The sequence below is a fragment of the Cellulomonas sp. GbtcB1 genome (assembly GCF_019091725.1).
In the GTDB taxonomy this organism is placed as follows: Bacteria; Actinomycetota; Actinomycetes; order Actinomycetales; family Cellulomonadaceae; genus Cellulomonas.
This window is the reverse complement of the sequence record NZ_JAGXJG010000012.1, coordinates 1-55823: the sequence shown is the minus strand read 5'-3', so window position 1 is coordinate 55823 and position 55823 is coordinate 1. Positions and strand designations below refer to the sequence as shown.

Sequence of the window (55823 nt, the reverse complement as noted above, 5' to 3'; positions counted from 1 at the left end):
TCCGCGGTGCTCTCTCGGACCGCGCCCGCGCCGGCCGCGTCCACGTCGTCACCGGCTTCGGTGTCAACGAGGCGCCGTCGACCAAGGCCGCGCTGCAGGTCCTGGACACGCTGTCCGGCCGCAAGCACGTCCTCGTGGTCGTGGAGCGCGCGGACGAGCTGGCCTGGAAGTCGCTGCGGAACGTCGAGCGGGTGCACCTGCTCGTCGCCGACCAGCTCAACACCTACGACGTGCTCGTCTCCGACGACGTCGTGTTCACCCAGGGCGCGCTCGACACGTTCCTCGCCGGTCCCGTCAAGGGCCGCGGCGCGACCGCCGTCGCGACGTCGTCCGAGGCCGAGGAGGACGCCAAGTGACCGCCGTCGCCAAGGACCCCCGCGACATCCTGATCGCGCCGGTCGTCTCCGAGAAGAGCTACGGGCTGCTCGACGAGGGCAAGTACACCTTCATCGTCGACCCGCGCGCCAACAAGACCGAGATCAAGATCGCCGTCGAGCAGGTCTTCTCGGTCAAGGTCGACTCCGTGAACACGATCAACCGCAAGGGCAAGACGCGGCGGACCCGTTCCGGCATCGGCAAGCGCAAGGACACGAAGCGCGCGATCGTCACCCTCCGCGAGGGCACGATCGACATCTTCGGCGGACCGGTCGGCTGACCGGGCCCGAGAGCAGATTGAGGACAGATCCCCATGGGAATCCGTAAGTACAAGCCGACGACGCCGGGGCGCCGCGGCGCGAGCGTCGCCGACTTCGTCGAGATCACGCGCTCCACGCCGGAGAAGTCTCTGGTCCGCCCGCTGCACAAGACCGGTGGTCGTAACTCGACCGGCCGCGTCACCATGCGGCACCAGGGTGGTGGCCACAAGCGCGCCTACCGCGTGATCGACTTCCGTCGTCACGACAAGGACGGCGTGCCGGCCAAGGTCGCGCACATCGAGTACGACCCGAACCGCACGGCGCGCATCGCGCTGCTGCACTACGCGGACGGCGAGAAGCGCTACATCATCGCGCCGAACAAGCTGAAGCAGGGCGACGTCGTCGAGAACGGCGCCGGTGCCGACATCAAGCCCGGCAACAACCTGCCGCTGCGCAACATCCCGACCGGTACCACGATCCACGCCATCGAGCTCAAGCCCGGTGGCGGCGCCAAGATCGCCCGCTCCGCGGGTGCCTCGGTGCAGCTGGTCGCGAAGGACGGGCCGTACGCGCAGCTCCGCATGCCGTCCGGCGAGATCCGCAACGTCGACCTGCGCTGCCGCGCCACGGTCGGCGAGGTGGGCAACGCCGAGCAGTCGAACATCAACTGGGGCAAGGCCGGCCGCATGCGCTGGAAGGGCAAGCGCCCCTCGGTCCGCGGTGTCGCGATGAACCCGATCGACCACCCGCACGGTGGTGGTGAGGGCAAGACGTCCGGTGGTCGTCACCCGGTGAGCCCGTGGGGCCAGCCGGAGGGCCGCACGCGTCGTCCGAACAAGCCGAGCGACAAGCTCATCGTCCGTCGCCGCCGCACCGGCAAGAAGCGCTGATAGGGAGCCGGGAGACATGCCTCGCAGCCTGAAGAAGGGGCCCTTCGTCGACGGGCACCTGCAGAAGAAGGTCGACGTTCAGAACGCCGCCGGCACCAAGAACGTCATCAAGACGTGGTCGCGTCGTTCGATGATCACCCCGGACTTCCTGGGCCACACGTTCGCGGTGCACGACGGCCGCAAGCACACGCCGGTGTTCGTGACGGAGTCGATGGTCGGGCACAAGCTCGGCGAGTTCGCCCCGACGCGCACGTTCCGCGGCCACGAGAAGGACGACCGGAAGGGCCGTCGCCGCTGACCCCCGGGTCAGCTGAGCGACTGCCCTGACGGCAGAGACAGAAGGCAGGACAGCAATGGAAGCCAAGGCGAAGGCGCGGTTCGTCCGCGTCACGCCCCAGAAGGCCCGGCGCGTCGTGGACCTCATCCGTGGCAAGCAGGCCGGCGAGGCCGTGTCGACGCTGAAGTTCGCGCCGCAGGCCGCGGGCGAGACGGTCCTCAAGGTCGTCGAGTCCGCGATCGCGAACGCCCGCGAGGGCGCCAAGCGCGCCGGTGAGCGCTTCGACGAGGGCAACCTCTACGTGGCCGAGGCGTTCGTGGACGAGGGTCCGACGCTGAAGCGGTTCCGCCCCCGGGCGCAGGGCCGCGCGAGCCAGATCCTCAAGCGCACGAGCCACATCACCGTGGTCGTCGCCGAGCGTGAGACGAAGGGAAGGGCCTGACAGTGGGACAGAAGGTCAACCCGCTCGGGTACCGCCTGGGCATCACGACCGACCACCGCTCGCGGTGGTTCGCCGACTCGACCAAGCCGGGTCAGCGGTACCGCGACTACGTCCGCGAGGACGTGCAGATCCGCAAGCTCATGAGCACGGGTCTGGAGCGCGCGGGCATCGCGAAGGTGGAGATCGAGCGCACGCGTGACCGCGTCCGCGTCGACATCCACACCGCGCGTCCGGGCATCGTCATCGGTCGCCGCGGCGCCGAGGCGGACCGCATCCGCGGTGAGCTCGAGAAGCTCACCGGCAAGCAGGTGCAGCTCAACATCCTCGAGGTCAAGAACGCCGAGATCGAGGCGCAGCTGGTCGCGCAGGGCATCGCCGAGCAGCTGGCGAGCCGCGTGTCCTTCCGTCGTGCGATGCGCAAGGGCATGCAGTCCGCGCAGCGCGCCGGCGCCAAGGGCATCCGCGTGCAGGTCTCCGGCCGCCTCGGCGGCGCGGAGATGAGCCGCACGGAGTTCTACCGCGAGGGTCGGGTGCCGCTGCACACGCTCCGCGCGAACATCGACTACGGCTTCTTCGAGGCCCGCACGACCTTCGGCCGCATCGGCGTGAAGGTCTGGGTCTACAAGGGCGACATGACCGAGCGCGACTTCGCCCGCGAGCAGGCCACGCAGGCCCCGCGCCAGTCCCGCGGCCCCCGTGGGGACCGTGGCGACCGCGGCGGCGACCGTGGCCCGCGCGGCGGCGGCCGCCGGAACGAGCGGACCGAGGCCCCCGCGGCCGAGGCCACCGCAGCTCCGGCCGCCGAGGCGACGACCGCTCCTGAGACCGGAACGGAGGCCTGAGCCGTGCTGATCCCGCGCAGGCTGAAGCACCGCAAGCAGCACCACCCGGGGCGCTCCGGCGCCGCGACCGGTGGCACCGCGATCTCGTTCGGCGAGTTCGGCATCCAGGCTCTGGAGCCGGCCTACGTCACGAACCGCCAGATCGAGGCTGCTCGTATCGCGATGACCCGCCACATCAAGCGTGGCGGCAAGGTCTGGATCAACATCTACCCGGACCGTCCGCTCACGAAGAAGCCCGCCGAGACCCGCATGGGTTCCGGTAAGGGTTCGCCGGAGTGGTGGATCGCCAACGTCAAGCCCGGCCGAGTGATGTTCGAGCTCGCCGGCGTCCCGGAGCCGCTGGCTCGCGAGGCCATGCGCCGCGCGCAGCACAAGCTCCCGATGAAGACCCGTTTCGTGGTTCGCGAGGGTGGTAACTGATGGCTATCGGCACCAAGGACCTGGCTCCCACCGAGCTGGACGCCTTCGACGACGAGCGCCTCGTGGCCGAGCTGAAGAAGGCCAAGGAGGAGCTGTTCAACTTGCGCTTCCAGTCGGCCACCGGTCAGCTCGAGAGCCACGGCCGCCTCAAGGCCGTGCGTCGCGACATCGCCCGGATCTACACGATCCTGCGCGAGCGCGAGCTCGGCATCCGGACCGCGCCCAGCGCGAGCGAGTGAGGACTCGATGAGCGAGAACACCAACGAGACCACCACCGCTACGGGGACCCAGCGTCCCTACCGCAAGACGCGGCGCGGCTACGTGGTCAGCGACAAGATGGACAAGACCGTCGTGGTCGAGGTCGAGGACCGGGTCAAGCACCCGCTCTACGGCAAGGTCATCCGGCGGACCAGCAAGGTCAAGGCGCACGACGAGGCCAGCACGGCCGGCGTCGGTGACCTGGTCCTCATCATGGAGACCCGCCCGCTCTCCGCCACCAAGCGGTGGCGTCTGGTGGAGATCCTCGAGAAGGCGAAGTAAGGCTCGCGCCTTCTTGTCCACTATCCGTTCGGCCAGGCTCGCCGTGTGCGAGAACCGGCAGACGACAGGAGTTCGATAGATGATTCAGCAGGAGTCGCGACTTCGGGTCGCCGACAACACGGGTGCGAAGGAGATCCTCTGCATCCGCGTTCTCGGTGGTTCGGGCCGTCGCTACGCCGGTATCGGTGACGTGATCGTCGCCACCGTCAAGGACGCGATCCCGGGCGGCAACGTCAAGAAGGGCGACGTCGTCAAGGCGGTCGTCGTGCGCACCCGCAAGGAGCGCCGGCGCGTGGACGGCTCGTACATCAAGTTCGACGAGAACGCCGCGGTGATCCTCAAGAACGACGGTGAGCCCCGTGGTACGCGCATCTTCGGCCCGGTGGGCCGCGAGCTGCGCGACAAGAAGTTCATGAAGATCATCTCGCTGGCGCCGGAGGTGCTCTGACATGGCGAAGATCAAGAAGGGCGACCTCGTGGTCGTCATCTCCGGCTCCCGCAAGGACCGGGGCAAGCAGGGGCGCGTCCTCGAGGTCCTCACCGACCGCGACCGCGTGCTCGTCGAGGGCATCCACCGCATCACGAAGCACACCAAGGTCGGCCAGAGCCAGCGCGGCTCCCGCACCGGTGGCATCGAGACGGTCGAGGCCCCCATCCACATCAGCAACGTGATGCTGGTCGACCCCGAGACCAAGCGTGGTACCCGGGTCGGCTACCGCACCGAGCAGGTCGAGCGCGACGGCCGGACCCGCACCGTTCGGGTCCGCGTCGCCAAGCGCTCCGGTAAGGACATCTGATGACCGCCACCGACGAGACGACGCGCGCCTACCCGGTCCCGCGCCTGAAGGTCCGGTACAACGACGCCATCCGCACGGCGCTCCGTGAGGAGTTCTCCCACGAGAACGTGAACCAGGTCGCGCGCCTGGTGAAGGTCGTCGTGAACATGGGTGTCGGCGACGCGGCCAAGGACTCGAAGCTGATCGAGGGCGCCATCCGCGACCTCCAGCAGATTACGGGTCAGAAGCCGCAGGTCACCAAGGCCCGCAAGTCCATCGCGCAGTTCAAGCTGCGCGAGGGCATGCCGATCGGCGCGCACGTCACGCTGCGCGGCGACCGTGCCTGGGAGTTCCTGGACCGCCTGCTGTCGACCGCGCTGCCGCGCATCCGCGACTTCCGCGGGCTGTCGCCGAAGCAGTTCGACGGCCACGGCAACTACACCTTCGGTCTGACCGAGCAGTCGATGTTCCACGAGATCGACCAGGACAAGATCGACCGGGTCCGGGGCATGGACATCACGGTGGTCACCACCGCGACCACGGACGCGGAGGGCCGGGCGCTGCTCAAGCACCTGGGCTTCCCGTTCAAGGAGGAGAACTGACATGGCGAAGACCGCCCTGATCAACAAGGCCGCGGGCAAGCAGAAGTTCGCCGTGCGGGCCTACACCCGGTGCCAGCGCTGCGGGCGTCCGCACTCCGTGTACCGCAAGTTCGGCCTGTGCCGGATCTGCGTGCGCGAGATGGCCCACGCGGGCCAGCTCCCCGGTGTGACCAAGAGCAGCTGGTAAACAACGACGTCGCAGGTCCGCGGCGCGCCGCCCCCACGGGCGGCCGCCGCGGAAACCACGGCGAGGAAGGGCGATAGCCCCCATGACGATGACCGACCCGATCGCAGACTTCCTGACGCGTCTGCGCAACGCGAACTCGGCGCACCACGACACGGTGACCATCCCGTACTCGAAGCTGAAGTCGCACATCGCGGAGATCCTGCAGGCCGAGGGCTACATCTCCGGCTGGACCACCGAGGACGCCCGCGTGGGCAAGAACCTCGTGGTCGAGCTGAAGTACGGCCCGAGCCGCGAGCGTGCGCTCGCCGGCATCAAGCGCGTGTCGAAGCCCGGCCTCCGGGTGTACGCGAAGTCGACCAACCTGCCGAAGGTCCTCGGTGGCCTGGGCGTGGCGATCCTGTCCACGTCCTCCGGTCTCCTGACGGACAAGCAGGCCGCCAAGAAGGGCGTGGGTGGGGAAGTCCTCGCCTACGTCTGGTAAGTCCGAGACGGAAAGGAGCTAGCCAATGTCTCGTATCGGCAGAATCCCCGTTTCGGTCCCGGCCGGCGTGGATGTTTCCATCAACGGCGCCGTCGTGACGGTGAAGGGCCCCAAGGGCACCCTCACGCACACGGTCGCGTCGCCCATCGAGGTCGCCCGCGACGACGAGGGGGCCCTCGTGGTCACCCGTCCGAACGACGAGCGCCTCTCGCGGTCGCTGCACGGCCTCACGCGCACCCTCCTGGCGAACCTCGTCACCGGCGTCACCGCCGGCTACGAGAAGAAGCTGGAGATCGTCGGCACCGGTTACCGCGTGTCGGCCAAGGGTGACGCGCTCGAGTTCGCGCTCGGCTTCAGCCACCCGGTGTCCGTGACGCCGCCCGCCGGCATCACCTTCGCCGTCGAGTCCCCGACCAAGTTCTCGGTCTCGGGCATCGACAAGCAGCAGGTGGGCGAGGTCGCCGCGAACATCCGCAAGATCCGCAAGCCCGAGCCGTACAAGGGCAAGGGCGTGCGCTACGCGGGCGAGAACGTCCGCCGCAAGGTCGGAAAGGCTGGTAAGTGAGCCATGGCGATCAGCATCATCGGTAAGGGCAAGTTCAAGGCCCGTCGCCGCCGCCACCTGCGGCTGCGCAAGAAGGTCGCCGGCACCGCCGCGCGTCCCCGCCTGGTCGTCACCCGGTCGAACCGCAACCTCGTCGCGCAGGTCGTCGACGACGCCGTGGGCCGCACCCTGGTCTCCGCCTCGACCCTCGAGGTGGACCTGCGTGCCGCCGAGGGCGACAAGACGGCCAAGGCCCGTCGCGTCGGCGAGCTGATCGCCGAGCGCGCCAAGGCGGCCGGCATCGACGCGGTGGTCTTCGACCGCGGCGGCAACAAGTACCACGGGCGTGTGGCCGCAGTGGCCGACGCCGCCCGCGAGGGCGGTCTGGCGCTGTGACGACGACCATTCCCGCATCGAAGAAGAGGATCCACTGATGGCTGCTCCTCAGCGCAGCAACACGGGCGCTCCCCAGGGCCAGGGTGGCGGTGACCGCCGCGACGGCGGTCGTCGCGACGGCCGCCGGGGCGACGCCGCCGAGAAGAGCGCGTTCCTCGAGCGCGTCGTGTCGATCAACCGCGTGGCCAAGGTCGTCAAGGGTGGTCGCCGGTTCAGCTTCACCGCCCTGGTGGTCGTCGGCGACGGCGACGGCACGGTCGGTGTCGGCTACGGCAAGGCCAAGGAGGTGCCCGCGGCGATCGCCAAGGGTGTCGAGGAGGCGAAGAAGAACTTCTTCCGCGTCCCCCGCATCCAGGGCACCATCACCCACCCCATCCAGGGTGAGGCCGCCGCCGGTGTCGTCTTCCTGCGTCCCGCGTCCCCGGGTACCGGCGTGATCGCCGGTGGTCCGGTGCGCGCGGTGCTCGAGTGCGCCGGCGTCCACGACATCCTGTCCAAGTCCCTCGGCTCCTCCAACGCCATCAACATCGTGCACGCCACGGTCGCGGCGCTGAAGGGTCTCGAGGAGCCGGCCGCCGTGGCGGCGCGCCGTGGCCTGCCGCTCGAGCACGTCGCCCCGGCGCCGCTGCTCAAGGCGCAGGCGGCGGGTCGTGCGGCCAAGACGGAGAAGGTGGGTGCCTGATGGCCCGCCTCAAGGTGACCCAGACGAAGTCCGCCATCGGCGGCAAGCAGAACCAGCGCGACACGCTGCGCACCCTGGGCCTCAAGCGGATCGGCGACGTCGTCGTCAAGGAGGACCGTCCTGAGATCCGCGGCATGGTCAAGACGGTGACGCACCTGGTCGCGGTCGAGGAGGTGGAGTGACGATGGCGGAGAAGGAGACCGAGAAGGTCGAGGAGACCGCTGCCGCGGCTCCGAAGGCCACGCGCGCCAAGAAGGCGACGGCGACCGAGTCGTCCGCCGCCGAGAAGCCGGCCCGCAAGGCCCCGGCCCGCACGACCAAGGCGAAGGCCGAGGCCGAGGCGGCTGCCGAGGAGAAGCCGGCTGCGAAGGCGAAGGCCCCCAAGGCCGCCGCGGCCAAGGCCCCCAAGGCCGAGGCGCAGGCGACCGAGGGTGCCGGCGGCACGCTCAAGGTGCACCACCTGCGTCCGGCCCCGGGTGCCAAGACCGCCAAGACTCGCGTGGGTCGTGGTGAGGCGTCCAAGGGCAAGACCGCCGGTCGCGGTACCAAGGGCACCAAGGCCCGGTACCAGGTGCCGGAGCGCTTCGAGGGCGGGCAGATGCCGCTGCACATGCGGCTGCCCAAGCTCCGCGGCTTCAAGAACCCGTTCCGGGTCGAGTACCAGGTCGTGAACCTGGACAAGCTGTCGGCGCTCTACCCCGACGGCGGCGACGTCACGGTGGCGGACCTGGTCGCGAAGGGCGCGGTCCGCAAGGGCCAGCCCGTCAAGGTGCTCGGCACCGGCGAGCTCACGGTGAAGGTGGCCGTGGCCGTCGACGCGTACTCCGGTTCGGCCAAGGAGAAGATCCTGGCCGCCGGCGGCAGCGTCGCGCAGGACTGATCCCAGACGAACGGGGTCGGCGAGGGCTCCACGCCCCGCCGGCCCCGTTCGGCTTTCCCCGGGGGACCGGGCCCGTCGCGGCCCGTGACCCCGCCGCCGCCACGGCCGCACGGCCGTGGGGCGATGCCCACCCAGGGACGGAAGTCCGTTAGGGTTCGGCAGGGCGTCGGGCGCCGCGGTGCGCCCGACCCGACGACGGACCGGCGCGCGGCGTGCCGGACGCCTCGACGACATCCCGCTTCGGCGGAGCAGGAGGACACGTGCTCAGCGCATTCGTGCGGGCGTTCAGGACACCCGACCTGCGGCGCAAGCTGCTGTTCACCATCGGCATCATGGTGGTCTTCCGCATCGGCTCGTTCCTGCCGACGCCGGGCGTGTCCTACCCGAACGTGCAGATCTGCATCGACCAGGGCGAGTCGAACACGCTGCTCGGCCTGGTGAACCTGTTCAGCGGCGGTGCGCTGCTGCAGCTGTCGGTGTTCGCGCTCGGGATCATGCCGTACATCACCGCGAGCATCATCATCCAGCTGCTCCGCGTGGTCATCCCGCGGTTCGAGGCCCTGCACAAGGAGGGCCAGTCGGGCACCGCGAAGCTCACGCAGTACACGCGGTACCTGACCATCGGCCTGGCGGTCCTGCAGTCGACGACGGTCATCATCACGGCGCGCAACGGCCAGCTCTTCCAGGGCTGCTCCGTCGACGTGATCCCGGACGACAGCATCGTCACGACGCTGCTCATGATCATCACGATGACCGCCGGTACCGGCCTCATCATGTGGCTGGGCGAGCTCATCACCGAGCGCGGCGTCGGCAACGGCATGTCCCTGCTCATCTTCACCTCGATCGCCGCGTCCTTCCCGGGCGCGATGTGGTCGATCGCGGGCGGCTCCGGCGGCATCGGCGCGTTCCTGGTGATCATGGCGATCATCGTCCTGGTCATCGCGCTGGTCGTCTTCGTCGAGCAGTCCCAGCGCCGCATCCCGGTGCAGTACGCCAAGCGCATGGTCGGGCGCCGCACCTACGGCGGGTCCTCCACGTACATCCCGATCAAGATCAACATGGCCGGCGTCATCCCGGTGATCTTCGCGTCGTCCCTGCTCCAGGTCCCCGCCCTGCTCGCCGGCTTCGGCGACCAGACCGCCGGCTGGAAGCAGTGGGTCGCGAACAACCTCGCCGCCACGGACGCGCCGCTGCACATCGCGCTGTACGTCCTGCTGATCATCTTCTTCTGCTACTTCTACACGGCGATCACGTTCAACCCGGACGAGGTCGCGGACAACATGAAGCGGTACGGCGGGTTCATCCCCGGCATCCGCGCCGGCCGTCCCACGGCCGAGTACCTGGACTACGTGATCACCCGCATCACGGCGCCCGGGTCCCTGTACCTCGCGCTGGTCGCGCTGATCCCGACGATCGCGTTCATCGTCCTGGGCGTCGGCACGAACATCCCGTTCGGCGGCTCGTCGATCCTCATCGTCGTGGGCGTCGGCCTCGAGACGGTGAAGCAGATCCAGTCGCAGCTCGAGCAGCGCCACTACGAAGGGTTCCTCCGATGAGCCACGACTCCGGCTCCACCGCCCGCCTCGTCCTGCTCGGCCCTCCCGGGGCCGGCAAGGGCACCCAGGCCGCGCGCCTGGCCGAGCGCCTCGGCGTCCCGGCGATCTCGACGGGCGACATCTTCCGCGCCAACATCAAGGGCGGCACCGAGCTCGGCCGCACCGCGCAGGAGTACACCGCGCGCGGCGAGCTCGTCCCGGACGAGGTCACGAACGCGATGGTGCGGGACCGGCTCGCGCAGCCGGACGCCGCGCAGGGCTTCCTGCTCGACGGCTACCCGCGCAACACGGCGCAGGTCGGCGAGCTCGACGCGATCCTCGAGGCCGACGGCCGCGCGCTGGACGCCGCGCTCGAGATCACCGCGGACGCGGACGTCGTCGTGGAGCGGCTGCTGAAGCGTGCCGAGATCGAGGGCCGCGCGGACGACACCGAGCCGGTGATCCGCCGCCGCCTGGACGTCTACGCCGAGCAGACCGCCCCCGTGTCGGGGCTGTACGCCGAGCGCGACCTGCTGGTCCGCGTGGACGGCATCGGCGAGGTCGACGAGGTCACCGAGCGGCTGCTCGCGGCCCTCGCCTCGCAGGTCGGCTGACCGGCGGGGGAGTCGTGTTCGGACGCGAGAAGATCGAGCTCAAGACGCCCGACCAGGTGCTGCTCATGCGGCGCGCCGGGCTCGTGGTCGCGGACGCCCTGGCGGCGGCCCGCGCGGCCGCGGTGCCGGGTGCCACGACCGCCGACCTGGACGCCGTCGCCGCCGCGGTGATCGCGGACGCCGGCGCCCTGCCGTCGTTCCTCGGGTACTACGACTACCCGGCGACCATCTGCGTGTCGGTCAACGACGAGGTCGTGCACGGCATCCCGTCCGGCCGCGTGCTGCAGCCGGGCGACGTGGTGTCGATCGACTGCGGCGCGATCGTCGAGGGCTGGCACGGCGACTCGGCGCTCACCCTGGTGCTGCCGGACGCCGACCCGGCCGACCAGGCGCTGGCGGACCTGACCGAGCGCTGCATGTGGGACGGCATCGCCGCGCTCGCCGGCGAGGGCGGCGGGATCGCCGACCGGCTCGCGGTCGTGGGCGACGCGGTCGAGGACGCGGTCGCGGCCGCCGACGCCTCCGTCAACGGCGGCGTGCCGTTCGGCATCGTGCAGGACTACGTCGGGCACGGCATCGGCTCCGCCATGCACCAGCCGCCGGACGTGCTGAACTACCGGTCCCGCGACCGCGGCCCGAAGCTGCGCGCCGGGATGTGCCTGGCCGTCGAGCCGATGATCACCCGGGGCGGCCACGCGACCGAGGTGCTCGACGACGACTGGACGGTCGTCACGGCCGACGGCGCCCGCGCGGCGCACTGGGAGCACTCGGTCGCCCTGCACGACGGCGGCATCTGGGTGCTCACGGCCGTCGACGGCGGCGCGGCCGAGCTGGGCGCGCGCGGCGTGACCGTCGCTCCGCTGGGCTGACCGGCCGCAGCACGCTCGACGAGACCCACCTCCCCGCCGCGGGGCGGTGGGTCTCGCCGTCCCCGGGGTCACCCCGGCGCCCGGCCCGGAGCCACGGGCGGGTGAATCCGGTCCCCCGGGCGGGTGCTAGCACCTCACCCCAAAGCGGACAGACCAGGTCAGAGGGGTGCTTTCACCCCATAGCGGACTCATGACGGGTCAGGTGCCCGCCGAAGGTAGGGCGTCCCCCTCTGCGCGGTGCCTCGTCGCCGCGCACCCGCGCCTGCCCCCGGGAACCCCCGCATGCCTGCCTCGCCCCGTCTCCGCCTGCTGCTCCGCCGCCCCGCCGTGCTCGCGGTCGTGGGTGCGCTGCTCGCCCCCCTCGTGGTGGCCACCACCGCCCCCGCGGCCGTCGCCGCAGCCGACCCGGTGCTCACCGTCACCGGCTTCTCGGTGACCTCGGGCGCCACGGCGCAGGCGGCCCCGCCCGCCGACCCGGAGTTCGGGTTCGACGCGGCGTACACCGCGAGCCCCGCGGCGGGCACCGTCAGCAGCACCCTGGGCTACCGGTGCGCCGGCGACGAGTCGTCCTGCGAGCACGCGACGATGGACGTGGCGCTCGACGCGCTCCGCCTGACGCAGGCGCTCGACGTCTCCGGCCTGGGCGCGACCGTGCAGTACTGGGCCGACGCCGTCGGCGGCACCGCGACCGCGGACTACGCCGCCGCGGCCGCGTTCTCCGTGCGGTTCACCAGCACCACCTCGGACGGCCTCACCGGCCTGCAGTCGGGCGTCAGCGGGGACCTGCGCCTGTCGACCCGGCTGGTCACGCCGAACGGGGGCGGCACGCAGACCGGGACCATCACCGCCACGCCGACGGCGACGGGCGGCGTCGGCACGAGGGGCCGGGTCCGGATCACGGGCGACTTCCCGGTGAACCTGGCGACCAGCACGCAGGTCAGCTGGTCCCGCGAGGGCTGGCTCTCGGGCGTCGAGGACGGCGCCGAGACCCCGACGAACAGCGCGACCGTCGCCGGCGCCCTCACCGGCGACCCAGCCGAGAACCTCACGCTCACCTGGGGCGGCAGCAACCCCGCGAACGCGCCGGCGGCCGGCACCGTCGGGATGCTCACCGACCTGACCGGCCTCGCGATCACGACCTGGCCCGCCGGCGCCTCCACCGCGACCCTCACCGGGTGGACCTGGACGGGCTCGGGCAGCCCCGTGCGGGTCACGATCGGCACCGCGACGGGGGCGGACGCCGCGGGGAACCTGCTCGCCGGGCTCGACGCGACCACGCGGTCCCGCCTCACCGGCCTGCAGGTCGTGTTCGCCGCGGCGACCGGGGGCCTCGTCGCCTCCGGCTCGCCCGCCACGCTGCGGGTCGACGTGCGCGAGCACCTCAGCCAGGACGCGACGCCCGTCGCGCGGACCGGCGCCAAGGCCGACTACGTCACCGCGGGCGCCGCGACCTTCTCCGCCGCCTCCGACATGAACACGCTCACCGTGACCGGCACCGCGACCACGCGGGCCGTGCGCGGCGCGACCACCTCCGCCACCACCACCGACACGCGGGGCTTCCGGATCTACGACCCGCGCGCCTACGCGGGCTCCGCGACCGCGCTCGTCGGCCTCAGCACCCCGGTGTACGGCGGCGGCTTCGTCCGCGGCACCGCGGCCGGCACCAACTGGTCCCGCCGCGCCGTGGACGCCCTCGTCGTCGAGGTCCCGGCCACCGCGGCGCAGGTCTCCGCCACGAACGCGGCCCTGGACCCCGACCTCCCGGCCCTCGCCAACCGGTTCGGCTCGGGCCTGTCCTTCGCGGGCTTCGGCGCCGCGCGCGGCACCGCCGCCGGCGCCACCGACAGCGCGGACGGCTCGGGAGTCGCGGTGCAGGGCCTCACCGGCCCCGCCCGCCTCGAGCTGACCGTGCTCGTCGGCACGACCGAGCACACCGTCGACCTCGACGCGACGGCGCCGGCCGTCCCGACCGACCCGGCGGCGTTCGGCCTCGCGTCCTGGTCCGAGGTCACCGGCTTCCGCGCCACCGTGCGCGGCACCGGCGCCGCGGTCCCGATGGGCGCCTCCGTCACCCTGCCGTACCTCGCGCGCACCGCGACCTCGAGCACCGCGACGACGTACGCCGTGCACACGGTCGCGACCACCCGGCTCGGCACCGACACCTCCGCCGTGACGCCGCGCACCCAGGCGAGCGGCAACCGCCCCGTCACCGCGGCCACCGTGTCCGTGGCCGTCCCCACCGTCGACGTCGCCGGCACCAAGTACGTCGCCGAGCCGTACGTCACCCGGACCGCGGGCGCGACCGTCAACGCCGTGCTGGAGGCGACCGCCCGACCGCTGAGCGGGGGGAGCGGGCACCTGCCCGACACGCTGACCCTCGAGGACAGCGCCGCGTCGCGCACCGCCGCCACCGGCGGGACCACCGGCGCCGCGTGGTGGACCGCGTTCGCGCCCACCTCCCTCGAGGCCACCGTGCCCGCGGGCGGGTCCGCGCAGCTTCAGTACTACACCGCCACGGACCCGCAGTGGGTCGACTACACCGGCTCCACCGCCGCGCTCGGGGACACCTCCGCCTGGCGCGGCGTCCGGGTCGTCGTCACGCGGCCCGGGGGCGGGACGTTCGCCAACGGCGACCGCGCGCGCGTCCGGATCACCTTCGCCCTCCGGTCCGGGATCACCGCCGGGACCTGGGCGGACGGCGCCGACCGCACGAACGTCGCCCAGATCACCTCGTCCGCGGCCATCGAGGGCTTCGTCGTCACCAGCGCGGTCCGCCGCGTCTCCGACACGGTGCAGATGCTCGGCGGCACCGGCACCGGCGGCTACCCCGCGCTGGTCAAGACGATGGACAACCGCGACCGGACCGAGGGCAACGGCGACGCGACCACCGCGACGCTCACCTGGGGCACCGGCGGCGAGGACCTGTCGAGCGTGACGGTCACCGACGCGAACGGCGTCACCGGCGCGAAGCAGAACCCGGCGACGGGCGTCGCCGGCAGCTTCTACGACACCTTCGACCTGTCCGGCGTCCAGCCCATCACCTCCGGCGCCGCCGCCTCGGGCGTCTACGACCCGTACCTCGTGTTCGACCGGGTCACCGACGTGCGGGTGTTCGACGTCGTGGACGACCGCTGGGAGTCGCTGGCGACCCGCGTGTGGACCGGCTCCGCCTGGGCCGACCGCACGAACCCCGCGGCGGCCCGCTCCGACGTCGCGTTCGGCGGGGCCGCCGCGCAGGGCGCCTTCCCGTACGCCGGGTCGTTCCCGGGCGTGGCCGTGCAGTCGGCGAGCCTGCGGGCCCGGATCGGCGGCGTGCAGCTCGTGTACGCCGCGCGCCCGGACTCCGAGCGGCAGGCGCTCGCCGCCTCCGACTGGCGCCGCGGCCTGCTCGGCACGCTGACCACGGGCGCCGTCGCGACGACGGACGCACCCGCGCGCAAGGTCGCGCTCACCTTCGCGCTGCGGGACACCTCCCGCGCGACGGGGGAGCCGGTAAACGACGCGTACACCTACACCGGCTCCGCGCCCGGTGCCGTCGAGAACTCCGGCGCCGTGACCGGGACCGCGTCGTCCGACGGCTCGGCCGTGGACCTCGGCGGCCCGGTGAACCCGGTCGGCGAGCGCACCGTGACCGTGCAGCCCGCCTCGCTCGGCGCCACCGCCACCAAGACCTGGCTCCGGGACGCCAACGGCAGCCCGCTGACCGGCAGCAGCAACCTGCACGACCTCGCGCTGCCCGTCGACCCGTCGGCCGCGCCTCCGTCGGCGTGGCCCACCGCCACCCTGACCGCGACTGCCGCCAGCGCCTCCGGCACCCGGGTCGACCAGCTCGTCCTGACCGAGCCGCGCGGCATCGACACCGCCACCTCGATCGACGCCGACGCGCCGTTCGCGGCCTTCGCGATCACCGACGTCCGCGAGCTCACCGACGCGTCCGGCCTGCCGGGCGCCTCCGCCGTCGAGGTCGTCCTGTACGAGCGGGCGGTCGACGGTGCCGTGACCCACCGGACCGTCCCGCGGGCCGAGCTGCTCGACGCGGACGAGGCCGCGCTGGCCGCCGTCGTCGGCGTGCAGGTGCGCTACACCGGGCGCATCGCCTGGACGAACCAGGCCCGCCTGGTGCTCGGCACCCGCCTGCTGGCGCACAACCGGGTCTCCGGCGACGTCCCCGAGGCGAGCGCGGTCTCCGGGCAGGGCGAGGAGGTCACGATCGCCAACGTCGCCGAGGCCCGCGTCACCGACGCGCGCGTCTGCGCGGACGAGACACGGGGCATGTCCCGCACCCCCACCTGCGCGCCGGGCACCGCCTCCGGCACCGCCCACGACGCCGTCACCCTCCGGGGCGCCCAGCTCGAGGCGTTCCCGACCGTGACCGTCTCGCCCGTCGACGTGCAGCGCGACGCCGCGACGCCGGCGGTCACCAGCACGCTGTCCGTGCAGAACTTCGGCCTCACCCCGGCCGACCAGCTGCTGCTCACCGACGCGGACCCGCGGTTCTTCAACGCGGTCGGCCTCCGGACGGTGGCCGTGCAGTCCGTGCCGTCCGGGGTCGAGCGCGCCGAGCTCGAGGTCCTCGTCGCCGGCGCCGACCTCGACGTCGCCGCCGACGGCAGCTACGCCGGGACGCAGGACTGGCAGGCCTGGGGCGCCGTGGTGCCGACGGGGACGTTCGACCTCGCCGCCCTCGCGCCGCAGCACGGCGTCCAGGCGGCGGACGTCATCGGCGTCCGCGTGCGGTTCCTCGACACCGACGGCTCGACGATCCCCGCCCCCGGCCAGGGCTACGGCCGCGTCGTGCTCGCCGGCACCCTCCGGGAGGAGCTCCGCACCGGCGGCCTGCCCAGCGCCGTCGGCGCGGACGGCTGGCGGTACCAGGGCCGGGCCGAGCTGACCGCGAACCCGGGCGAGAGCGCCCGCGGCACGATCAGCAACTCCGTGACCGCCCAGGCCCTGCGCGCCGACCTCGGCTCGCAGGCGCAGACCGCCGGACCCGTCGGCACCACCGTGCACGCGGGTGCCGCCACGATCCGGGTGCAGAAGGCCGAGCTCGACGCCGCGTCCCGCGCACCCGGCGACCTCGTCCGGTACCGGATCGCCGTCACCAACACCGCGAGCGGCACGAACGCCGCCGACCTCACCGGCCTGGTCGTCACCGACCGGCTGCCCGAGGACGGCTCGCTGGTCTACGGCGCCGCGCCCGAGGGCCAGGCCCCGGTGGTCGTCCAGGCCGCCGGCGGCGGCGCGAACCCGCTCGGCGACCCCGACGTCGCCGAGCGCGAGGGCCTGCTCACCGTGACGTTCCCGGCCGACAGCCGGCTCGCCCCCGGTGCCGGCGTCGAGGTCCTGGTCTGGCTCCGCATCGCGACCGACCTGTCGACGACGTCCATCGTCAACACGGCCACCGCCGCGTCCGCGACCCGCCCCGTGCAGGCCGCGCCCACCGGCAACGACGGCGGCACCGCCTGCGCACCGGGCAGCTACGACGCGGCCACCGCGTCCTGCCTCGCCCGCGCCGGCGCCGTCACCATCGGCGGCGCGAACGTCTACGTCTCCGAGGAGTGGGTCCGCGACGCCGCCGGCAGTCAGGGCGCCGTCCGCACCACCCCGGCGCGCGCCGGCCAGTCCGCCGACTGCGCCCCGCGCGGCACGGGTGCCGACGACCGCGACTGGTACCGCTTCCCCTGCTCCGCCGTGACCACGGCCGGCTCGACCACGCAGTGGCAGGTGCAGGTCACCAGCCGCGCCACGATCGCGACCGACCGGCTCGAGATGATCTCCATGCTCCCGACCACGGGCGACTACCCGGCGATGGACGGCACCGCGTCCGGCAGCCGCGGCAGCCAGTGGCGGCCCGTCTGGGACGGCGTCGTGCCGACCCTCGTCACCGCCGCGGGCCTCCCGGCGGGCGCCACCGTCGCCGTCTACACCACCACGGCCGACTACCGGCAGGGCGGCCTCGCCGCCAGCGCCGCGTTCGACCCGGTGCCGTCGACGTGGTCGGCCACCGCGCTGACCCCGGGGCAGCAGGTCCCGGCGGCCCAGGCGGCGCGCGTGACCGGCCTGAAGTTCGTCGTGAGCTTCACCTCCGCCGACCGGTTCTCCTCCGGCGAGTCCGTCCGCGTCCAGTGGGCGATGCGCACCCCGCTGTCCGGGGCGCGCGCCGCCGCCGACACCTGGAGCTCCTTCGCGTTCCGCGTGCCGGCCGACGACGCCGCCGGGCGGCCGTCCGACGTGACGTCCGTCCCGCTCAAGGCCGGCGCCCGGTTCGCCCTCGCCGCCGTCGGGGCCGACCCGCTCGTGGCCGTCGGCGACCGCGTGTGGCTCGACGCCGACCGCGACGGCCGGCAGTCCGCCGACACCGCGGTCGAGCCCGGCGTGCCCGGCGTGACCGTCGACGTGCTCGCCGTCTCCGGCGGCAGCACGACGTACGTCGCCTCCGCCGAGACCGACGCGGACGGCGAGTGGCTGGTCGACGGCCTGCCCGCCGGGACCTACGACCTCGTGTACACGCTGCCCGGCGCGCTCGCCGCGCAGTACCGGTACACCGGGGTGGGCGCGGGCCTCGACGACACCGTCGACTCCGACGCCGTCGTCGACCCGGCCGCGCCGGCCACCGCCGTCGACGCGGGCGTGGTGCTCGGCGCCGGTGGCAGCGAGACCACCGCCGTCGGGTCCATGCCGCAGGCCTGGCAGGACGCCCACCCGGACCTCGTCGCGACCCAGGTCGACGTCTCGCACGACGCGGGTCTGCAGTGGCGGCCGCTGGCCGTCGGCGACCGCGTGTGGTTCGACGCCGACCGCGACGGCCGCCAGGGCGCCGGCGAGGCCGCCGTCGCGGGCGCGACCGTGCGCCTGCTCGGCGCCGGCGACGCCGTCCTGGCGACCACCGTCACCGGCGCGGACGGCTCGTACGTCTTCGACGCGCTCGACCCGGGCACCTACCGGGTCGAGGTCGAGCTGCCCGACGCCCTCGCCGCGCGGTGGACGTTCACGTCCGCGCTCGTGGGCGACCCCGCGGGCGACTCGTCCGTGATCGCCGCGACGGCGCGCGTCGGCCGGACCGCGGCGTTCAGCCTCGCGCCCGGGGCGTCTCTCGCGGCGGTGTCCGACCTGGCCGGCGACCCGGTCTGGGCCGGCGTCGACGCCGACTACGCGGACCCGACCCAGGACGCCGGCCTCGCCGAGCTGCCCGTGCGCGTCGGCGACCGGGTGTGGGTCGACGTCGACGGCGACGGCGTGCAGGACGCCGGCGAGCCCGGCCTGCCCGGCGTGGTGCTCACGCTCGCGGACGCCGCGGGCGACCCGGTCACCGACCTCGCCGGCACGCCCGTCGGCCCGGTCACCACCGACGCCGACGGGGCGTACGCCTTCACCGGCCTGCTGCCCGGGTCGTACACCGTGACGGTCGACTCGGCCGCCTCCGCCGCGGCGCTCGCGCCGTACGTGCCCACCGCCATCGGGGCGGGCGACCCCGCGACCGACTCCGACACGGGCTCCGCGTCGACGGCCGTCCCGCTCGTGGGCGGCGAGGCCGACGACACCCTGGACTTCGGGTTCCGCCCCCTGTGGGCGCTCGGCGACCGGGTGTGGCTCGACACCGACCGCGACGGCGTCCAGGACGCCGGCGAGCCGTCCTTCCCGGGCGTCACCGTCCGGCTGCTCGACGCGTCCGACGCCGAGGTCGCCCGGACGGCGACCGACGCGGACGGGCGCTGGCGGTTCGACCTGCTCGAGCCGGGCACGTACCGCGTCGAGCTCGAGCTCGGCGCGTCCGACGCGGCCCGCTACACCTGGACGACCCCGCGCGCCACGGCCGCCCCGCGCGCCGACGCCGACTCGGACGTCGAGGAGACCGCCCCCGGCGTCGCCCGCACCCCGGCGATCACCGTGGGCCCGGGGACCCCGGGCGTGCGCCCCGCCACCGCCGCCGACGGCCTCACCGCCGCGTTCGTGGACGACACGTGGGACGCGGGCCTCGTCGAGCGGCCCGTGTCCGTCGGCGACCTCGTCTGGTTCGACGAGGACCTCGACGGCCTGCAGGGCGCCGGCGAGCCGGGCGTCCCCGGCGTCGTCGTCGAGCTGCGGACCGCCGACGGGCGCCCGGTCACCGACGCCTCCGGCGCGGCCGTGGGACCGGTGACCACCGACGCCGACGGCGCGTACGCCTTCGACGGCCTGCTGCCGGGGGAGTACGTCGTGCGGATCGACCGGCTCGCGTCCGCCGACGCCCTCGCCGGCTACGCGCCGACCGTCGCGGGCGCCGGCGCCGACCGGGCGCTCGACTCGTCCACCTGGACCGCGACCTCCGAGGTCCTCCTCGGCGGCGGGTCCGACACCACGCTCGACTTCGGCCTCGTCCTCGCGGACGACGTGCAGCTCGCGCTGCGCAAGGTCCCCGTCGCGCGGACCGCGGACAGCATCACGTGGGACGTCACCGTGATGTCCACCGGCACCCAGGACGCCTACGCCGGCTTCACCGTCGTCGACGCCCTGCCCGGGTCGCTGACCTTCCGGTCGGCCTCCGGCACCGGGTTCGCCTGCGTCGCCGTCGACCGGGTCGTCACCTGCGACCACGACGGCTCGCTGCCGGCGGGGGAGTCCGCCACCGTGCGGGTCGTCACCGGCCTCACCGCCGCGGGCGCCGACGTCACCAACACGGCGACGGTGGACGTCGACGGGCGCGGCTACCGGTTCGAGGTGCTCGCCGCCGAGGACGTCGCGTGGAGCGAGCCCGTCGAGCGCACCGGCGGCGCGACCGTCACCGCGCCCGGCGGCGACCTCGCCACCACCGGGTCCGACGCCGCGTGGCCGCTCGTCGCGGCCGGCGTGCTGCTCGCGCTTGGCGCGGCGCTGATCGCGCTCGCGCAGGGGCGGCGCCCGGTGCGCGGGATGCGGGTGGCCTCCCCGGGGCGGCAGAGCCGGCACCGGGCCTGACGCGGGCCCGGGACGGCGGGGCCGGCACCGGGCCCGACGAGGGCGGCGTGGCGCCCGTGGCGCGCGGGAAGAACCCGCGCGCCACGGGCGTTGACCCCGTCGTGCCCGGCACCGGCGCGTCCGCTTGACGGACCGCACCCCGTTTCTCGGACGCCGCCCGATGGCGTATGATCGTCCGTTGGGTGTGCGCCCTCGCGCTGTCGCACGTCCCGCCCGAGCCGACCGCACCGCGGTCGCGCGCGTGCAGGACGGTCGCCGGACGTCAGGACCAGGGCACGTCCACCACGTCCGCACCGGACCCGTCGGCACCGCCGGGGGGAGACGACGGCGTGGACCGGCAGTTCAGGACAAGAGTTAGCGGAGGACATGGCGAAGAAGGACGGTGTCATCGAGATCGAGGGCAGCGTGATCGAGGCTCTCCCCAACGCGATGTTCCGCGTGGAGCTCACCAACGGTCACAAGGTGCTCGCCCACATCTCGGGCAAGATGCGCCAGCACTACATCCGGATCCTCCCCGAGGACCGGGTGGTGGTCGAGCTGAGCCCGTACGACCTGTCCCGCGGGCGCATCGTCTACCGCTACAAGTAACCGACCGAACGAGCATCGCCGTCGGCCTGCGTCCCGCGAGGGACCACGGCGCATCGGCGGCGGAGGAACAGGCCATGAAGGTCAAGCCCAGCGTCAAGAAGATCTGCGACAAGTGCAAGGTGATCCGCCGGCACGGTCGCGTCCAGGTGATCTGCGAGAACCTGCGCCACAAGCAGCGCCAGGGCTGAACGCCCTGCCGCTCGGGACGCACCTGAGCAGCACCGCCGCCGGATCCTGACGGACCGGCACCAGCGCATCGCCGAACCGGCAGCGCACCCGCCACGGCGGGTCGCCACCGGTGAACCCCCGGCTCGGAGGCCGGGGCCCGCAGACCCGCGGGAGGACGGTGCGGCAGACCTCCGATCGAAGTCCAAGGAGCCGAAAGGCACATGGCACGTCTTGTCGGCGTCGACCTCCCCCGCGAGAAGCGGCTCGAGATCGCGCTCACCTACATCTACGGCGTCGGCCGTACCCGCGCCCAGCAGACCCTGGCCGCGACGGGCATCAGCCCGGACCTCCGCGTCAAGGACCTGGACGACTCCCAGCTCGTCACCCTCCGCGACTACCTCGAGGGCAACTTCAAGCTCGAGGGCGACCTCCGCCGCGAGGTCGCCGCGGACATCCGCCGCAAGGTCGAGATCGGCAGCTACGAGGGCCTGCGTCACCGCCGCGGCCTGCCGGTGCGTGGTCAGCGCACCAAGACCAACGCGCGCACCCGCAAGGGCCCGAAGCGCACCGTCGCCGGCAAGAAGAAGGCCGGCCGGAAGTAACCCGCCCGCGGCCCGCCGGGCCTGTCCACGGACAGCCGCCCGCGCCGCGACGGGGCACCGACCTCACGACCAGCAGCGAGAGAGAACGAGCACATGCCTCCCAAGACCCGCAGTTCCGTGCGCAAGCCGCGCCGCAAGGAGAAGAAGAACGTCTCCCACGGCCAGGCGCACATCAAGAGCACCTTCAACAACACGATCATCTCGATCACGGACCCCAGCGGCGCCGTGATCTCCTGGGCGTCGGGCGGCGACGTGGGCTTCAAGGGCTCGCGCAAGTCGACCCCGTACGCCGCGGGCATGGCCGCCGAGGCCGCCGCGCGCAAGGCCGCCGAGCACGGCATGAAGAAGGTCGACGTCTTCGTCAAGGGCCCGGGCTCCGGTCGCGAGACCGCGATCCGCTCCCTGACCGCGGCCGGCCTCGAGGTCGGCTCGATCCAGGACGTGACGCCGCAGGCCCACAACGGCTGCCGTCCGCCGAAGCGCCGCCGCGTCTGACCCGTAGCCGGGCCGCCACGGGCGGGGGAGCGATCCCCCGCCCGCGGCGGTGCCGGCCGGTCGCGCGGGTGGACCGAGACCCGCGCCGCCCAGCGAGTACCTGCGCTGCGTCATATGGCGGACGCACGCTGAGAGGAACCCCGAAGTGCTCATCGCACAGCGCCCCACCCTGACCGAAGAGGTCATCTCGGAGTACCGCTCGCGGTTCTCCATCGAGCCGCTCGAGCCCGGCTTCGGCTACACGCTCGGCAACTCCCTGCGCCGGACCCTGCTGTCGTCCATCCCGGGCGCGGCCGTGACGAGCATCCGGATCGACGGCGTGCTGCACGAGTTCAGCACGGTGCCGGGCGTCAAGGAGGACGTCACCGAGATCATCCTCAACATCAAGAACCTCGTCGTCTCCTCGGAGAACGACGAGCCGGTCGTGATGTACCTGCGCAAGCAGGGTGCGGGTGACGTGACCGCGGCGGACATCGTGCCGCCGGCCGGCGTGGAGGTCCACAACACGGACCTGCACCTCGCCACGCTGAACGAGAAGGGCAAGCTCGAGATCGAGCTGACCGTCGAGCGCGGCCGTGGCTACGTGTCGGCCAACCAGAACAAGTCGTTCGAGGCCGAGATCGGCCGCATCCCGGTCGACTCGATCTACTCGCCGGTGCTCAAGGTGACCTACAAGGTCGAGGCGACCCGTGTCGAGCAGCGCACCGACTTCGACAAGCTCGTCGTCGACGTCGAGACCAAGCCGGCGATCAGCCCGCGCGACGCCCTGGCGTCCGCCGGCAAGACGCTCGTCGAGCTGTTCGGCCTCGCCCGCGAGCTGAACGTCGAGGCCGAGGGCATCGAGATCGGCCCGTCGCCGACCGACGCGGCCCTGGCCGCCGACCTGGCGCTGCCGATCGAGGACCTGCAGCTGACCATCCGGTCGTACAACTGCCTCAAGCGCGAGGGCATCCACACCGTGGGCGAGCTCGTGGCGCGTTCCGAGGCCGACCTGCTCGACATCCGCAACTTCGGTGCGAAGTCGATCACCGAGGTCAAGGAGAAGCTGGCCGAGCTCAACCTGTCCCTCAAGGACAGCCCGCTCGACTTCGACCCCACCGCCGCCGCGTACTACGACGGCGACGAGGGCGACTTCACCGAGGACGAGCAGTACTGATGCCGGGGAGGCGGGCGCGCGCACGAGCGTGACCCGCCGGCCCATCACTGGAACCAAGGAGTAACGACATGCCTACGCCCACCAAGGGTCCCCGGCTCGGTGGCGGCCCGGCGCACGAGCGGCTGATCCTGGCCAACCTGGCCACCTCGCTGTTCGAGCACAAGCGCATCACGACGACCGAGGCCAAGGCCAAGCGCCTGCGCCCGCTCGCCGAGCGCCTCGTGACGTTCGCCAAGCGCGGCGACCTGCACGCCCGCCGCCGCGTCCTCACCGTCGTCCGCGACAAGTCGGTCGTCCACGAGCTCTTCGTGGAGATCGCCCCGCAGATGGCCGAGCGCCAGGGTGGCTACACCCGCATCACGAAGATCGGCCCCCGCAAGGGCGACAACGCGCCGATGGCCGTGATCGAGCTCGTGCTCGAGCCCGTCTCCCCGAAGCAGGCCGTCGTCCGCGAGGCGACCAAGGCCGCGCAGAAGGCGGCGCCGAAGGCCGAGGAGACCCCGGCGGAGGAGACCCCCGCCGAGGAGACCACGGTCGAGGAGACCGCGACCGACGCCCCCGAGGCCGAGGCCGCCGACACGAAGGACGAGGCCGACAAGGCCTGACCTGACGTCAGCACCGGGAGGGCCCGGGTCGCGCGAGCAGACGCTCGCGGGGCCCGGGCCCTTCTGCGTGGGGCCACGGTCCGGGTCGAGCCGGGTCGGGTGGTGCTGCGGGGAGCGTGGGTAGCGTGGCGGGCATGACGGTCCCCGTGGTGCTCGTGCACGGGCTGCGCACGTCGCGGACGATGTGGCGCGCCCAGGTCGAGGCGCTGCGGACGTACGGGGTCAGGGCCCTGGCCGTCGACCTGCCGGGCCACGGGGAGCGGCGGGGGGAGCGGTTCACGCTCGACGGTGCGGTCGCCGCCGTCGCGGACGGGGTGGACGCCGTCGGCGGGCGCGCCCTCGTCGTCGGGTTGTCGCTCGGCGGGTACGTCGGGATCGCGCACGCGGCGCGACGGCCGGACCAGGTCGCGGGGCTCGTGGCCGCCGCGTGCTCGACCCGGCCGCTCGTGGCGCTCGTCGACGGGTGGGCGGTGCTCGCCCGGGGCATCGCGCGGCTGCCGGACGCGGGCGCGGGGCTGAACCAGGGGATGGTCGACCGGGTGCTGTCCCCGGCCGCGGCGGCGGACGTGGCCGCGGGCGGGTTCGCGCTCGACGTGATGGACGACGTGCTCCGGGCCATGCGCGCGGCGACGCCCGTCGAGGACCTCGCGCTGGTCGAGGCGCCGGTGTGGTTGGTGAACGGGCGGTACGACCACTTCCGGGGCGAGGAGCGCCGGTTCCTGCGCGCGTGCCGGGACGGGCGGCTCGTCGTCGTGCCGGGGGCGACGCACCTGGTGTCGCTGACGGCGCCCGTGGGGTTCACGCGGGCGGTGCTGGGTGCCGTGGACGCGGTGTCGGCGCTCGACGGGCGGGTGCCGAGTCGTCCACAGGCGTGAGGCTGTGGCGTCGTCCCCAGGCTGGTCCGGGTGGCGCGGTCGCGGGTCGGTGCGCGTCCCTAGCGTGGTCGTATGCCTGATGACCCGCTGGGGCGCGCCGCGCCCGACCCCGACGACCGTGGCCGTGGTGCTGCGGTGGCCGCGGGTGCGCCGGTCACGGGCGAGGGGCTCGGGGAGCGGCTGGACGCGATGCCGGCGGGTCCGGGCCTGCTGGCGGAGCTGGAGGCCCTGGACCTGGGGGCGTTGCCGTCGTTCGAGCTGCCCGAGGTGGTCGTGCAGGCCCGGCGGGTCGCGGCGCGTGCGCACGCCCTGGAGGCCGCCGCCGCGGCGGCGCTGGCCCGGCACCCGGACCTGCGGCACCCGGACCTGGCGGCGGTGTGCCGGTCGCTGCCCGAGGGCACCGCGTTCGTGCACGCCGACCTGGCGGCGGCCGACCTGTCCGCGCGGCTGCTGGTGTCCCCGGGCGAGGCGAAGCTGCTGATCCGCGAGGGCCGCGCCTACGCCGGTGCCCTGGCCGGCACCGGTGCCGCCCTGGCCGACGGGCGGATCGAGCCGGCCAAGACGCGGGCGATCGTGCAGGGCGCCGGGGACGAGCCCGCGCACGTCGCGGCCGCGGTCGAGGCCGAGGTCCTGCCGCGGGTCGCGGGTCGGTCGGTCAGGCAGGTCCGCGCCGACGTCGCCCGGGCGTTGAACCGGGTCGACCCCGAGGGCGCCGCGGACCGGCACCGCACCGCCCGCGCCGCCCGGACCGTGTCTCGGCCACGGATCCTGCAGGACGGCATGGCCGGGCTGTGGGCCGTGCTGCCCGCGGCGGACGCCGTGCGCCTCGACGGGATGCTCGACGCCCTGGCCCGCCGGTCCCGGCAGGCCGGCGACCCGCGGACCCTGGACCAGCTGCGCGCCGACGAGCTCCTGGACCGGGTGCTCGGGCGCACGGCGCACCTGGTCGCGGGCGACGGCACCGTGCTGCCCTCGCGCCGCGACGGCGCCCACGAGCACCACGACGCGTTCGGGCTGGTTGCCGGCCCCGACGCGGAGCCCGAGGGTGCGCAGGCTGTGCCGGCGGAGGTCGCGCCCGGCGGGGCTGCCGCTGCGGCGGACGCCGTGGCCGGCCGCCCTCGAGACGTGGGGGAGGCCGCCCCGCGGACCGTGGTCCACCTGACGGTGTCCCTGGCCACGCTCCTGGGCGCCGACGACGCACCCGGTGACCTCGCCGGGTACGGGCCGATCGACGCCCAGCAGGCCCGGGCGATGGCCCTGGACCTCGGCTCCACCTGGCAGCGCATCGTCACCGACCCGCTGTCCAAGACCGTCCTGGACGTCGGACGCACCACCTACCGGCCACCGGCCGCCCTGGCCGACCACGTCCGGCACCGCGACAAGTACTGCACCGCACCCGGCTGCCCCGTGCCCGCCACCCGCTGCGACCTCGACCACACCCGCGAGTACCACCCGCCACCCGACGGCACACCACCCCGACCGCTGGGCACCACCTGCGCCCACAACCTCGGCCCGCTGTGCCGCACCCACCACAGGCTCAAGACCGCCGGCATCCTGCGCGTCCACCAACCCACCGCCGGCGAGTTCATCTGGCGCACCCCCACCGGGCACGCCTTCCGAGTGCGACCCGGCACCGAGGAGCCCACGCTGCACCTGTCCGGACCGGGGCGCCCGCCTGCGTCACGTCCGCCGTTCTGACGACGGTCTGCACGGACCTCGGGTGGGCGGTCGTCGGCGAGGTCTCACCGGTGGACGGTGGACGCCGGGCGGTCCGTGACTGTCTCGCCCGAACGAGGTGGTCGCGCGCGGGTCACGCGGGCGGCTGGTGCCGGGCCGTGACGGCGGCGTGCGCGAACCGGTCCGCCAGCAGCGCGCAGGCGTCGGCGAGCTCCTGCGGCTCGACGTGCAGGATCGCGGCGTCGAACCGTGCCGCCGAGGCCGCCAGCGCCACCCACGACCAGGAGCCCAGCGTGACGCGGCACCGGCCTTGACCCGCGTCCTCGACCAGCCCGTCCAGCAGGAACGGCGCGACGTCGCGGGCGTCCGCGTCGAGGACGAGCGTCCCTCGGCACGGCCAGCCGTCGTCCGGCGTGGCCGCCCCGCGGAACCGGGCTGCGACGAACGCCTCGACGTTTCCGCCCGGGATGTCCCGTGGGGCGAACCGCGCCCCACCCGGCGTACGAGGTCGGACGCGGTCGGCGCGGAACACCCGCCAGTCCTCGCGGTCGAGGTCCCACGCGACGACGTACCAGCGGCCGCTCCGCGCGACGAGGTGGTGCGGCTCGACGCGGCGGGTCGGCGGCTCGTCGGCGCCGCCCGTGTGCGCGTCCGCACCCGCAGCCCGGGCGTAACCGAACCGCAGCACCTCCCGCCCCCGCACGGCCGCGCCGATCGCGACGAGGACCGCCGGGTCGACGGTCGGCGTGCCCGCGGCGGTCATGACCGTGACCGGCACGGCGTCCACGCGGTGGGCGAGCCGCGCGGGCAGCACCTGACGCACGGCGCGCAGCGCACGTTCGGCGGCCTCCTCGACGCCGGCACCCGACGCGGCGGCGGTGCGCAGGGCGACCGTGAGCGCGACGGCCTGCTCGTCGTCGAACAGCAGGGGCGGCAGCCGCGACCCGGCGGCGAGCCGGTACCCGCCCTCGCGTCCGCGGGTGCTGGTGATGGGGTAGCCGAGCTCGCGCAGCCGGTCCACGTCCCGGCGCACGGTCCGGTCGGTGACATCGAGGCGGTCGGCGAGCACCGCCGCGGGCCAGTCGCGCTGCGCCTGCAGGAGCGAGAGCAGGGCGAGCAGCCGAGGCGCGGTCGTGGGCACGAACCCATCCTGCCGCGCTATCCGGACACCACCTGTCCGGAACGGGGCCCATCGTGATGCCTGCGCTGGTCGACCGGCCGCGCTCACCACCTGTCGAGGAGGCACCATGACCATCACGACCACGACCCACCTGAACTTCCGCGGCGACGCCCGGGCGGCCCTGGAGCACAACCGCGACGTGTTCGGCGGCGAGCTGACGATCGCCACGTACGGCGACGCCGGCCCCGTCGAGGACCCGGCCGAGACGGACCTGGTGCTCTGGGGTCAGGTCCTCTCGGATGAGGGCTTCCACGTCATGGCGTTCGACGTCCCGGCGGCCCGGCCGTGGGACGCGGGGACGGACGCGTTCTACGTGTCGGTGCGCGGCGCCTCGGTCGAGGAGATCTCGTCGCGCTGGGAGCGGCTCGCCGCGGCACCGGGCGCGACGGTCCTGGTGCCGCTGGCCCCGTCGCCGTGGGCGCCGCTCTACGGGATGGTGCGCGACCCGTTCGGCGTCACGTGGGTCCTCGACGTCGCAGCGCCGTACGCGGGCTAGGCCCGGGCCCGGAGGTCAGGCGTCGCCTCCCAGCTGCCACGCGCGCACGCCGCCGACGATGCCCGCCTGGTTCGGCACGACGACGACGTCGTCGCCGAGCCGGGCGAGCACCTGCGGGGTGATCTGCCGGGAGTTGCCGCCGCCGAGGTAGAGCCGGTCCCACAGGACGACGGGTCGCAGGCCCTCGACGACCTGCCGGACGCGGCGGGACCACAGGCCGTCGCCGAGCCGGGCGCGCTGGATCTGGCCGATGTACTCGTCGTAGGTGGTCAGCCGGCGCACGGGGGCGTGGGACCACTCGAGGTGCGGGGCGAGCCGGCCGCCGTCGAACAGGGCGGAGCCGAGCCCGGTGCCCAGCGTCAGGACGAGCTCGACGCCCGTGCCGGAGACGACGCCCGCGCCGTGCACCTCGGCGTCGTTGAGGACGAGGGCGGGGACGCCGAGGCGCTGCGCGACGGCGGCGCGGATGTCGCAGCCGGACCAGGCCTCGACGAGCTCGGGGTCGACGCGGGTGTGCGGCCCGGACCGGGTGACGTAGTGCGGGGTGGCCACGACGACGCCGTGCCGGATCATGCCGGGCATGCCGACGGTGGCCCGCTGGAACGGCGGGAGGCGGTCGGCGATGTCGGCGATGGTGTCGACGAGCCGCGAGGGCGGCAGGGGGTACGGGGTGGGCACGCGGACGGCCGGGGCGTGCAGGGTGCCCGACGCGTCGAGCACCGAGGCCTTGATGCCGCCGCCCCCGCAGTCGACGGCGAGGGTGTACGGGGCGGGGTCGGGCGTGGGCACCGGACCACGGTAGAGCAGGCGCCCGGCCCGTACCCTCGGGGGCGTGCCCGACCAGCCACTGCGCCCGACCACCGCCGAGACGGAGCCCACGACGGCTCCCGGCCCCCGCCCCCTCGACCGGGGCGTGCTCGACCGCGCCTCCGGCGTGCTGCTCGCCCAGGCGGCGGGCGACGCGCTCGGGGTGCCGTACGAGTTCGCGGAGCCTCCGGCGCCCGGGGAGCTGCCGGAGATGCGGGGCGGCGGGCTCGGCCCGTACGCGCCGGGCGAGTGGAGCGACGACACGCAGATGTCGGTCGTGGTGGCCCGGGTGGCGGCGCGCGGCGGCGGGCTGCGCACGGAGGAGGAGCTGGACGAGGTCGCCGCGGGGTTCGAGGGCTGGTGGACGGGCGGCGCGAGCGACGTCGGGACGCAGACGGCGGCGGTGCTCGCGGATGCGGGCCGGCGCACGGGCCGGCCGGCGGCGCGGCTGCGGGCGGCGGCCGCGGAGCTGCACGCGGCGACGGGGCGCACGGCGGGCAACGGCGCGCTGATGCGGACGGGCGTGGTGGGCCTGGTGGCGCTGGACGACCGCGCGGCGACGGCGGCGGCGGCGCGCGCGGTCGCGGAGCTGACCCACCCGGACCCGCTGGCGGGCGACTCGTGCGTGCTGTGGTCGGAGGCGGTGCGGCTCGCGGTCGGGGAGCGGCGCCTGGACGTGCACGCCGGGCTGGACCTGCTGCCGCCGGAGCGCCGCGACGCGTGGCGCGGCTGGCTCGACGACGCGGCGTCGCCGCGCCCGGCGGCGGACCTGCGGGCGAACGGGTTCACCGTGACCGCGCTCCAGGCGGCCTGGCACGCGGTGGTCCGGTCGCTGCCGCCCCTGCCCGAGGGGGTGGAGGTGCCGGGGAGCGTGCACCTGCCGCTGGGGCTGTCCGCGGCGGTGCGGATCGGCGGCGACACGGACACGGTCGCCGCGATCGCCGGGGCGCTGCTGGGGGCGCGGTACGGCGGCGGTGCGGTGCCGAGGGTGTGGGCGCGTGCGGTGCACGGCTGGCCCGGGCTCGCGGGGCGACGCCTGGGCGCGCTCGGCCGGGCGACGGCGCAGGGTGGACCCGGGGTTCCGGGGACCCCCGGGGACCAGGTCTGCCCGCTGTGCGGGACGCGCGAGCCGTTCTTCGAGCGGTACGCGGGGCACGTGTGCGCCTGGTGCTCCGGGTGGGTGACGGACGCCGCGGGTCGGCCGGTGGGTCTGTACAACGAGTCGTTCACCGGCGGGTACACCGCGCAGTACGAGGACGGGACGACCGCCTCGCCGGAGGTGCTCGCGGGCGAGGTGCGGATCGACGGGCGTCGGCTGCGCGCGGCGGAGGCGCGGTTCGGCGGGATCGTGGTCCAGCTCCCCGTCGACGAGGCCCCGGACGCGGTGGTGGTCCCGTGACCTCGTCGACCCCACCGCCCACCCCCGCACCCACCAACGCACCCGCCGCCGGCCCCGCCCCCGTCCGCGTCCGCGTCGACCTCGCCTACGACGGCACGGACTTCGCCGGCTGGGCCCGCCAGCCCGGCCTGCGCACGGTGCAGGGCGTGGTCGAGGACGCCCTGGCGCTCGTGCTCCGCTCGGAGCACCGGGGCGAGACCCCGCCCCGGGTGACGGTGGCCGGGCGCACGGACGCGGGCGTGCACGCGCGGGGCCAGGTGCTGCACGTGGACGTCCCGGCGGGTGCGTGGGCCGCGGTGCCCGGCCGGTCGGACCGGACGCCGGAGGAGTCGCTGCTGACCCGGCTGGGCGGGGTGCTGCCGCCGGACGTGGTCGCCACGGCGGTCACGATCGCGCCCGAGGGGTTCGACGCGCGGTTCTCGGCGGTGGCCCGCCGGTACGTCTACCGCGTCTGCGACGACCCGGCGCTGCGCGACCCGCTGCGCCGCGCGCACGTGCTGTGGACCCGGCGGCCGCTCGACGTGGACGCGATGCACGAGGCGGCCGGGCGGGTGCTGGGCCGGCACGACTTCGCGGCGTACTGCAAGCCCCGGCCGGGCGCGACGACGATCCGCACGCTCGACGAGCTGACCTGGGAGCGCCCCGCGGACGGACCGGACGCGGGGCTGGTGGTGGCGACGGTGCGCGCGGACGCGTTCTGCCACTCGATGGTGCGGGCGCTGGTCGGCGCGAGCCTGGCGGTGGGGGAGGGCCGGCGGCCGGTGGACTGGCCGGCGGAGCTGCTGGTCGGCGGGCGGCGCGACCCGGGCAGCGCGGTGGTCGCGGCGCACGGGCTGACGCTGGAGGAGGTCGTGTACCCGCCCGACGCGGAGCTGGCCGTGCGCCAGCTCCGGACGCGGGCGATGCGATCGGCGGACGACGTGCACGCAGCCCCCACCCGGGCCGGCGCCCCCGCGGCCGGCCCGGTGGATCCCGCGGAGGAGTGACGCGGACGGCGGACGCCGGTGCCCCCGCACCCGTGCCCGCCGCCCGCCTCACCCGCCGGGAGGAGGCGTGGAGTCAGTCCTCCTCGTCGACGATGTGGACGGCGGCCTCCTCGGCGCTCGCCGCGCCGCCGTCGACGCCCGCGTCGAGCGCGAACTGGTCGTTGCCGCCGGACTCGACGGCGTCGTCGTCCTCGAGGAGCCGGCCGGCGCGGTCGGGCTCGCGGGACGGGTCGGGCGCGCGGTCCGGGTCGTCCCAGACGTCGGGCTCCTCCTGGGCGATGCGCTGGTCGAGGGTCTCGCCGCGCGACTCCTCCCACGCCGTCTCGCCGAAGTGGCTCGAGGCGGGGCGCGGGCGCTCGGGCGGGCTGTAGCCCTCGTCCAGCAGGTCGTCGACGCCGCGTCCGACCAGCGTGTCCTCGGCGGGGAGCTGGTCCGCGTCGCCCTCGGCGCCGGTGGCGGCGTCGGTGCTCGTGGCAGGGGTGTTCTCGCTCATGCGTCGAGCCTGGCACCGCACCTCCCGCCCTGCCACCGCACGCATATCGGGTTGGGACCTCGCCGGGACACCTGGGACGATCGGCGCCATGGGTCATCTCGAGGTGCACGACGTGCGCTACGTGCTCCCCGACGGCCGTCCGCTGCTCGGGGGTGTCGACCTGCGGGTCGGCGAGGGGCAGCGCACCGCGCTGGTGGGTCCGAACGGCGCGGGGAAGTCGACGCTGCTGCGGATCGTGGCGGGCGACGAGCAGCCGCACGACGGCGCGGTGGTCCGCACGGGCGGGCTCGGTGTGATGCGGCAGGACGTGGGGCGGATCGCGGACGACCGCTCGGTCCGTGACCTGCTCGCGTCGCTGGCGACGGGCGCGATCGGCGCGGCGGCGGCGGAGCTGACCGCCTCGGAGCTGCACATGATGGAGGTCGACGACGAGCCGTCGCAGATGCGGTACGCGCAGGCGCTCGCGGACTGGGCGGACGTCGGCGGCTACGAGGTCGAGGCGGACTGGGACCGGGTGACGGACGCGGTGCTGTCCGTCCCGTTCGACCGGGCGCAGCACCGCGGCGTGCGGACGCTGTCGGGCGGGGAGCAGAAGCGGCTGGTGCTGGAGGCGCTGCTGCGCGGACCGCAGGAGGTGCTGCTGCTCGACGAGCCGGACAACGCGCTCGACGTCCCCACGAAGCGCTGGCTGGAGCGACGGCTGCTCGACAGCCCGAAGACGGTGCTGCTGGTGAGCCACGACCGCGAGCTGCTCTCCCGGGTGCCGACGCACGTCGCGACGCTGGAGCCCGCGAGGGCCGGGGCGACGGTCTGGATCCACGGCGGCACGTTCACGACGTACACCGCGGCCCGGGAGGCGCGTCGCGAGCGGCTGGCCGAGCTGGCGCGCCGGTGGGACGAGGAGCACCAGAAGCTCGTGACGCTGGTGAACACCCTCAAGACCAAGGCGGCGTTCAACGACGGGCTGGCGTCGCGGTACTCCGCGGCGCAGACGCGGCTGCGCAAGTTCGAGGAGGCGGGGCCGCCGGAGGTCGTCTCCCACGACCAGCACGTGCGGGTCCGGCTGCGCGGCGGGCGGACCGCCAAGCGCGCGGTCGTCGCCGAGCGGCTGGAGCTGACGGGCTTGATGAGGCCGTTCGACCTCGAGGTGTGGTTCGGCGAGCGCGTGGCCGTCCTCGGGTCGAACGGGTCGGGCAAGTCGCACTTCCTGCGGCTGCTGGCCGCGGGCGGCAGCGACCCTCAGCCCGAGCAGGCACCGGCGGAGGGGGAGCTGCCGATCGACCCGGTGTCCCACACGGGCGTCGCCCGCCTGGGCTCGCGCGTGGTGCCCGGGTTCTTCGCGCAGAACCGGCAGCACGCGCAGGACGCGGCGTTCGCCGGGCGCACGCTGCTCGAGATCCTGCACCGCGGGGAGGGGCGCCGGCCGGGCATGGGCCGGGAGCCCGCGAGCAAGGCGCTGGACCGCTACGAGCTCGTGGCGTCGGCGGAGCAGCGGTACGAGACGCTGTCGGGCGGGCAGCAGGCTCGGTTCCACATCCTGCTGCTGGAGCTCGGGGGCGCGACGCTGCTGCTGCTCGACGAGCCCACGGACAACCTGGACCTGCACTCGGCGGAGGCCCTGGAGGCGGGGCTCGCGGCGTTCGAGGGCACGGTGCTGGCGGTGACGCACGACCGGTGGTTCGCCCGCGGGTTCGACCGGTTCCTCGTGTTCGGGGAGGACGGGGCGGTCGTGGAGACGCCGGAGCCCGTGTGGGACGCCGGCCGGGTGGCCCGGGCGCGCTGAGGCGGGCGGCGCGGGCCCGGCGATCCGGGCCGCGCAGCCGCGCTGAGCAGGGCCGCGGGGCGGTGACCGACGTCGCTTTGACCGCCCCCCGGACCGGCGGCTACCCTGGTGAGTCGTTGTGCGTCCGTCGGTGTCGACCCTGGTGCGTTCCCACTCACCGGTCCACGGACGACGCACCGACGGTACTCATCGGCTGACCCCGGCTTCTACGGGATTGCCGTGGACACAGTCAGAGACATAGAGAAGGCAACGACCGTGCGCACGTACACCCCGAAGCCCGGCGACGTCCAGCGGAACTGGTACGTCATCGACGCGACCGATGTCGTCCTGGGCCGCCTCGCCACCCACGTCGCCACGCTGCTGCGCGGCAAGCACAAGGCGACCTTCGCCCCGCACGTGGACGGCGGCGACTTCGTCATCGTCATCAACGCGGACAAGGTCGCGCTGACCGGCAACAAGCGCGAGACCAAGCTCGCCTACCGCCACTCGGGCTTCCCGGGTGGTCTGCGGGCGACCACGTACACCGACCTGCTCGACAAGCACCCCGAGCGTGCGGTCGAGAAGGCCGTGCGTGGCATGCTCCCGAAGACCTCGCTGGCCCGCCAGCAGCTCTCGAAGCTGAAGGTCTACCGCGGTGCCGAGCACCCGCACGCCGCCCAGCAGCCGAAGCCCTTCGAGATCACCCAGGTCGCGCAGGGCTGACGCCCTCGAGCACACCGGAACAGGACGCGAAACACATGGCCGAGACCACGGTCGACATCGACCTCGAGGGCGGCGAGACGCCCAGCAGCTACACCTCCGAGACCGCGGCCCCCGCGGGCCGGGGCCAGAGCCTCACGGCTCCCGGCCAGGCCCTGGGCCGCCGCAAGGAGGCGATCGCCCGCGTGCGCCTGGTGCCCGGCACCGGCCAGTGGAAGATCAACGGCCGCACCCTCGAGGACTACTTCCCGAACAAGGTGCACCAGCAGCTCGTGAACTCCCCGCTGAAGCTGGTGGAGGTCGAGGGCCGCTTCGACGTCATCGCCCGCATCAGCGGCGGCGGCGTGACCGGCCAGGCCGGCGCCCTGCGCCTGGGCATCGCCCGCGCGCTGAACGAGATCGACGCCGAGCACAACCGCCCGGCGCTGAAGAAGGCCGGCTTCCTGACCCGCGACCCGCGCGTCGTGGAGCGGAAGAAGGCCGGTCTCAAGAAGGCCCGCAAGGCCCCGCAGTACTCCAAGCGCTGATCCACGGATCAGCGACCGCGGCCGGTGGTCCCGAGGTTCCGTCCTCGGGGCCACCGGCCGTTCCGGTGCCCGGGCCCGGCGCGGTGACGCGCGGGCCTGGCACGATGCAGGAGGCCGCACCGGCGGCCCCGACGACGAGGGGGTCCTCGATGGGACGGCTGTTCGGCACCGACGGGGTGCGTGGCCTGGCGAACCGGGACGTGACCGCCGAGCTGGCGCTCGACCTGTCCGTGGCGGCGGCGCACGTGCTCGGCCAGCGCGGCGAGTTCGCCGGCCACCGGCCGCGCGCCGTGGTCGGCCGCGACCCGCGCGCCTCGGGCGAGTTCCTGTCCGCCGCGGTGGCCGCGGGCCTGGCGAGCGCGGGCGTGGACGTGCTGAACGTCGGCGTGCTGCCGACGCCCGCGATCGCGCACCTGACGGGTGCGCTGGACGTCGACCTCGGCGTCGTGCTGTCGGCCTCGCACAACCCCATGCCGGACAACGGCATCAAGTTCCTGGCCCGGGGCGGCCACAAGCTCGACGACGAGCTCGAGGACGCCATCGAGCAGCGCCTGCGCGGCGCGTGGGAGCGCCCGGTCGGCGCCGCCGTCGGCCGGATCCGCTCGGACACGGGTCGCGCGGGGGAGCAGTACGTCGAGCACCTGGTGTCGACGCTCGGGCACGACCTCGCGGGCCTGCGCGTCGCGGTCGACTGCGCGAACGGCGCGGCGTCCGAGGTCGGTCCCGCGGCGCTCCGCGAGGCCGGCGCCGACGTGGTGGTCATCAACGCGTCGCCCGACGGCCGCAACATCAACGAGGCGTGCGGCTCGACGCACCCCGAGCAGCTGCAGGCCGCGGTCGTGGCCTCGGGCGCGGACCTCGGCGTGGCCTTCGACGGCGACGCCGACCGCTGCCTCGCCGTGGACCACACCGGCGCGCTGGTGGACGGCGACCAGATCATGGGCGTGCTGGCGCTGGACCTGCGCGAGCGCGGGATCCTGGCGCACGACACGCTCGTCGTCACGGTGATGAGCAACCTCGGTCTGCGCCTCGCGATGCAGGCCGCGGGCGTCCGCACGGTCGAGACCGGCGTGGGCGACCGGTACGTGCTCGAGGCGATGCGTGCGCACGGCTACAACCTCGGCGGCGAGCAGTCCGGCCACGTGATCCTGGCCGACCACGCCACCACCGGCGACGGCACGCTGACGGCGCTGCAGCTCGCGTCCCGCGTCGCGGCGACGGGCCAGAAGCTCAGCGAGCTGGCCGCCGTCGTGCGCCGGCTGCCGCAGACGCTGGTCAACGTCCCGGGCGTCGATAAGGACCGCGCGGGTTCGGACGAGCACGTCGCCGCGGCCGTCGGGGCCGCGCAGACGTCGCTCGGGTCGACCGGCCGCGTGCTGCTGCGCCCCTCGGGCACCGAGCCGCTGGTCCGCGTCATGGTCGAGGCCGCGACGCAGGACGACGCCGACCGCGTCGCCTCGCAGCTGGCCGACGTCGTGCGCGACCGCCTGGCGCTCTGAGGACCGGGGCGCGGTGACGACGACCGGGGCGGGAGCCGGGGAGGCCCCGCAGGCGACCTGGCCCGCCGCCGTCGTGCGCGAGCACGTGCTGCGGCTGCTCGACGCCGGCGCGGCCGACCCGTCGGGCACCGTGCCGATCGTCCAGGCCGGGCACCCCGCGCTGCGGATGCGTGCGGTGCCGTTCGACGGCCAGGTCGGCGACGACGAGCTCGCGGCGCTGGTCGCGCTCATGCGCCGGACGATGCACGCGGCGCCGGGCGTCGGCCTCGCCGCGCCGCAGATCGGTCTGCCGCTGGCGCTGGCCGTGCTCGCGGACCCCGGCGCGGGCGAGACGGAGACCGGCCGGGTGCGCGAGCGTCCCGCCCTGCCGTTCCGCGTGCTGGTGAACCCGGCGTACGGGCCGGTCCCGGGCGAGGAGGCCGAGCGGGTGTCCTTCTACGAGGGCTGCCTGAGCGTGGTCGGCTACCAGGCGGTGGTGCCGCGGCTGCGCCGGCTGCGGCTCACCGGGCAGGACGAGACGGGCGCCGCGCTGGACGAGGTGGTGCAGGGCTGGCCCGCCCGGATCGTGCAGCACGAGACGGACCACCTGAACGGGACGCTGTACCTGGACCGGGCGCACCCGCGGTCGCTGTCGGCGACGGACGAGCTGGGTGCGCACTGGGCGACGGAGCCCCGCCCGGCCGAGGCGGCGCGCACGCTCGGCTTCCCGCTCGAGGGCTGAGGACCCCGCCGCGCGAGGCGCCCGGGCGCTGCTCCGGCGGCGGCCCCGCCGCCCCCGCCCGCCCGGGCCCCGGCACGGACCGCAGCGTTCACCGGGACGTCACCGAATCCCCGTGACCCGTGTCGGACCCCCGTGGTGCACTGGGCGCGCGGGGTCGTCCACGGGGGTGGCGCCGCTCCGCCGGGAGGCGGACCCGGGCCGGCGGCACGTCGTCCCGGGGGCCGATGCCCGGTGCGACCGTCCCGGTCAGGATGGGGGGAGGACCAGGGTGGACTCGGGGGAGTCCCCCATGTCACGGCCGACGGCGCGCACCTAGCGTGGACGACGGCCGACCCGCCCGAGGGCAGCCGTCGAACGACCCGGGAGCTGATGAACGTGCTGCAGGACTGGATCAGCGCCATCGAGGGCTGGGTGCCGATGCTGGCGGACTCGGTGTGGGTGTTCCCGGCGCTGTTCCTGTTCGCCACGATCGACGGCTTCTTCCCGCCGATCCCGAGCGAGTCGGTCGTGATCGCGCTCGCCTCGCTGTCGGTCGCGCACGGCTCGCCGAACATCGTGCTGGTCGCGCTGGCCGCCGCGCTCGGCGCCTTCGTCGGCGACCAGATCGCCTACACGATCGGCTCGAAGGTGGACGTGCACCGGCTCCGGGTGTTCCGTACCGCGCGCGGTCGCAAGGCGCTCGCGTGGGCCGAGCACGCGCTCGAGCACCGGGGCTCGTCGTTCATCCTCGCCGCGCGGTACATCCCCGTGGGCCGGGTGGCCGTCAACATGACCGCCGGGGCGCTCGGGTACCCGCGCAAGCGGTTCGTCGGCCTCACCGCGCTCGCCGCCGTGACCTGGGCCGTGTACGGCTCGGCCGTCGGCGCCGGCGCGGGCCTGTGGCTCGAGGACCACCCGGCGATCGCGGTGGTCGCGGGCGTCGTCGTGGGCACCCTGGTCGGGGTCGGGATCGACTGGGTGCTGCGCCGCTGGACCGGGCTGGACCGGACGCCCGCGCCGATGGCCGGCGCGCAGCAGGCCGGCGCGGGTGGCGAGGACGCCGCGGGCCAGGCCGTCGCAGGCCGCGACGCCGCCGGGAGTCGAGACGCCGCCGGGCGGCAGGACCCCGCAGACCGTGACGCCCCCGCGCCGGTCGCCGGCGCTCCCGTCGCCGCGGCGGCGACCGCGGCCCTGTGCGCGGTCCCGTCGGCCGCAGCGGCGCCGCACGGCCCCGCCGTCCCGGACCGCCGGGTCACGTCCCGGCAACGATCCGGCCCCGCCCGCTAACGATCCCGCATCGTCGGCCGCCCGGGCCGGTCGTCGTGCCTACGCTCGACCCGGGCCACAACGGCGTCGCCCCCGACGGCGGAGGCCGGGCACGCGCCCGCGCCTTCGCCCTGGGCAGGGGAACGGGCGACGGAGGGCGGCGGCGACATGGCAGCACCGCGTCCTCGCGCACCCCGGAGCCCGTCGCCCGGCCGCGCTCCCCGGGTCGCGCCGCGGAGGGCCGCCCGCCCCCGGGCCGGGCTCGCCGGCCTCCTGGCCCTCGCCCTGGCAGCCGTGCTGGCCGCGTGCGCGGGCGGCGACCCGACCGCCTCCACCGCCGACGCCGCCCGGCGGTCCGCCTCCGGGGCGTCGGTGTCGTCCGGCGCGGACTGCCTGGCACCTCAGGTCCTCGCGGCGCTCGGGTTCGCGGGCGCGGGCGCGGGCAGCACGGCGCACCCCGACGTGCCGGAGGCGGGTCTGGTCCCGGACGGGTTCACCGCGGTGTCCGCGGTGCTGTGCACGACCGGGGAGACGCTGACCGACGCCGCGGGCCGCTGGGCCGCGGTGACCGCCACGCGGCTCGAGGGCGACGTCCGGCCGCTGATCACCGCGCTCACGGCGTCGGCGACCGTCCCCGCGGCGGGGACGTCGCCCGCTCCCTGCGGGGAGGACGCGCGCCGCGCCGACCTCTGGCTCGTGGACGCGCTGGGCGCCGCGGTGCGCGTGGCGCTGCCCTCCGGGGGCTGCGGGACGCTCCCGGTCGCCGTGTCGGAGGGTCTGGACGCGTTGGACGCCGTCGACGTGGAGCACTACCCGGTCGAGCTGGTCGGGCCGCGCGCGACGGCGGCGCCGACGGGCGGCTGACCGGACCCGCGGGTCGGCTCAGAGCTTGCGGAGCCGCACGCGGCGGACCGAGTGGTCGCCGCCCTTGGTCAGCACGAGGGTCGCGCGGCTGCGGGTCGGCAGAATGTTGCGCACCAGGTTGGGCGCGTTGATCGCGTCCCAGATGCTCTCGGCGCGGGCGACGGCCTCGGCGTCGCTCAGGCCCGCGTACCGGTGGAAGTACGACTCCGGCCGGGCGAACGCCGTCGACCGCAGGGAGAGGAACCGCTCGACGTACCACTGCCGGACGTCGGAGGTCCGCGCGTCGACGTAGATGGAGAAGTCGAAGAAGTCGCTCACCGCGAGGTTGGACGTGCTCGACGTGCCCGCGGCGGACGGGGCCGGCTGCAGGACGTTGAGGCCCTCGACGATCAGCACGTCCGGCCGGCGCACGACCACCTCGGCGCCGGGGACGATGTCGTAGGTGACGTGGTCGTACACCGGGGCCCGGACCTCGTCGTGGCCGGCCTTGACCTTCGACACGAACTGCAGCAGCGCGCGCCGGTCGTACGACTCGGGGAAGCCCTTGCGGTCCATCAGGCCGCGGCGCTCGAGCTCGGCGTTCGGGTGCAGGAACCCGTCGGTCGTCATCAGCGCGACGTTCGGTGTCGCGGGCCAGCGGGCCATGAGCTCGCGCAGGAGCCGGGCCGTCGTCGACTTGCCCACCGCGACCGACCCGGCGACGCCGATGACGAACGGGGTGCGGGGGGTGTCCTCGCGCAGGAAGGTCGACGACGCGGCGTGCAGCCGGCGGGTCGCGGTCACGTACAGGTCGAGCAGCCGGGACAGCGGCCGGTAGATCGCGTCGACCTCGGCCAGGTCGATCGGGTCGCCGAGCCCGCGGAGCCGGGTGACGTCGTCGTCGGTGAGGGGGAGCGGCGTGGACTCCGACAGGCGGACCCAGGAGTCCCGGTCGAGCTCCACGTACGGGGAGGTCTGCCCGGGGACGTCGGTGGCGCGCACCCGACGATTCTGCACGATGCCGCGGGTCGCGCCCGTCGGGCGCCGGCGCCGCGGGGACGTGACCTGCGCCGCGGCGGTGCGCCTCGCGCCGCGGCTAGACTCCCGCCCATGTGTGGAATCGTCGGGTATGTCGGTGACCATGGGCCGGACGGCCGGCCGCTCGGGGTCGTCCTGGAGGGCCTGCGCCGCCTCGAGTACCGCGGGTACGACTCGGCCGGCGTCGCCCTCGTCACCCCGGAGGGCCTGGCCACGGCCAAGAAGGCCGGCAAGCTCGTCAACCTGACGGGGCTGCTCGAGGAGCGCCCGCTGCCGGGCGCGACCGCCGGCATCGGGCACACCCGGTGGGCGACCCACGGCGGCCCGACGGACATCAACGCGCACCCGCACGTCGCGGGTGGCCTCGCGCTGATCCACAACGGCATCGTCGAGAACTTCGCCGTGCTCAAGGAGGAGCTGCTGGCCGACGGCGCCGAGCTGCTCTCCGAGACGGACACCGAGGTCGTCGCGCACCTGCTGTCCCGGGCCTACGCCGAGGTGAAGGACCTGGGCGAGGCCATGCGCCAGGTCGTCCGCCGGCTGCACGGCACGTTCACGCTGCTCGCGGTGCACGAGGACCACCCGGACACGGTGGTCGGCGCGCGGCACGACTCGCCGCTGGTCGTCGGGCTCGGCGACGGCGCGAACTACCTGGGTTCCGACGTCGCCGCGTTCATCGCGGAGACCCGGCGCGCGCTCGAGCTCGCGCAGGATCAGGTCGTCGTCATCACGCCGCGCTCGGTCACGGTCACGGACTTCGACGGCAACCCCGCCGAGGGCCGCGAGTACACGATCGACTGGGACGCCGCGGCGGCGGAGAAGGGCGGCTTCCGCTCCTTCATGGAGAAGGAGATCGCCGACCAGCCGCAGGCCGTGCAGGACACCCTGCTGGGCCGCACGGACGTCCAGGGCCGCCTGGTGCTCGACGACCTGAAGATCTCCGAGTCGGTGCTGCGCTCGGTCGACAAGATCATCGTGATCGCCTGCGGCACGGCGGCCTACTCCGGGCACGTCGCCAAGTACGCGATCGAGCACTGGTGCCGGATCCCCGTCGAGGTCGAGCTGGCGCACGAGTTCCGGTACCGGGACCCGATCCTGGACGAGCGGACCCTCGTCGTCGCGATCTCCCAGTCCGGCGAGACCATGGACACGCTGATGGCCGTCCGGCACGCCCGCGAGCAGGGCGCGAAGGTGCTGGCGATCTGCAACACCCACGGCTCGACGATCCCGCGCGAGTCCGACGCCGTGCTCTACACGCACGCCGGTCCCGAGGTCGCCGTGGCCTCGACCAAGGCGTTCCTCGCGCAGATCACCGCCGCCTACCTGCTGGGTCTGTACCTGGCGCAGCTGCGGGGCAACAAGTTCGCGGACGAGATCGCCGAGATCCTCGAGGACCTGCGGGCGATGCCGGACAAGATCCAGGACGTCCTGGACCGCTCGGGCCGCGTGCGCGAGATCGCCCGCTGGATGGCGGACACCTCCTCGGTGCTGTTCCTCGGGCGGCACGTCGGCTTCCCGGTGGCCCTGGAGGGCGCGCTCAAGCTCAAGGAGATCGCGTACATCCACGCGGAGGGCTTCGCCGCCGGCGAGCTCAAGCACGGTCCGATCGCGCTGATCGAGCCCGGGCAGCCGGTGTTCGTCATCGTGCCGAGCCCGCGCGGTCGCGACTCGCTGCACTCGAAGGTCGTCTCCAACATCCAGGAGATCCGCGCGCGCGGCGCCCGCACCCTGGTCATCGCGGAGGACGGCGACGAGGCGGTGCGCGCGTACGCCGACGAGGTGTTCTACGTGCCGCAGAGCCCGACGCTGCTCGCGCCGCTGCTGTCCGTCGTGCCGTTGCAGATCTTCGCGTGCGAGCTCGCCACGGCCCGCGGCCTGGACGTCGACCAGCCGCGGAACCTGGCCAAGTCGGTCACGGTCGAGTGATCGTCGGCGTCGGGATCGACGTCGTCGACGTCGCCCGGTTCCTGGCGACGGTCGAACGGGTCCCGGCGCTGCGCGAGCGGCTGTTCACGCCCGAGGAGCGGGAGCTGGCGCCGGCGTCGCTCGCGGCGCGGTTCGCCGCCAAGGAGGCGATCGCGAAGTCGCTCGGCGCGCCCGCCGGGATGTCCTGGCAGGACGCCACGGTGCGCCGGGTGCGCGGGGAGCAGCCGGTGGTCGAGGTGACCGGCACCGTCGCGGCGGCCGCGGCGGCCCGGGGCGTGACCCGCTTCCACCTCTCCCTGAGCCACGACGCCGGCATCGCCTCGGCGATGGTCGTCGCCGAGTCGGACTGACCCGCTCGGCAGCGCGCCGAGTCTGCAGGAGCGGACTGCGGGACGTCGGCCAGTCGCAGTCCGGCTCCGCAGACTCGGCGCGGCGCCTGCGTCAGCGCAGGGCCGGGACGACCTCGCGCTCGAACAGCTCGATGCCCGAGCGGTCGTAGGCGGCCTCCGCGAAGTACGTGATCGCGTAGGTCATGCCCAGGCCGCGGAGCTCGGTCAGCTTCTCGACGATCTGCTCCGGGGTGCCGACGAGCGGGCCGCGGCGGAACTCCTCGGCGACCTCGGGGGCCTTGTCCGGGACGGTGCGGGCGTAGTGCTCCTCGATCCAGGCGATCCGGTCGTCGACCTCCGCCTCGGTGGACCCGATCACCACGTTGTAGTTGGCCGAGCGGGTGATCTCGTCGTAGTTCCGGCCGATCGCGGCGCAGTGCTCCTGCAGGACCCGGCTCTTGTGCGCGAAGCCGGCCGGGGTGCCGTCGAAGTTCGTGTACGCGGCGTGCTCGGCCGCGACGCGCAGGGTCTTGCGCTCGCCGCCGCCCGCGATCCACAGCGGCGGGCCGTCGACCTGGAGGGGGAGCGGGGCGAGCTGGGCGCCGTCGACCTGGTAGTGCCGGCCGTCGAGGGTCGCGACGCCGTTGGTCCACAGCTGCTTCATGATCTGCACGCCCTCGTCGAGCATGGCGATCCGCTCGCCCGGCTTCGGGAAGCCGTAGCCGTAGGCGCGCCACTCGTGCTCGTACCAGCCGGCGCCGATGCCCATCTGGACGCGGCCGCCGGAGATGATGTCGGCCGTCGCCGCGACCTTCGCGAGGTAGGCCGGGTTCCGGTAGGACATGCAGGTGCACATCTGGCCGAGCGTGACGCGGCTGGTGGTGGCCGCGTAGGCGTTCATGAGGCTCCAGGCCTCGTGGGTGGCCTCGCCGTTGGGCTCGGGCACCGCGTGGAAGTGGTCGTAGACCCAGATGGAGTCGAAGGCGTCGCCCTGGTCGGCGTGGGTGGCGAGGCCGCTCATGACGGACCAGTGGTCGCGGGCCTCGATGCCCGTGAGGTCCTGCCGCCAGCCCTGGGGGATGAAGAGTCCGAAGCGCATGGGCCGCAACCTATCCCCGGAGCCGACCGAGCGCCGGACGGCGGCCACGCACGCAGGGTGCGCGCGCGACCACGCGCGCCCGTCGCCGGGCTCGGCCAGGATGGACGCATGATCCTGGGGTACACGGCAGCCGAGGTCCGCGCGGCGGAGGAGCCGCTGCTCGCCGACGGGGTGCCGCTGATGCAGCACGCGGCGTTCGCCCTCGCGACGCGGGTCGCGGCGGAGCTCGCCGACCGCCGCGGGCAGGTGCGCGGCGCGACGGTGGTGGCGCTGGTCGGGTCGGGCAACAACGGCGGCGACGCGCTGCATGCGGGCGCGTACCTGGCGCGGCGTGGCGTGCGGGTGGTCGCGGTGTGCGCGACGGACGCGCCGCACGCGGAGGGCCTGGCGGCGTTGCGCCGGGCGGGCGGGCGCGTGGTGCGCGCGGTCGAGCCCGGCGCGGTCGACGGCGGGCGTGGCGACGGCGGGCGTGGCGACGGCGCAGACGCGCGCGTGGCCGCCGCGCGCACCGGGGACCGCCCCGACGACACCGCGGCGCTGCCCGGCGTCTGGCTCGGCGACGCCGTGGCCGAGGCGTACGCCGCCGACGTCGTGCTGGACGGCCTGCTCGGCATCGGCGGCCGGGGCGCGCCGCGCGGGGTCGCGGGCCTGCTCGCCGGGCTGCTCGCCGACCTCCTCGAGTCCGAGGACGCGGGCAGCGCCGGCGGTGGCCGCCGGAGCGCGTCGGAGGCGGGCGGCGGCCCGCTGGTCGTGGCGGTCGACCTGCCGAGCGGCGTGGGCGTGGACGACGGGTCGCTCCCGGACGGCCCGGTGCTGCCGGCGGGGGTCACGGTGACGTTCGGCGCCGCGAAGCCCGGGCTGCTGCTGCCGCCCGCGTCCCGGCGGGCCGGCCGGGTCGAGGTCGTGGACCTCGGTCTGGCGCTGCCCGAGCGGCCCGCCGTCGCGCGCCTCGCGCCCGCCGACGTCGCCGCGCTCTGGCCGGTGCCCGGTCCCGAGGACCACAAGTACAGCCGCGGCGTGCTCGGCGTCGTCGCGGGGACGCCGGCGTACCCGGGCGCGGCGGTGCTCACGGTCTCGGCGGCGGCGCTGTCCGGCGTCGGGATGGTCCGGTACGTGGGGCCGTCGGCGGTCGCGCGGTCGGTGCTGGCGGCCCGGCCGGAGGTCGTCGCGGGGACCGGGCGGGTGCAGGCCTGGCTGCTCGGGCCGGGCGTCGACCCGGGCCACGCCAAGCAGGCCCGCCGGGTGACGGGGGCGCTGCAGGCGGCGCTGGCGGCGGGGCTGCCCGCGGTGCTCGACGCCGGGGCGCTGGCGCTGGCACCCCGGGAGCTGGCGCCGTGGTGCGTCCTCACCCCGCACGCCGGCGAGCTCGCCACGCTGCTGGGCCGGCTCGGCGAGGACGTGGAGCGGGCCGCGGTCGAGGCGGAGCCGCTGCGCTGGGCGCGCCGCGCGCACGAGCTGACGGGCGCGACGGTGCTGCTCAAGGGCTCGACGACGGTGGTCGTGGGCGCGGGTGGCGCGGTGTACGCGCAGGCGGACGCGCCGGGCTGGCTCGCCACCGCCGGCGCGGGCGACGTGCTCGCGGGCGTGCTCGGCGCGCTGCTCGCGGGCCGGGCCGCGGACGTGCTGGACGACCCGCCGCTGGCGGCGGCGCTCGCGGCCGCGGCGGCTCTGGTGCACGGCCGGGCGGCCGAGGAGGCGGTGCCGGGTGGGCCGGTCACGGCGCTGGGCGTCGCGCACGCGGTCCCGGCGACCGTGGCAGGGTTGCTGCGTGGCTGAGACCCCGACCGTCGCCGCCGACGGCGCCCCGGACGACCGCCCCCGCGCCGCCGGCGCGCCCGCGCACGACCCGGGCCCGCACGACCCGGGCCCCGACGCCCTGCGCCCGCCGACCCCGGCCGCCGACGCCCCGCTCCGGGACGACCTGCGGCGCCGGGTCGCGGCGCTGCTCGACGCGCCGGGCACGACGACCGCCCCGCCGCGCCGGCTGCTCGGCATCGCGGGCGCGCCCGGCGCCGGCAAGTCGACGCTGAGCGCGCAGATCCTCGCGGCGTTCCCCGGCCGGTGCGTCGTGGTGCCGATGGACGGGTTCCACCTCGCGCAGACCGAGCTCGAGCGCCTGGGCCGCGCGGACCGCAAGGGCGCACCGGACACGTTCGACGCGGCGGGGTACGTCGCGCTGCTGCGCCGGCTGCGCGCGCCGGTGCCGGGCGAGACGGTGTACGCGCCGGAGTACCGCCGGGACCTGCGCAACGGCGTGGCCGGGGCGATCGGCGTGCCGGCGGACGTGCCGCTCGTGATCACGGAGGGCAACTACCTGCTGCTCGACCGGCACGGGTTCGCGCCGGTCCGCGAGCTGCTGGACGCCTGCTGGTTCGTCGACCTGCCCGAGGAGGTGCGGGCCGAGCGGCTGGTCGCCCGGCACGAGCTGTTCGGCAAGCCGCCGGCCGCCGCGTACGCGTGGACGCACGGGCCCGACCAGCGGAACGCGGACCTGGTCGCGGCGACGCGGGCCCGGGCGGACGCGGTCGTCACGGTCGACTGACCCGGCCGCGCCGCGCGTCCGGCGCGCGAGGCACCCGCGCGCCGGTGCGACACTGGGGGCGTGAGCAGGTTTCCCGCGCGGGCGGTCGTGGACCTCGGGGCTGTGCGTGCCAACGCGCGGACCCTGGGCGACCTCGCCCCGACGGCGCAGCTCATGGCGGTCGTGAAGGCGGACGCCTACGGGCACGGGCTGCTGCCCGTCGCGCGCGCGGCGGTCGAGGGTGGCGCGAGCTGGCTGGGCGTGGCGCAGGTGGCCGAGGCGCTGGCCCTGCGCGCCGGCGGCGTCACCGCCCGCGTGCTGACCTGGCTGTACGCCCCGGGGGCGCCGCTGGCCGAGGCGGTGGCCGCGGACGTCGACCTGTCCGTCGCCGCCCCGTGGGCGCTGCGCGAGGTCGCCGACGCCGCCCGCGCCACCGGCCGCACGGCCCGCATCCACGTGAAGGTCGACACGGGCCTCGGCCGCAACGGGCTGACCCCGGCCGACCTGCCCGCCGTGGTCAACGAGGCGCTGCGGCTCGAGGCCGAGGGCGTCGTCCGCCTGGTCGGCATCTGGTCGCACCTGGCCTTCGCCGACGAGCCCGGCCACCCGAGCCTGCACGCCCAGGGCGACGTCCTGCGCGCCGCGGCGGCGGACGCCGAGGCCCGCGGCGCCCGGTTCGAGGTGCGGCACATCGCGGCCTCCGCCTCGACGCTGACGGACCCGGAGCTGCACCTCGACCTCGTGCGCCCGGGCATCGCGCTGTACGGCCTGACCCCGGTGCCGCAGCTCGGCGGGCCGGAGCGGTTCGGGCTGGTGCCCGCGATGACGGTCGAGGCCGAGCTCGCGAACGTCAAGCGCCTGCCGGTGGGGCACGGCATGTCCTACGGCCACCACTACGTGACGCCGCACGACACCGTGGTCGGCGTCGTGCCGCTGGGGTACGCGGACGGCGTCCCGCGGCACGCCTCGGGCCAGGACGGCGCCCCGGGTGCCCCGCTGGGCGTCGGAGGCCGGCGCCTGGCGATCGCCGGGCGGGTCTGCATGGACCAGGTGATGGTGGACCTCGGCCCGGGCGCGACGGAGCAGGCGGGTGACCGCGTGGTGCTGTTCGGCACCGGAGCGGACGGCGGGCCGACGGCGCAGGACTGGGCGGACTCGGCGGGCACCATCAGCTACGAGATCGTGACCCGGCTCGGTGCCCGGGTGCCGCGGGTGTACGTGGACGGCGGCCGGGAGGTCCCGGCGAGCGGCGCGGAGCGCGTCGCGGAGGGAGTGGCGTGAGCGAGCAGGACGGGGCGACCGCGACGGTCGCCGAGGTGACGGTGGACCTGGCGGACGCGGACGCGACCCGCGCGTACGGCGAGGCCCTCGCCGGGCTGCTGCGGGCGGGCGACCTGGTCGTGCTGACCGGCGACCTCGGCGCAGGCAAGACCACCCTGACCCAGGGCATCGGCACCGGGCTCGGCGTGCGCGGGGCGGTGGCCTCGCCGACGTTCGTGATCGCGCGGGTGCACCCGCCCCTCCCGGGGCCCGACGGCACGGCCGGCCCCGCGCTCGTGCACGTCGACGCCTACCGGCTCGGCTCGCTCGACGAGGTCGACGCGCTCGACCTGGACACCTCGCTCGACGAGTCGGTGACGGTCGTCGAGTGGGGCGAGGGCCTCGTCGAGTCGCTCGCGGACGACCGCCTGGAGGTGGCCCTGCGCCGACCCCGCGGCGCCGACGCCGCCGGTGGCGCCCCGCACGCCGAGCACGCGGAGGACGCCGCCGCGGGCGTCCGCGCCGTGACCGTCCGGGCGCGCGGCGACCGCTGGCGCGGCGTCGAGCTGCCGGGCGCGCCCTCCGCCTGACGCACCGGCGCCGCCGCGCGCCGACCCGGGCCGACCGCCCGCGGCGAACGGCGGACCGCCGACCCGCAGCACCCGACCCTCGTCCCGACCCGACCCCGATCCCGACCCCGATCCCGATCCCGAAGGAACCCCACCGGTGCCCGTCCTCGCGCTCGACACCTCCGCCGCCGCGTCCGCCGCCGTCGTCGACGACGCCGGCCGCACCCTGGCCACCCGGTCGACCGGCGAGTCCCGCCGGCACGCGGAGACGCTGACCCCGCTGCTCGACGAGGTCCTCGCCGAGGCGGGCGTCGCCCGCGCCGACCTGACCGCGGTGGTGGCGGGCACGGGCCCGGCGCCGTTCACCGGCCTGCGCGTCGGCCTGGTCACGGCCCGCACGCTCGGCCTGGCGCTCGGCGTGCCGGTGCACGGGGTGTCCTCGCTCGACGCGCTGGCGCTGGCCGCGGTCGCCGCGGCGGCGTCCGGCGCCGGCCCGGCCCTCGACGACCGCGAGGTGCTGGTCCTGACGGACGCGCGCCGCAAGGAGGTCTACTGGGCCCGGTACCGCGCGGTGGTCGGCGCGGGCGCCGCGCCGACCGTCGAGGCGGTCGAGGGCCCCGGCGTCGCGACGCCGGCCGCGGTCGCGGAGCAGGGGCTCGAGGGGCTGCTGCTCGTCGGCCCGGGCACCGCGCTCTACCCGGAGCTGCTGCCGCCGGTGCCGGGCACGCCGGACGCCGTCGACGCCGCGGACCTCGCCCGCGTCGCGCTCGCGCGGCTCGCGGTGGCGGGCGCGGGCGTGGTGCTGCCGACGGAGCCGCTGTATCTGCGCCGCCCGGACGCCGTGCCGCCGGCCGCCACGAAGCGGGCGCGGGCGTGAGCTCGCCCGAGGACCGCCCGCGCGACGGCGCCCCGGCCGCGGACGGTGCGGCGCCGGAGGACGCGACCGCGCGGGCGGACGCCTCGTCGCCGGACGGCGCCGGCCGTACCGCCGACGCAGGCCGCACCGCCGACGTGCTGCTCCGGCCGCTCGTCCCCGACGACCTCGACGCGCTCGAGGACATGGAGGAGGCGCTGTTCGGCGCCGGCGCCTGGTCCCGGGCGTCGCTGGCGGAGGAGATCGCCGGCCCGGGCCGGTGGTACGTCGGCGCGCAGGACCGGGCGTCGGGCGAGCTGGTCGGGTACGCCGGGCTGTGGTTCGACGGCTACGACGGCCAGGTGATGACCGTCGGCACCCGCCCGGACGCGCAGGGCCGCGGGGTCGGCCGGATGCTGCTGGACGCGCTGCTCGACCACGCGCGCGAGCTCGGCGCGGGCGACGTGCTCCTGGAGGTGCGGGTCGACAACGAGCCGGCGCTGCGGCTGTACGAGCGCGCGGGGTTCGAGCGGTTCGGCCGGCGCAAGGGCTACTACCAGCCCGAGAACGTCGACGCCTGGACGATGCGCCGCAGGGCCTGAGCGGCGGCGCCGGACGCGACGAGGGCCCCGCCCGGGCGTACCGGTACGGGGCCCTCGCGCGTCGCCGGCGCGGCGCGGGGCGTCAGATCGAGCGCGCGACGTCCTCGAAGTCGAGGCGGCCCTGGCGCGGGTGCGAGGCCGGCATGCCGAAGCCCTCGACGTCCTCCGGCGCGCTGCCCACGTTGAGCACCATGATCGAGCGCCAGCCCGACCCGGCGAGCAGGTCGGCGTCCAGGCCGGGCGCGTCGTAGCCGGTCATCGGCCCGACGTGCAGGCCCGCGGCGCGCAGGCCGACGATCAGGTAGCCCGCCTGCAGGAACGCATTGTCGCGGGACATCCGGGCGCGGACGTCCTCGATGCCGGCGAAGTTGTCCCGGGCGCCGGCCATGTGCGGGGCCAGGCGGGGGAGCTGCTCGTGGAAGTCGACGTCGGCGGCCACGACGATGCTGAGCGGGGCGCGCCGGGTCTTGGCCTTGTTGCCCTCGTTCATGTGGTCGACGAGGCGCTCGCGGCCCTCGCCCGAGCGGACGAGCAGCAGGCGCAGCGGCAGCGAGTTCATCGCGGTCGGGCCCCAGCGGACGACGTCCCAGACGGCGCGGACCTGCTCGTCGGTGACCTCGCCGTCGGTGAACGTGTTGACGGTGCGGGCGTCCCGGAACACCAGGTCCACGATCTCCTGCGGGACGCGGAGGTCGGCGGCGGCGGACGACGGTGCGGTGTCGATGCTCATGATCGGTTGAATGCGCAACATCTACGAGGTCATCCCTGTTGCCTGCGTGAACCGTGTCACACCGCGCCGCGTGCGCGACCGGGGGCCGCCCGCGCGAGGGGACCGCGGCGCGCGGCCTAGACTCGGGGACATGCCTGAAGCGCCCCTCGTCCTGGGGATCGAGACGTCCTGCGACGAGACCGGGGTCGCCCTGGTCCGCGCCCACGCCGACCGCAGCGAGCTCCTGGTCGACGCCGTCGCGTCCTCCATGGACGAGCACGCGCGGTTCGGCGGGATCATCCCGGAGATCGCCTCCCGCGCCCACCTCGAGGCGATGATCCCGACGATCGAGCGCGCGCTCGGCACCGCCGGGGTGACGCTCGCGGACGTCGACGCGGTCGCCGTCACGGCCGGGCCGGGCCTCGTCGGGTCGCTCACCGTCGGCACCGCCGCGGCCAAGGCGCTCGCGTACGGCCTCGGCAAGCCGCTGTACGGCGTCAACCACGTCATCGGCCACGCGGCCGTCGACGAGCTGGTGCACGGCCTGTTCCCCGACCGGGTCATGGCGCTCGTCGTGTCCGGCGGGCACTCCAGCCTGCTGCTGATCGACGACGTCGTCACCGGCGTGCACGAGCTCGGCTCGACGCTCGACGACGCGGCGGGGGAGGCGTTCGACAAGGTCGGCCGCCTGCTCGGCCTGCCCTACCCGGGCGGCCCGCACATCGACCGCCTGGCCCGCGAGGGCGACCCGACCTCGATCCGGTTCCCCCGCGGCCTCACCGCGGCGAAGGACCAGGCGAAGCACGCGGACGACTTCTCGTTCTCGGGCCTGAAGACCGCCGTGGCCCGCTGGGTCGAGGCGCGCGAGGACGCCGGCGAGCCCATCCCGCTCGAGGACGTGTCGGCGTCGTTCGCCGCGTCCGTGGCCGACGTGCTCACCGCCAAGACGATCGCGGCCTGCCGGAAGCACGGTGTGGACACGCTGGTGGTCGGCGGCGGGTTCTCCGCGAACTCGCAGCTGCGCGACATGGCCGCCGAGCGGTGCGCCGCGGCGGGGATCGACCTGCGCATCCCGCCGATCAAGTACTGCACGGACAACGGCGCGATGATCGCCGCGCTGGGCGCCGCGGTCGTGCGCCGCGGGCTGCCGGCGTCGGACTTCGCGATCGGCGTCGACTCGACGATGCCGCTGGAGACCGTCACGGTCTGACCCCGCGCGGCCCGCGCGCGGCGCCGGTCAGAGCGGCCGGCCCGCCCGCATCTCCGCGACGAGCGACGCCACCACCGCGTCGAGCTCGCCCGCGTTCCGCCGGGCCACCGCCCGCTGCCGCTGGTAGGACGCGCCCTTGCGCAGGACGACCCGCACGGCGTCGAGCTCGGCCGCGCAGCCCAGCCGCTCGGCGACCGGCTCCAGGTCGACCAGCAGCCGCGCGACCGCGTCGGTCACGAGCTCCTCGTCGCCCGCCGCGTTCGTGATGATGATCGCGTCCATGCCGTAGCGCGCGGAGCGCCACTTGTTCTCCTGCGCGAACCACGGCGGGATCGTGGGCAGCTCCTCGCCGCGGTCGAGCAGGGTCGAGAAGTGCTCGACGAGGCAGTGCGTGAGCGCGGCGAGGGCGGTGACCTCCAGCAGGCTGGGGGAGCCGTCGCAGATCCGGGCCTCGATCGTGCCGAACCGGGGCGACGGCCGGACGTCCCAGCGCACCTCGTCGAACGCGTCGATCACGCCGGTGTGCAGCATGTCCCCGACGTAGGCCTCGAGCTGGTCCCAGCGCTCGAACTGGAAGGGCAGCCCGGCGGTCGGCAGCTGCTGGAACATGAGCGCGCGGTTCGACGCGTACCCGGTGTCCTTGCCGCCCCAGAACGGGCTGGACGCGGACAGCGACTGCAGGTGCGCGAACGTGGTCAGCAGGGCGCGGGAGATCGGCAGCACCTTGTCCCGGTCCTCGATGCCGACGTGCACGTGCACGCCGTAGATCAGCATCTGCCGGCCCCACCACTGCGTCCGGTCGATCAGGGTGGCGTACCGCTGCTTGTCGGTGACCTTCTGCTGGGCCCAGCGCGCGAACGGGTGGGTGCCGGCGCTCATCAGCTCGACGCGCAGCGGGTCGGTGACCGTGCGGACCTCGTCGACCGCGCGCTGCAGGTCCGCGCCCGCCTCGCCGACGGTGCGGCAGACGCCGGACACGACCTCGACGGTGTTGAGCAGCAGCTCCTGCTTGATCGCGGGGTGCTCGGCGGCGCCGGCGGGGCGGACCGCGTCGAGGACGGTGCTCGCGACCTGGCGCAGGTCGCCGGAGTCGGCGTCGACGAGCGCGAGCTCCCACTCGATGCCGACGGTCGACCGCTCGGACCGCGCGAACGGCAGCCGGGCCGGGGTGGTCACGCGGCGGCGCCGACGGGCTCGACGAGCAGCACCTGCTGCTGGCCGGCGACGCGGGTGAGCACGATCGTCGCGGCGGCGGTCCCGCGGAGGTCGAGCTGGCGGCGCAGCTGCTCCGGGACGACGGCCGTCCCGCGCTTCTTGATCGTCAGGGACCCGACGCCCCGCTCGCGCAGGTAGGCCCGCAGCCGCTTGAGGCCGAACGGCAGGGTGTCGAGCACGCGGTAGGCCGTGGCGAACGGGGTCGCGTGCAGCGCGTCGGAGGTCACGTAGGCGATCGTGCTGTCCACGAGCCGTCCCTGCACCTCGGCGGCGACCTCGGCGACCAGCCCGGCGCGGATCACGGCGCCGTCGGGCTCGTAGAGGTAGGCGCCGACGGGCCCGACCTCGGCGCGGGAGCGCTCGCCGGCGGCGCGCAGCACGGCGGACCCGCCGCCGGCCCCGAGCAGCAGCGCCGACCGGCCGGGGCCCTCGGGGGCGAGCGGGCCGAACCACAGGCCGAGCTCGACGACGTCGCCGTCGACCGACACCCACTGCGCCTCGGCGTCGTCCGGCAGGGCGCTGTGCGGCACGCCCGGGCCGAGCTTGAGGCCCAGGGCGGGCACGCGCTCGCGGAGGGCGAGGACGTCGTCCAGCGGCGGGGCGTACGCCGCGGGGTCGAACACCCGGCTCCCGCCGGACGTCCGGCGCGCGGGGTCGGCGTACACGCCGTCCACGCCCTCGGCGGCGAGGTCGACCGCCAGGCCGTCGCCGTGCCGCACCTCGGCCTCGGGGAACGCGCGCAGGTTGATCGTCGCCAGGGCGGCGGTGGTCTCGTCGGCGTCGACCGCGAGCACCCGCAGCCCGACCCCCGCGAACGCCATCGCGTCGGCACCCAGGCCCGAGGTCAGGTCGGCGACGCGGGTGACGCCCGCGGCCGCGTACCGGCGGGCGTGCCGGGCGGCGACCACCAGCCGGGTCGCCTGCTCGAGGCCCGCGGGGGTGAAGAGCATGCCGTCCGCGAACTCGCCGAGCTTGTCGTGCGCCTTCGCGCGCAGCCGCGACTGGGTCAGGGCGGCGGCGACCAGGTCGGCGTCGAAGCCGTCCTTGCGCAGCCGCTCGGACAGGGCCATCGCGTGCCGCTCGTCGTACGGGGGGAGGGCGGACAGCAGGGCCCAGCCCTCGGGGCTGAGCAGCTTGGCGAGGCCGGACGCGTCCATCCCGCGATCCTCGCACGGCGGCGCGGGCCGACGACGGGCGCCGCGGCCGGGGCGGACGGATGTGACGCGCGACCCCCGGACGTTGGCACTCGCCTTGACCGAGTGCTAACGGGTTCCTAGAGTGCTGATCGGCACTCTCCTCGTGGGAGTGCCAGCGCACCGCAGTTCGGCCGGCACCCGCGACGACGGCAGGACCGACGGGGCGACAACGGACATCAGGCAGCACTCACACGCGAAGGGGAGGTCCGCTGTGTCGGTCTCCATCAAGCCGCTCGAGGACCGGATCGTCGTCAAGACGCTCGAGGCGGAGCAGACGACCGCCTCCGGTCTCGTCATCCCGGACAGCGCCAAGGAGAAGCCCCAGGAGGGCGAGGTCCTGGCCGTGGGTCCGGGTCGCATCGACGACAACGGCAACCGCGTCCCGCTCGACGTGGCGGTCGGTGACAAGGTCATCTACAGCAAGTACGGCGGCACCGAGGTCAAGTACGACGGCGAGGAGTACCTCATCCTCTCCGCGCGCGACATCCTGGCGGTCGTCACCAAGTGACGCCCCCGCCGGCCCCTGCGGCCGGCGGACGCCCGACGAGGGCCCTCTCCGTAGACGGAGGGGGCCCTCGTCGCGTCCGGGGGCGCGCTCGGCGGCCGGACAGCACGACGGGGCCCCTCCGCATGCGGAGGGGCCCCGTCGCTCGTGGACGGCGACCGCGCGGTGTCGCACCGCGCTCGGTCGCCACGCTCAGGTGGCGGCGTGCGGGCCGCCGGGCGGCTCGGACGCCGCGCGGCTCAGATCGCCTGGTGGGTCGTCCGGCCGGCGCGCTCGGCGAGGACGGCGGTGCGCTCGTCCTCGGACAGGCCGCCCCAGACGCCGTACGGCTCGCGGACCGCGAGCGACTGCTCACGGCACTCGTTGATGACCGGGCAGGTCGCGCAGATCGCCTTGGCCGCCTCGGCGCGGCGGCGGCGCGCGGCGCCCCGCTCGCCCTCGGGGTGGAAGAACAGGTCCTGGTCGGCGTCGCGGCAGGCACCCTCGTACTGCCACTCCCAGAGCTCCATCACGGGTCCCGGGAGGCGGGAGATCTCGGCCATGGGGGTCCTCCATCCACTCGGCGCGGTGGCGCCGTTCTGATGACGTGCGGGGGGCGGTCCGACCGACGACCGTTCCCTGGGACCGAGGTCCCTGGTGCGTCGGCTGAACTGCACTGATGAGGACAGTACAACCGCGCCAGCAGTTGTTCAAGACCGTGTCGCGAATCGGTTCGTAGCGAATCGCTTCAGGGCGCCGACCAGCGCTGGCGCGATTCGTGGCGCGGTTCGTCCGGCGCGGTCCCGCGTGCTGGCGCGGTCCGGCCCGCCGCCGCTGGAAACCGCGCCAGATCCCCGGCACAATCGAGGACGGGCCGCGGGACGGGCGGCGGGGACGAGACGGACGAGATGCAGCACAGCGAGGACGAGGAGCCGACCGGCGACGCCGGGCGGGGCCCCGACGACGGCACGACCGAGGCGGCCGACCTCGACGGGCCGATCCTCACGGTCGCCGCCGTCGCCTCGCGCCTCGGGGTCGCACCCGCCACGCTCCGCACCTGGGACCGCCGCTACGGGCTCGGCCCGTCCGAGCACACGGCGGGCGCGCACCGCCGGTACAGCACGGCCGACCTGGCGCGCCTCATGTCCATGCGGTCGCTCACGCTCGACGGCGTGCCCCCGGCCGACGCCGCCCGGCTGGCGCGCGAGGGCGCGCCCGGGCTCCTGCCCGAGCCGGTGGCGCCGCCCGAGCGCGACGGCGCCCGCGCGGGCCGCGGCGTCGGCGGTGCCGGGTCCGGCGCCCCGGGCACCGCCGAGGGAGAGGCGACCGCTGACGCCCCGGCGGGGGCTCCCAGTTGCGGTTGCCCCACGCGAGCGGGGTGTCGATGCCACGGGCGTCGAGCTCGGCTCGCAGGGCGGCGAG

The 55823-nt window shown here is 75.0% G+C and carries 61 protein-coding genes (1 of these 61 running past the window's edge); 52 read left to right on the top strand and 9 right to left on the bottom strand.

The annotated features are described in order from the left end of the window. The 31 genes from rplD to KVT14_RS06530 all read left to right on the top strand — a co-directional run. Nucleotides 1-356 carry the 3' portion of a 50S ribosomal protein L4 gene (gene rplD, locus KVT14_RS06680; protein WP_147796935.1) on the top strand. 337 nt of this gene lie to the left of the window's left edge, so only the last 356 of its 693 coding nucleotides appear in the window; its start codon lies beyond the left edge, outside the window; its stop codon occupies nt 354-356. Next, nucleotides 353-655 (top strand): 50S ribosomal protein L23, encoded by a 303-nt coding sequence (rplW, locus tag KVT14_RS06675; RefSeq protein ID WP_203669141.1) that lies wholly within the window; start codon nt 353-355, stop codon nt 653-655. The genes rplD and rplW overlap by 4 nt, the downstream gene beginning before the upstream one ends. A gap of 33 nt (nt 656-688) precedes the next feature. Further along, entirely contained in the window at nt 689-1525 is an 837-nt protein-coding gene (gene rplB / locus KVT14_RS06670) for a 50S ribosomal protein L2 (RefSeq protein ID WP_147794359.1), read from the top strand. Between the two features lie 16 nt (nt 1526-1541). Beyond that, nucleotides 1542-1823, top strand: coding sequence for a 30S ribosomal protein S19 (gene rpsS / locus KVT14_RS06665; RefSeq protein ID WP_147794358.1), 282 nt, complete (start codon nt 1542-1544; stop codon nt 1821-1823). A 55-nt stretch (nt 1824-1878) separates the two neighbouring features. Next, on the top strand, nt 1879-2244 hold the full coding sequence (gene rplV, locus KVT14_RS06660; protein ID WP_147794357.1) for a 50S ribosomal protein L22: 366 nt from the start codon (nt 1879-1881) through the stop codon (nt 2242-2244). Between the two features lie 2 nt (nt 2245-2246). After that, complete coding sequence (gene rpsC / locus KVT14_RS06655; protein WP_147794356.1) at nt 2247-3086, top strand: 30S ribosomal protein S3; 840 nt, start codon at nt 2247-2249, stop codon at nt 3084-3086. 3 nt (nt 3087-3089) lie between these two features. Continuing rightward, on the top strand, nt 3090-3506 hold the full coding sequence (gene rplP / locus KVT14_RS06650) for a 50S ribosomal protein L16 (RefSeq protein WP_122147685.1): 417 nt from the start codon (nt 3090-3092) through the stop codon (nt 3504-3506). Further along, nucleotides 3506-3745: a 50S ribosomal protein L29 gene (rpmC, locus tag KVT14_RS06645; protein WP_109130752.1), complete on the top strand. Its 240-nt coding sequence runs from the start codon at nt 3506-3508 to the stop codon at nt 3743-3745. Before rplP ends, rpmC begins: the two co-directional genes overlap by 1 nt. A gap of 7 nt (nt 3746-3752) precedes the next feature. Continuing rightward, nucleotides 3753-4046, top strand: a complete 294-nt coding sequence (gene rpsQ, locus KVT14_RS06640) for a 30S ribosomal protein S17 (RefSeq protein ID WP_217614945.1) — start codon at nt 3753-3755, stop codon at nt 4044-4046. Nucleotides 4047-4125: 79 nt separating this feature from the next. After that, nucleotides 4126-4494 carry a 50S ribosomal protein L14 gene (gene rplN / locus KVT14_RS06635; protein ID WP_146838605.1) on the top strand — a complete coding sequence of 123 codons (369 nt, stop codon included), beginning with the start codon at nt 4126-4128 and terminating at the stop codon, nt 4492-4494. A 1-nt stretch (nt 4495) separates the two neighbouring features. After that, a complete protein-coding gene (gene rplX / locus KVT14_RS06630; RefSeq protein WP_147794354.1) occupies nt 4496-4843 on the top strand; it encodes a 50S ribosomal protein L24 in 348 nt (115 codons plus the stop codon). Then, nucleotides 4843-5424, top strand: coding sequence for a 50S ribosomal protein L5 (rplE, locus tag KVT14_RS06625; protein WP_147794353.1), 582 nt, complete (start codon nt 4843-4845; stop codon nt 5422-5424). Before rplX ends, rplE begins: the two co-directional genes overlap by 1 nt. 1 nt (nt 5425) lies before the next feature. Continuing rightward, on the top strand, nt 5426-5611 hold the full coding sequence (locus KVT14_RS06620) for a type Z 30S ribosomal protein S14 (RefSeq protein WP_122147680.1): 186 nt from the start codon (nt 5426-5428) through the stop codon (nt 5609-5611). Nucleotides 5612-5693: 82 nt separating this feature from the next. After that, a complete protein-coding gene (gene rpsH, locus KVT14_RS06615) occupies nt 5694-6092 on the top strand; it encodes a 30S ribosomal protein S8 (protein ID WP_147794352.1) in 399 nt (132 codons plus the stop codon). Between the two features lie 25 nt (nt 6093-6117). Then, the gene (gene rplF, locus KVT14_RS06610; RefSeq protein ID WP_147794351.1) at nt 6118-6657 is read left to right on the top strand and encodes a 50S ribosomal protein L6; all 540 of its coding nucleotides are present in this window, start codon (nt 6118-6120) and stop codon (nt 6655-6657) included. Nucleotides 6658-6660: 3 nt separating this feature from the next. After that, nucleotides 6661-7032 (top strand): 50S ribosomal protein L18, encoded by a 372-nt coding sequence (gene rplR, locus KVT14_RS06605; RefSeq protein ID WP_217614944.1) that lies wholly within the window; start codon nt 6661-6663, stop codon nt 7030-7032. 37 nt (nt 7033-7069) lie between these two features. After that, entirely contained in the window at nt 7070-7714 is a 645-nt protein-coding gene (gene rpsE / locus KVT14_RS06600; protein ID WP_147794349.1) for a 30S ribosomal protein S5, read from the top strand. Beyond that, on the top strand, nt 7714-7896 hold the full coding sequence (rpmD, locus tag KVT14_RS06595) for a 50S ribosomal protein L30 (RefSeq protein WP_146838591.1): 183 nt from the start codon (nt 7714-7716) through the stop codon (nt 7894-7896). Before rpsE ends, rpmD begins: the two co-directional genes overlap by 1 nt. Nucleotides 7897-7898: 2 nt before the next feature. After that, nucleotides 7899-8594, top strand: coding sequence for a 50S ribosomal protein L15 (gene rplO, locus KVT14_RS06590; protein ID WP_147794348.1), 696 nt, complete (start codon nt 7899-7901; stop codon nt 8592-8594). A 260-nt stretch (nt 8595-8854) separates the two neighbouring features. Continuing rightward, nucleotides 8855-10150, top strand: a complete 1296-nt coding sequence (gene secY / locus KVT14_RS06585; RefSeq protein ID WP_217614943.1) for a preprotein translocase subunit SecY — start codon at nt 8855-8857, stop codon at nt 10148-10150. Next, nucleotides 10147-10743: an adenylate kinase gene (locus tag KVT14_RS06580; protein ID WP_217614942.1), complete on the top strand. Its 597-nt coding sequence runs from the start codon at nt 10147-10149 to the stop codon at nt 10741-10743. The genes secY and KVT14_RS06580 overlap by 4 nt, the downstream gene beginning before the upstream one ends. A 14-nt stretch (nt 10744-10757) precedes the next feature. Further along, entirely contained in the window at nt 10758-11612 is an 855-nt protein-coding gene (gene map, locus KVT14_RS06575; RefSeq protein WP_217614941.1) for a type I methionyl aminopeptidase, read from the top strand. A gap of 282 nt (nt 11613-11894) precedes the next feature. Beyond that, nucleotides 11895-20546: an SdrD B-like domain-containing protein gene (locus KVT14_RS06570; RefSeq protein ID WP_217614940.1), complete on the top strand. Its 8652-nt coding sequence runs from the start codon at nt 11895-11897 to the stop codon at nt 20544-20546. A gap of 366 nt (nt 20547-20912) precedes the next feature. Beyond that, nucleotides 20913-21134: a translation initiation factor IF-1 gene (infA, locus tag KVT14_RS06565; protein ID WP_146838576.1), complete on the top strand. Its 222-nt coding sequence runs from the start codon at nt 20913-20915 to the stop codon at nt 21132-21134. A 74-nt stretch (nt 21135-21208) separates the two neighbouring features. Beyond that, on the top strand, nt 21209-21322 hold the full coding sequence (rpmJ, locus tag KVT14_RS06560; RefSeq protein WP_013117849.1) for a 50S ribosomal protein L36: 114 nt from the start codon (nt 21209-21211) through the stop codon (nt 21320-21322). Nucleotides 21323-21523: 201 nt separating this feature from the next. Next, a complete protein-coding gene (gene rpsM / locus KVT14_RS06555) occupies nt 21524-21904 on the top strand; it encodes a 30S ribosomal protein S13 (protein WP_203669150.1) in 381 nt (126 codons plus the stop codon). 93 nt (nt 21905-21997) lie between these two features. Beyond that, nucleotides 21998-22399, top strand: coding sequence for a 30S ribosomal protein S11 (gene rpsK, locus KVT14_RS06550; protein WP_147794341.1), 402 nt, complete (start codon nt 21998-22000; stop codon nt 22397-22399). A gap of 145 nt (nt 22400-22544) precedes the next feature. Continuing rightward, nucleotides 22545-23555 carry a DNA-directed RNA polymerase subunit alpha gene (locus KVT14_RS06545; RefSeq protein ID WP_147794340.1) on the top strand — a complete coding sequence of 337 codons (1011 nt, stop codon included), beginning with the start codon at nt 22545-22547 and terminating at the stop codon, nt 23553-23555. A gap of 68 nt (nt 23556-23623) precedes the next feature. Further along, nucleotides 23624-24160 carry a 50S ribosomal protein L17 gene (gene rplQ, locus KVT14_RS06540; RefSeq protein ID WP_217614939.1) on the top strand — a complete coding sequence of 179 codons (537 nt, stop codon included), beginning with the start codon at nt 23624-23626 and terminating at the stop codon, nt 24158-24160. Nucleotides 24161-24294: 134 nt separating this feature from the next. Then, on the top strand, nt 24295-25035 hold the full coding sequence (locus KVT14_RS06535; RefSeq protein ID WP_217614938.1) for an alpha/beta fold hydrolase: 741 nt from the start codon (nt 24295-24297) through the stop codon (nt 25033-25035). Between the two features lie 72 nt (nt 25036-25107). Beyond that, entirely contained in the window at nt 25108-26733 is a 1626-nt protein-coding gene (locus KVT14_RS06530) for an HNH endonuclease signature motif containing protein (protein ID WP_217614937.1), read from the top strand. Between the two features lie 112 nt (nt 26734-26845). Here the strand turns inward: KVT14_RS06530 and KVT14_RS06525 are convergent, their stop codons facing one another. Then, nucleotides 26846-27853 (bottom strand): WYL domain-containing protein, encoded by a 1008-nt coding sequence (locus KVT14_RS06525; RefSeq protein ID WP_308160932.1) that lies wholly within the window; start codon nt 27851-27853, stop codon nt 26846-26848. Nucleotides 27854-27959: 106 nt separating this feature from the next. Here KVT14_RS06525 and KVT14_RS06520 point away from each other — a divergent pair, with 106 nt between their 5' ends. Next, a complete protein-coding gene (locus KVT14_RS06520; protein ID WP_217614936.1) occupies nt 27960-28388 on the top strand; it encodes a VOC family protein in 429 nt (142 codons plus the stop codon). Nucleotides 28389-28403: 15 nt separating this feature from the next. Here KVT14_RS06520 and KVT14_RS06515 read toward each other — a convergent pair whose 3' ends face one another. After that, on the bottom strand, nt 28404-29177 hold the full coding sequence (locus KVT14_RS06515) for an ROK family protein (protein WP_217614935.1): 774 nt from the start codon (nt 29175-29177) through the stop codon (nt 28404-28406). Nucleotides 29178-29220: 43 nt separating this feature from the next. Here KVT14_RS06515 and KVT14_RS06510 point away from each other — a divergent pair, with 43 nt between their 5' ends. Continuing rightward, nucleotides 29221-30594, top strand: coding sequence for an ADP-ribosylglycohydrolase family protein (locus tag KVT14_RS06510; protein WP_308160931.1), 1374 nt, complete (start codon nt 29221-29223; stop codon nt 30592-30594). Beyond that, nucleotides 30591-31580 carry a tRNA pseudouridine(38-40) synthase TruA gene (gene truA / locus KVT14_RS06505; RefSeq protein ID WP_217614934.1) on the top strand — a complete coding sequence of 330 codons (990 nt, stop codon included), beginning with the start codon at nt 30591-30593 and terminating at the stop codon, nt 31578-31580. The genes KVT14_RS06510 and truA overlap by 4 nt, the downstream gene beginning before the upstream one ends. Nucleotides 31581-31653: 73 nt before the next feature. On the opposite strand, the gene KVT14_RS06500 is transcribed toward truA, so the two are convergent. Continuing rightward, nucleotides 31654-32073 carry a DUF5709 domain-containing protein gene (locus KVT14_RS06500; protein WP_217614933.1) on the bottom strand — a complete coding sequence of 140 codons (420 nt, stop codon included), beginning with the start codon at nt 32071-32073 and terminating at the stop codon, nt 31654-31656. 88 nt (nt 32074-32161) lie between these two features. Here KVT14_RS06500 and KVT14_RS06495 point away from each other — a divergent pair, with 88 nt between their 5' ends. The 7 genes from KVT14_RS06495 (at nt 32162) to KVT14_RS06465 (ending at nt 39411) form a co-directional block, all read left to right on the top strand. Next, entirely contained in the window at nt 32162-33856 is a 1695-nt protein-coding gene (locus KVT14_RS06495; RefSeq protein ID WP_217614932.1) for an ATP-binding cassette domain-containing protein, read from the top strand. 255 nt (nt 33857-34111) lie between these two features. After that, nucleotides 34112-34558, top strand: a complete 447-nt coding sequence (gene rplM / locus KVT14_RS06490; RefSeq protein ID WP_147794330.1) for a 50S ribosomal protein L13 — start codon at nt 34112-34114, stop codon at nt 34556-34558. Between the two features lie 35 nt (nt 34559-34593). Next, on the top strand, nt 34594-35082 hold the full coding sequence (gene rpsI / locus KVT14_RS06485; protein WP_147794329.1) for a 30S ribosomal protein S9: 489 nt from the start codon (nt 34594-34596) through the stop codon (nt 35080-35082). 149 nt (nt 35083-35231) lie between these two features. Beyond that, nucleotides 35232-36581, top strand: coding sequence for a phosphoglucosamine mutase (gene glmM / locus KVT14_RS06480; protein WP_217614931.1), 1350 nt, complete (start codon nt 35232-35234; stop codon nt 36579-36581). A 13-nt stretch (nt 36582-36594) separates the two neighbouring features. Continuing rightward, a complete protein-coding gene (locus tag KVT14_RS06475) occupies nt 36595-37302 on the top strand; it encodes a peptide deformylase (protein WP_217614930.1) in 708 nt (235 codons plus the stop codon). Between the two features lie 369 nt (nt 37303-37671). Beyond that, nucleotides 37672-38568, top strand: coding sequence for a DedA family protein (locus KVT14_RS06470; RefSeq protein ID WP_254630503.1), 897 nt, complete (start codon nt 37672-37674; stop codon nt 38566-38568). A 273-nt stretch (nt 38569-38841) separates the two neighbouring features. After that, nucleotides 38842-39411 (top strand): hypothetical protein, encoded by a 570-nt coding sequence (locus KVT14_RS06465; RefSeq protein ID WP_217614929.1) that lies wholly within the window; start codon nt 38842-38844, stop codon nt 39409-39411. Nucleotides 39412-39429: 18 nt separating this feature from the next. On the opposite strand, the gene coaA is transcribed toward KVT14_RS06465, so the two are convergent. Next, nucleotides 39430-40392, bottom strand: coding sequence for a type I pantothenate kinase (gene coaA, locus KVT14_RS06460; protein WP_308160930.1), 963 nt, complete (start codon nt 40390-40392; stop codon nt 39430-39432). Between the two features lie 108 nt (nt 40393-40500). Here coaA and glmS point away from each other — a divergent pair, with 108 nt between their 5' ends. Further along, nucleotides 40501-42354, top strand: a complete 1854-nt coding sequence (gene glmS, locus KVT14_RS06455; protein WP_217614927.1) for a glutamine--fructose-6-phosphate transaminase (isomerizing) — start codon at nt 40501-40503, stop codon at nt 42352-42354. Then, nucleotides 42351-42704, top strand: coding sequence for a holo-ACP synthase (locus KVT14_RS06450; RefSeq protein ID WP_147794323.1), 354 nt, complete (start codon nt 42351-42353; stop codon nt 42702-42704). Before glmS ends, KVT14_RS06450 begins: the two co-directional genes overlap by 4 nt. 91 nt (nt 42705-42795) lie before the next feature. Here the strand turns inward: KVT14_RS06450 and KVT14_RS06445 are convergent, their stop codons facing one another. Continuing rightward, nucleotides 42796-43782 carry an LLM class F420-dependent oxidoreductase gene (locus KVT14_RS06445; RefSeq protein WP_217614926.1) on the bottom strand — a complete coding sequence of 329 codons (987 nt, stop codon included), beginning with the start codon at nt 43780-43782 and terminating at the stop codon, nt 42796-42798. A 108-nt stretch (nt 43783-43890) separates the two neighbouring features. On the opposite strand from KVT14_RS06445, the gene KVT14_RS06440 reads away from it, so the two are divergent. From KVT14_RS06440 to rimI, 6 genes are all read left to right on the top strand, one after another. Next, a complete protein-coding gene (locus KVT14_RS06440) occupies nt 43891-45558 on the top strand; it encodes a bifunctional ADP-dependent NAD(P)H-hydrate dehydratase/NAD(P)H-hydrate epimerase (RefSeq protein ID WP_217614925.1) in 1668 nt (555 codons plus the stop codon). A 166-nt stretch (nt 45559-45724) separates the two neighbouring features. Then, entirely contained in the window at nt 45725-46324 is a 600-nt protein-coding gene (locus KVT14_RS06435; RefSeq protein ID WP_256447972.1) for a nucleoside/nucleotide kinase family protein, read from the top strand. 60 nt (nt 46325-46384) lie between these two features. After that, the gene (gene alr / locus KVT14_RS06430) at nt 46385-47584 is read left to right on the top strand and encodes an alanine racemase (protein ID WP_217614924.1); all 1200 of its coding nucleotides are present in this window, start codon (nt 46385-46387) and stop codon (nt 47582-47584) included. Beyond that, nucleotides 47581-48153, top strand: a complete 573-nt coding sequence (gene tsaE, locus KVT14_RS06425) for a tRNA (adenosine(37)-N6)-threonylcarbamoyltransferase complex ATPase subunit type 1 TsaE (protein ID WP_217614923.1) — start codon at nt 47581-47583, stop codon at nt 48151-48153. Before alr ends, tsaE begins: the two co-directional genes overlap by 4 nt. Before the next feature lie 136 nt (nt 48154-48289). Further along, nucleotides 48290-49009: a tRNA (adenosine(37)-N6)-threonylcarbamoyltransferase complex dimerization subunit type 1 TsaB gene (gene tsaB / locus KVT14_RS06420; RefSeq protein WP_217614922.1), complete on the top strand. Its 720-nt coding sequence runs from the start codon at nt 48290-48292 to the stop codon at nt 49007-49009. Further along, entirely contained in the window at nt 49006-49587 is a 582-nt protein-coding gene (gene rimI / locus KVT14_RS06415) for a ribosomal protein S18-alanine N-acetyltransferase (RefSeq protein ID WP_308160929.1), read from the top strand. Before tsaB ends, rimI begins: the two co-directional genes overlap by 4 nt. A gap of 82 nt (nt 49588-49669) precedes the next feature. Here the strand turns inward: rimI and KVT14_RS06410 are convergent, their stop codons facing one another. Continuing rightward, nucleotides 49670-50317, bottom strand: coding sequence for a malonic semialdehyde reductase (locus KVT14_RS06410; RefSeq protein ID WP_147794317.1), 648 nt, complete (start codon nt 50315-50317; stop codon nt 49670-49672). Nucleotides 50318-50447: 130 nt separating this feature from the next. Between KVT14_RS06410 and tsaD the strand changes: the two genes are divergently transcribed. Further along, on the top strand, nt 50448-51506 hold the full coding sequence (gene tsaD, locus KVT14_RS06405) for a tRNA (adenosine(37)-N6)-threonylcarbamoyltransferase complex transferase subunit TsaD (protein ID WP_217614921.1): 1059 nt from the start codon (nt 50448-50450) through the stop codon (nt 51504-51506). 27 nt (nt 51507-51533) lie between these two features. Here the strand turns inward: tsaD and KVT14_RS06400 are convergent, their stop codons facing one another. Together KVT14_RS06400 and KVT14_RS06395 are read right to left on the bottom strand one after the other, a co-directional pair. Then, nucleotides 51534-52682 carry a glutamate--cysteine ligase gene (locus KVT14_RS06400; protein WP_217614920.1) on the bottom strand — a complete coding sequence of 383 codons (1149 nt, stop codon included), beginning with the start codon at nt 52680-52682 and terminating at the stop codon, nt 51534-51536. Continuing rightward, nucleotides 52679-53878: a class I SAM-dependent methyltransferase gene (locus KVT14_RS06395; protein WP_217614919.1), complete on the bottom strand. Its 1200-nt coding sequence runs from the start codon at nt 53876-53878 to the stop codon at nt 52679-52681. Before KVT14_RS06395 ends, KVT14_RS06400 begins: the two co-directional genes overlap by 4 nt. Nucleotides 53879-54128: 250 nt before the next feature. Between KVT14_RS06395 and groES the strand changes: the two genes are divergently transcribed. Continuing rightward, nucleotides 54129-54425, top strand: a complete 297-nt coding sequence (groES, locus tag KVT14_RS06390; protein WP_122149810.1) for a co-chaperone GroES — start codon at nt 54129-54131, stop codon at nt 54423-54425. Nucleotides 54426-54661: 236 nt separating this feature from the next. On the opposite strand, the gene KVT14_RS06385 is transcribed toward groES, so the two are convergent. Continuing rightward, nucleotides 54662-54964, bottom strand: coding sequence for a WhiB family transcriptional regulator (locus tag KVT14_RS06385; RefSeq protein WP_147794312.1), 303 nt, complete (start codon nt 54962-54964; stop codon nt 54662-54664). Nucleotides 54965-55309: 345 nt separating this feature from the next. Here KVT14_RS06385 and KVT14_RS22295 point away from each other — a divergent pair. Then, nucleotides 55310-55823 (top strand): MerR family transcriptional regulator (locus tag KVT14_RS22295; RefSeq protein ID WP_254630502.1); only part of this gene is annotated, 514 nt, incomplete at its 3' end.

Bases quoted from the DNA above. Each gene is read 5' to 3' on its own strand.
- rplB (WP_147794359.1), top strand. From the start codon at position 689: ATGGGAATCCGTAAGTACAAGCCGACGACGCCGGGGCGCCGCGGCGCG.
- rpsS (WP_147794358.1), top strand. From the start codon at position 1,542: ATGCCTCGCAGCCTGAAGAAGGGGCCCTTCGTCGACGGGCACCTGCAG.
- rplV (WP_147794357.1), top strand. From the start codon at position 1,879: ATGGAAGCCAAGGCGAAGGCGCGGTTCGTCCGCGTCACGCCCCAGAAG.
- rpmC (WP_109130752.1), top strand. From the start codon at position 3,506: ATGGCTATCGGCACCAAGGACCTGGCTCCCACCGAGCTGGACGCCTTC.
- rpsQ (WP_217614945.1), top strand. From the start codon at position 3,753: ATGAGCGAGAACACCAACGAGACCACCACCGCTACGGGGACCCAGCGT.
- rplN (WP_146838605.1), top strand. From the start codon at position 4,126: ATGATTCAGCAGGAGTCGCGACTTCGGGTCGCCGACAACACGGGTGCG.
- rplX (WP_147794354.1), top strand. From the start codon at position 4,496: ATGGCGAAGATCAAGAAGGGCGACCTCGTGGTCGTCATCTCCGGCTCC.
- rplE (WP_147794353.1), top strand. From the start codon at position 4,843: ATGACCGCCACCGACGAGACGACGCGCGCCTACCCGGTCCCGCGCCTG.
- KVT14_RS06620 (WP_122147680.1), top strand. From the start codon at position 5,426: ATGGCGAAGACCGCCCTGATCAACAAGGCCGCGGGCAAGCAGAAGTTC.
- rpsH (WP_147794352.1), top strand. From the start codon at position 5,694: ATGACGATGACCGACCCGATCGCAGACTTCCTGACGCGTCTGCGCAAC.
- rplF (WP_147794351.1), top strand. From the start codon at position 6,118: ATGTCTCGTATCGGCAGAATCCCCGTTTCGGTCCCGGCCGGCGTGGAT.
- rplR (WP_217614944.1), top strand. From the start codon at position 6,661: ATGGCGATCAGCATCATCGGTAAGGGCAAGTTCAAGGCCCGTCGCCGC.
- rpsE (WP_147794349.1), top strand. From the start codon at position 7,070: ATGGCTGCTCCTCAGCGCAGCAACACGGGCGCTCCCCAGGGCCAGGGT.
- rpmD (WP_146838591.1), top strand. From the start codon at position 7,714: ATGGCCCGCCTCAAGGTGACCCAGACGAAGTCCGCCATCGGCGGCAAG.
- rplO (WP_147794348.1), top strand. From the start codon at position 7,899: ATGGCGGAGAAGGAGACCGAGAAGGTCGAGGAGACCGCTGCCGCGGCT.
- KVT14_RS06580 (WP_217614942.1), top strand. From the start codon at position 10,147: ATGAGCCACGACTCCGGCTCCACCGCCCGCCTCGTCCTGCTCGGCCCT.
- KVT14_RS06570 (WP_217614940.1), top strand. From the start codon at position 11,895: ATGCCTGCCTCGCCCCGTCTCCGCCTGCTGCTCCGCCGCCCCGCCGTG.
- infA (WP_146838576.1), top strand. From the start codon at position 20,913: ATGGCGAAGAAGGACGGTGTCATCGAGATCGAGGGCAGCGTGATCGAG.
- rpmJ (WP_013117849.1), top strand. From the start codon at position 21,209: ATGAAGGTCAAGCCCAGCGTCAAGAAGATCTGCGACAAGTGCAAGGTG.
- rpsM (WP_203669150.1), top strand. From the start codon at position 21,524: ATGGCACGTCTTGTCGGCGTCGACCTCCCCCGCGAGAAGCGGCTCGAG.
- rpsK (WP_147794341.1), top strand. From the start codon at position 21,998: ATGCCTCCCAAGACCCGCAGTTCCGTGCGCAAGCCGCGCCGCAAGGAG.
- rplQ (WP_217614939.1), top strand. From the start codon at position 23,624: ATGCCTACGCCCACCAAGGGTCCCCGGCTCGGTGGCGGCCCGGCGCAC.
- KVT14_RS06535 (WP_217614938.1), top strand. From the start codon at position 24,295: ATGACGGTCCCCGTGGTGCTCGTGCACGGGCTGCGCACGTCGCGGACG.
- KVT14_RS06530 (WP_217614937.1), top strand. From the start codon at position 25,108: ATGCCTGATGACCCGCTGGGGCGCGCCGCGCCCGACCCCGACGACCGT.
- KVT14_RS06520 (WP_217614936.1), top strand. From the start codon at position 27,960: ATGACCATCACGACCACGACCCACCTGAACTTCCGCGGCGACGCCCGG.
- KVT14_RS06500 (WP_217614933.1), bottom strand. From the start codon at position 32,073: ATGAGCGAGAACACCCCTGCCACGAGCACCGACGCCGCCACCGGCGCC.
- KVT14_RS06495 (WP_217614932.1), top strand. From the start codon at position 32,162: ATGGGTCATCTCGAGGTGCACGACGTGCGCTACGTGCTCCCCGACGGC.
- rpsI (WP_147794329.1), top strand. From the start codon at position 34,594: ATGGCCGAGACCACGGTCGACATCGACCTCGAGGGCGGCGAGACGCCC.
- glmM (WP_217614931.1), top strand. From the start codon at position 35,232: ATGGGACGGCTGTTCGGCACCGACGGGGTGCGTGGCCTGGCGAACCGG.
- KVT14_RS06470 (WP_254630503.1), top strand. From the start codon at position 37,672: ATGAACGTGCTGCAGGACTGGATCAGCGCCATCGAGGGCTGGGTGCCG.
- glmS (WP_217614927.1), top strand. From the start codon at position 40,501: ATGTGTGGAATCGTCGGGTATGTCGGTGACCATGGGCCGGACGGCCGG.
- KVT14_RS06445 (WP_217614926.1), bottom strand. From the start codon at position 43,782: ATGCGCTTCGGACTCTTCATCCCCCAGGGCTGGCGGCAGGACCTCACG.
- KVT14_RS06440 (WP_217614925.1), top strand. From the start codon at position 43,891: ATGATCCTGGGGTACACGGCAGCCGAGGTCCGCGCGGCGGAGGAGCCG.
- KVT14_RS06410 (WP_147794317.1), bottom strand. From the start codon at position 50,317: ATGAGCATCGACACCGCACCGTCGTCCGCCGCCGCCGACCTCCGCGTC.
- tsaD (WP_217614921.1), top strand. From the start codon at position 50,448: ATGCCTGAAGCGCCCCTCGTCCTGGGGATCGAGACGTCCTGCGACGAG.
- KVT14_RS06395 (WP_217614919.1), bottom strand. From the start codon at position 53,878: ATGGACGCGTCCGGCCTCGCCAAGCTGCTCAGCCCCGAGGGCTGGGCC.
- KVT14_RS06385 (WP_147794312.1), bottom strand. From the start codon at position 54,964: ATGGCCGAGATCTCCCGCCTCCCGGGACCCGTGATGGAGCTCTGGGAG.